General features: G+C 60.0%; 55 protein-coding genes and 1 pseudogene (1 of these 56 running past the window's edge). 32 read left to right on the forward strand and 24 right to left on the reverse strand.

The window, feature by feature from the left end; translation table 11 throughout:
• The 5 genes from V8P77_RS05745 to V8P77_RS05765 form a co-directional block, all read left to right on the forward strand.
• Positions 1–490 (forward strand): TOBE domain-containing protein (locus V8P77_RS05745; RefSeq protein WP_507237385.1); only part of this gene is annotated, 490 nt, incomplete at its 5' end.
• A gap of 15 nt (positions 491–505) precedes the next feature.
• Positions 506–2053 carry a GMC oxidoreductase gene (locus tag V8P77_RS05750; RefSeq protein ID WP_335911203.1) on the forward strand — a complete coding sequence of 516 codons (1548 nt, stop codon included), beginning with the start codon at positions 506–508 and terminating at the stop codon, positions 2051–2053.
• 1 nt (position 2054) lies between these two features.
• Entirely contained in the window at positions 2055–3710 is a 1656-nt protein-coding gene (locus V8P77_RS05755; protein ID WP_335911204.1) for a GMC family oxidoreductase, read from the forward strand.
• Between the two features lie 23 nt (positions 3711–3733).
• Entirely contained in the window at positions 3734–4903 is a 1170-nt protein-coding gene (locus V8P77_RS05760) for a Gfo/Idh/MocA family protein (protein WP_335911205.1), read from the forward strand.
• A gap of 6 nt (positions 4904–4909) precedes the next feature.
• Positions 4910–6994 (forward strand): FAD-binding protein, encoded by a 2085-nt coding sequence (locus tag V8P77_RS05765; RefSeq protein ID WP_335911206.1) that lies wholly within the window; start codon positions 4910–4912, stop codon positions 6992–6994.
• 29 nt (positions 6995–7023) lie between these two features.
• On the opposite strand, the gene V8P77_RS05770 is transcribed toward V8P77_RS05765, so the two are convergent.
• From V8P77_RS05770 to V8P77_RS05790, 5 genes are all read right to left on the reverse strand, one after another.
• Positions 7024–7206, reverse strand: a complete 183-nt coding sequence (locus V8P77_RS05770; RefSeq protein WP_335911207.1) for a hypothetical protein — start codon at positions 7204–7206, stop codon at positions 7024–7026.
• 5 nt (positions 7207–7211) lie between these two features.
• A complete protein-coding gene (locus V8P77_RS05775; RefSeq protein ID WP_335911208.1) occupies positions 7212–7442 on the reverse strand; it encodes a hypothetical protein in 231 nt (76 codons plus the stop codon).
• A gap of 75 nt (positions 7443–7517) precedes the next feature.
• The gene (xth, locus tag V8P77_RS05780) at positions 7518–8312 is read right to left on the reverse strand and encodes an exodeoxyribonuclease III (protein WP_335911209.1); all 795 of its coding nucleotides are present in this window, start codon (positions 8310–8312) and stop codon (positions 7518–7520) included.
• A 35-nt stretch (positions 8313–8347) separates the two neighbouring features.
• Positions 8348–8749: a GFA family protein gene (locus V8P77_RS05785; protein WP_335911210.1), complete on the reverse strand. Its 402-nt coding sequence runs from the start codon at positions 8747–8749 to the stop codon at positions 8348–8350.
• 10 nt (positions 8750–8759) lie between these two features.
• Entirely contained in the window at positions 8760–9257 is a 498-nt protein-coding gene (locus tag V8P77_RS05790) for a hypothetical protein (RefSeq protein ID WP_335911211.1), read from the reverse strand.
• A gap of 290 nt (positions 9258–9547) precedes the next feature.
• Between V8P77_RS05790 and V8P77_RS05795 the strand changes: the two genes are divergently transcribed.
• Positions 9548–10057 carry a hypothetical protein gene (locus V8P77_RS05795; RefSeq protein ID WP_335911212.1) on the forward strand — a complete coding sequence of 170 codons (510 nt, stop codon included), beginning with the start codon at positions 9548–9550 and terminating at the stop codon, positions 10055–10057.
• Between the two features lie 27 nt (positions 10058–10084).
• On the opposite strand, the gene V8P77_RS05800 is transcribed toward V8P77_RS05795, so the two are convergent.
• The 3 genes from V8P77_RS05800 to V8P77_RS05810 all read right to left on the reverse strand — a co-directional run bounded on the left by V8P77_RS05800 (position 10085) and on the right by V8P77_RS05810 (position 12339).
• A complete protein-coding gene (locus tag V8P77_RS05800) occupies positions 10085–10708 on the reverse strand; it encodes a response regulator (RefSeq protein ID WP_335911213.1) in 624 nt (207 codons plus the stop codon).
• A gap of 3 nt (positions 10709–10711) precedes the next feature.
• Positions 10712–12100 (reverse strand): sensor histidine kinase, encoded by a 1389-nt coding sequence (locus V8P77_RS05805; protein ID WP_335911214.1) that lies wholly within the window; start codon positions 12098–12100, stop codon positions 10712–10714.
• 62 nt (positions 12101–12162) lie between these two features.
• Entirely contained in the window at positions 12163–12339 is a 177-nt protein-coding gene (locus tag V8P77_RS05810; protein ID WP_335911215.1) for a hypothetical protein, read from the reverse strand.
• Between the two features lie 163 nt (positions 12340–12502).
• On the opposite strand from V8P77_RS05810, the gene V8P77_RS05815 reads away from it, so the two are divergent.
• The 3 genes from V8P77_RS05815 to V8P77_RS05825 all read left to right on the forward strand — a co-directional run bounded on the left by V8P77_RS05815 (position 12503) and on the right by V8P77_RS05825 (position 17198).
• On the forward strand, positions 12503–13351 hold the full coding sequence (locus V8P77_RS05815) for a class I SAM-dependent methyltransferase (RefSeq protein WP_168281616.1): 849 nt from the start codon (positions 12503–12505) through the stop codon (positions 13349–13351).
• Positions 13352–13467: 116 nt separating this feature from the next.
• Positions 13468–14421 (forward strand): FecR family protein, encoded by a 954-nt coding sequence (locus V8P77_RS05820; RefSeq protein ID WP_335911216.1) that lies wholly within the window; start codon positions 13468–13470, stop codon positions 14419–14421.
• Entirely contained in the window at positions 14418–17198 is a 2781-nt protein-coding gene (locus tag V8P77_RS05825; RefSeq protein WP_335911217.1) for an EAL domain-containing protein, read from the forward strand. The genes V8P77_RS05820 and V8P77_RS05825 overlap by 4 nt, the downstream gene beginning before the upstream one ends.
• A gap of 46 nt (positions 17199–17244) precedes the next feature.
• Here the strand turns inward: V8P77_RS05825 and V8P77_RS05830 are convergent.
• Positions 17245–17475 (reverse strand): annotated as a pseudogene (locus V8P77_RS05830) (hypothetical protein); the annotation flags it as partial.
• 218 nt (positions 17476–17693) lie between these two features.
• Between V8P77_RS05830 and V8P77_RS05835 the strand changes: the two are divergent.
• The 5 genes from V8P77_RS05835 (at position 17694) to V8P77_RS05855 (ending at position 20311) form a co-directional block, all read left to right on the forward strand.
• Positions 17694–18092 carry a DUF1236 domain-containing protein gene (locus tag V8P77_RS05835; RefSeq protein ID WP_335911218.1) on the forward strand — a complete coding sequence of 133 codons (399 nt, stop codon included), beginning with the start codon at positions 17694–17696 and terminating at the stop codon, positions 18090–18092.
• Between the two features lie 116 nt (positions 18093–18208).
• Positions 18209–19078, forward strand: coding sequence for a DUF1236 domain-containing protein (locus V8P77_RS05840; protein ID WP_335911219.1), 870 nt, complete (start codon positions 18209–18211; stop codon positions 19076–19078).
• A 47-nt stretch (positions 19079–19125) separates the two neighbouring features.
• The gene (locus tag V8P77_RS05845; RefSeq protein WP_335911220.1) at positions 19126–19293 is read left to right on the forward strand and encodes a hypothetical protein; all 168 of its coding nucleotides are present in this window, start codon (positions 19126–19128) and stop codon (positions 19291–19293) included.
• Positions 19290–19874, forward strand: a complete 585-nt coding sequence (locus V8P77_RS05850; protein ID WP_335911221.1) for a BA14K family protein — start codon at positions 19290–19292, stop codon at positions 19872–19874. Before V8P77_RS05845 ends, V8P77_RS05850 begins: the two co-directional genes overlap by 4 nt.
• A gap of 122 nt (positions 19875–19996) precedes the next feature.
• Positions 19997–20311: a hypothetical protein gene (locus tag V8P77_RS05855; protein ID WP_335911222.1), complete on the forward strand. Its 315-nt coding sequence runs from the start codon at positions 19997–19999 to the stop codon at positions 20309–20311.
• Positions 20312–20412: 101 nt separating this feature from the next.
• Here the strand turns inward: V8P77_RS05855 and V8P77_RS05860 are convergent, their stop codons facing one another.
• Entirely contained in the window at positions 20413–21306 is an 894-nt protein-coding gene (locus V8P77_RS05860; RefSeq protein ID WP_335911223.1) for a LysR family transcriptional regulator, read from the reverse strand.
• Between the two features lie 119 nt (positions 21307–21425).
• On the opposite strand from V8P77_RS05860, the gene V8P77_RS05865 reads away from it, so the two are divergent.
• The gene (locus tag V8P77_RS05865) at positions 21426–22439 is read left to right on the forward strand and encodes a L,D-transpeptidase family protein (RefSeq protein ID WP_335911224.1); all 1014 of its coding nucleotides are present in this window, start codon (positions 21426–21428) and stop codon (positions 22437–22439) included.
• A 91-nt stretch (positions 22440–22530) separates the two neighbouring features.
• Here V8P77_RS05865 and V8P77_RS05870 read toward each other — a convergent pair whose 3' ends face one another.
• Positions 22531–22761, reverse strand: coding sequence for a hypothetical protein (locus tag V8P77_RS05870; protein WP_335911225.1), 231 nt, complete (start codon positions 22759–22761; stop codon positions 22531–22533).
• A complete protein-coding gene (locus V8P77_RS05875; RefSeq protein ID WP_335911226.1) occupies positions 22758–24113 on the reverse strand; it encodes a S8 family peptidase in 1356 nt (451 codons plus the stop codon). Before V8P77_RS05875 ends, V8P77_RS05870 begins: the two co-directional genes overlap by 4 nt.
• 686 nt (positions 24114–24799) lie before the next feature.
• Between V8P77_RS05875 and V8P77_RS05880 the strand changes: the two genes are divergently transcribed.
• Complete coding sequence (locus tag V8P77_RS05880; protein ID WP_335911227.1) at positions 24800–26581, forward strand: peroxidase family protein; 1782 nt, start codon at positions 24800–24802, stop codon at positions 26579–26581.
• Between the two features lie 61 nt (positions 26582–26642).
• On the opposite strand, the gene V8P77_RS05885 is transcribed toward V8P77_RS05880, so the two are convergent.
• On the reverse strand, positions 26643–27434 hold the full coding sequence (locus V8P77_RS05885) for a phenylalanine 4-monooxygenase (protein WP_335911228.1): 792 nt from the start codon (positions 27432–27434) through the stop codon (positions 26643–26645).
• A 123-nt stretch (positions 27435–27557) separates the two neighbouring features.
• Between V8P77_RS05885 and V8P77_RS05890 the strand changes: the two genes are divergently transcribed.
• The gene (locus V8P77_RS05890) at positions 27558–28019 is read left to right on the forward strand and encodes an Lrp/AsnC family transcriptional regulator (RefSeq protein WP_335911229.1); all 462 of its coding nucleotides are present in this window, start codon (positions 27558–27560) and stop codon (positions 28017–28019) included.
• 30 nt (positions 28020–28049) lie between these two features.
• Here the strand turns inward: V8P77_RS05890 and V8P77_RS05895 are convergent, their stop codons facing one another.
• Positions 28050–28529 carry an Lrp/AsnC family transcriptional regulator gene (locus tag V8P77_RS05895; protein WP_335911230.1) on the reverse strand — a complete coding sequence of 160 codons (480 nt, stop codon included), beginning with the start codon at positions 28527–28529 and terminating at the stop codon, positions 28050–28052.
• Between the two features lie 130 nt (positions 28530–28659).
• Between V8P77_RS05895 and hppD the strand changes: the two genes are divergently transcribed.
• The 5 genes from hppD to V8P77_RS05920 all read left to right on the forward strand — a co-directional run bounded on the left by hppD (position 28660) and on the right by V8P77_RS05920 (position 34589).
• Positions 28660–29769: a 4-hydroxyphenylpyruvate dioxygenase gene (gene hppD / locus V8P77_RS05900; RefSeq protein WP_335911231.1), complete on the forward strand. Its 1110-nt coding sequence runs from the start codon at positions 28660–28662 to the stop codon at positions 29767–29769.
• A 61-nt stretch (positions 29770–29830) separates the two neighbouring features.
• Complete coding sequence (gene hmgA, locus V8P77_RS05905) at positions 29831–31192, forward strand: homogentisate 1,2-dioxygenase (RefSeq protein WP_335911232.1); 1362 nt, start codon at positions 29831–29833, stop codon at positions 31190–31192.
• Positions 31193–31246: 54 nt separating this feature from the next.
• Complete coding sequence (locus V8P77_RS05910; RefSeq protein WP_335911233.1) at positions 31247–32272, forward strand: fumarylacetoacetate hydrolase family protein; 1026 nt, start codon at positions 31247–31249, stop codon at positions 32270–32272.
• Positions 32269–32901, forward strand: coding sequence for a maleylacetoacetate isomerase (gene maiA, locus V8P77_RS05915; RefSeq protein WP_335911234.1), 633 nt, complete (start codon positions 32269–32271; stop codon positions 32899–32901). Before V8P77_RS05910 ends, maiA begins: the two co-directional genes overlap by 4 nt.
• Before the next feature lie 377 nt (positions 32902–33278).
• On the forward strand, positions 33279–34589 hold the full coding sequence (locus V8P77_RS05920; protein WP_373694574.1) for a hypothetical protein: 1311 nt from the start codon (positions 33279–33281) through the stop codon (positions 34587–34589).
• Between the two features lie 36 nt (positions 34590–34625).
• On the opposite strand, the gene V8P77_RS05925 is transcribed toward V8P77_RS05920, so the two are convergent.
• Together V8P77_RS05925 and V8P77_RS05930 are read right to left on the reverse strand one after the other, a co-directional pair.
• A complete protein-coding gene (locus V8P77_RS05925) occupies positions 34626–35534 on the reverse strand; it encodes a COG3904 family protein (RefSeq protein ID WP_335911236.1) in 909 nt (302 codons plus the stop codon).
• A 242-nt stretch (positions 35535–35776) separates the two neighbouring features.
• Complete coding sequence (locus V8P77_RS05930; RefSeq protein WP_335911237.1) at positions 35777–39595, reverse strand: vitamin B12-dependent ribonucleotide reductase; 3819 nt, start codon at positions 39593–39595, stop codon at positions 35777–35779.
• Between the two features lie 122 nt (positions 39596–39717).
• Here V8P77_RS05930 and V8P77_RS05935 point away from each other — a divergent pair, with 122 nt between their 5' ends.
• Complete coding sequence (locus V8P77_RS05935; protein WP_335911238.1) at positions 39718–39999, forward strand: hypothetical protein; 282 nt, start codon at positions 39718–39720, stop codon at positions 39997–39999.
• A 187-nt stretch (positions 40000–40186) separates the two neighbouring features.
• Here V8P77_RS05935 and V8P77_RS05940 read toward each other — a convergent pair whose 3' ends face one another.
• From V8P77_RS05940 to V8P77_RS05955, 4 genes are all read right to left on the reverse strand, one after another.
• Positions 40187–40777, reverse strand: coding sequence for a hypothetical protein (locus V8P77_RS05940; RefSeq protein ID WP_335911239.1), 591 nt, complete (start codon positions 40775–40777; stop codon positions 40187–40189).
• 194 nt (positions 40778–40971) lie between these two features.
• Complete coding sequence (gene gpt / locus V8P77_RS05945; RefSeq protein WP_335911240.1) at positions 40972–41466, reverse strand: xanthine phosphoribosyltransferase; 495 nt, start codon at positions 41464–41466, stop codon at positions 40972–40974.
• 181 nt (positions 41467–41647) lie between these two features.
• Positions 41648–42490, reverse strand: coding sequence for a putative universal stress family protein (locus tag V8P77_RS05950; RefSeq protein ID WP_335911241.1), 843 nt, complete (start codon positions 42488–42490; stop codon positions 41648–41650).
• Between the two features lie 109 nt (positions 42491–42599).
• Positions 42600–43376 (reverse strand): competence/damage-inducible protein A, encoded by a 777-nt coding sequence (locus V8P77_RS05955; protein WP_168286570.1) that lies wholly within the window; start codon positions 43374–43376, stop codon positions 42600–42602.
• A gap of 286 nt (positions 43377–43662) precedes the next feature.
• Here V8P77_RS05955 and wrbA point away from each other — a divergent pair, with 286 nt between their 5' ends.
• The 3 genes from wrbA (at position 43663) to V8P77_RS05970 (ending at position 45709) form a co-directional block, all read left to right on the forward strand.
• Positions 43663–44259, forward strand: coding sequence for an NAD(P)H:quinone oxidoreductase type IV (gene wrbA, locus V8P77_RS05960; RefSeq protein ID WP_003538774.1), 597 nt, complete (start codon positions 43663–43665; stop codon positions 44257–44259).
• A gap of 846 nt (positions 44260–45105) precedes the next feature.
• Positions 45106–45396 carry a ribbon-helix-helix domain-containing protein gene (locus tag V8P77_RS05965; protein ID WP_026265193.1) on the forward strand — a complete coding sequence of 97 codons (291 nt, stop codon included), beginning with the start codon at positions 45106–45108 and terminating at the stop codon, positions 45394–45396.
• Complete coding sequence (locus V8P77_RS05970) at positions 45383–45709, forward strand: type II toxin-antitoxin system RelE/ParE family toxin (RefSeq protein WP_335911242.1); 327 nt, start codon at positions 45383–45385, stop codon at positions 45707–45709. Before V8P77_RS05965 ends, V8P77_RS05970 begins: the two co-directional genes overlap by 14 nt.
• Before the next feature lie 542 nt (positions 45710–46251).
• Here V8P77_RS05970 and V8P77_RS05975 read toward each other — a convergent pair.
• Entirely contained in the window at positions 46252–46626 is a 375-nt protein-coding gene (locus V8P77_RS05975; protein WP_335911243.1) for a VanZ family protein, read from the reverse strand.
• Positions 46627–46807: 181 nt separating this feature from the next.
• Here V8P77_RS05975 and ilvA point away from each other — a divergent pair, with 181 nt between their 5' ends.
• The 3 genes from ilvA to V8P77_RS05990 all read left to right on the forward strand — a co-directional run bounded on the left by ilvA (position 46808) and on the right by V8P77_RS05990 (position 49929).
• On the forward strand, positions 46808–48058 hold the full coding sequence (ilvA, locus tag V8P77_RS05980) for a threonine ammonia-lyase (protein WP_222259740.1): 1251 nt from the start codon (positions 46808–46810) through the stop codon (positions 48056–48058).
• Positions 48059–48095: 37 nt separating this feature from the next.
• Positions 48096–48422, forward strand: coding sequence for an HlyU family transcriptional regulator (locus V8P77_RS05985; protein WP_163876342.1), 327 nt, complete (start codon positions 48096–48098; stop codon positions 48420–48422).
• A 235-nt stretch (positions 48423–48657) separates the two neighbouring features.
• A complete protein-coding gene (locus tag V8P77_RS05990) occupies positions 48658–49929 on the forward strand; it encodes a GGDEF domain-containing protein (protein WP_335911244.1) in 1272 nt (423 codons plus the stop codon).
• A gap of 7 nt (positions 49930–49936) precedes the next feature.
• Here V8P77_RS05990 and V8P77_RS05995 read toward each other — a convergent pair whose 3' ends face one another.
• On the reverse strand, positions 49937–50713 hold the full coding sequence (locus V8P77_RS05995; protein WP_335911245.1) for an SDR family oxidoreductase: 777 nt from the start codon (positions 50711–50713) through the stop codon (positions 49937–49939).
• A gap of 162 nt (positions 50714–50875) precedes the next feature.
• On the opposite strand from V8P77_RS05995, the gene V8P77_RS06000 reads away from it, so the two are divergent.
• A complete protein-coding gene (locus V8P77_RS06000; protein ID WP_335911246.1) occupies positions 50876–51451 on the forward strand; it encodes a TetR/AcrR family transcriptional regulator in 576 nt (191 codons plus the stop codon).
• Between the two features lie 48 nt (positions 51452–51499).
• Here the strand turns inward: V8P77_RS06000 and V8P77_RS06005 are convergent, their stop codons facing one another.
• Positions 51500–52114, reverse strand: a complete 615-nt coding sequence (locus tag V8P77_RS06005; protein WP_335911247.1) for an FMN-dependent NADH-azoreductase — start codon at positions 52112–52114, stop codon at positions 51500–51502.
• A 139-nt stretch (positions 52115–52253) separates the two neighbouring features.
• On the opposite strand from V8P77_RS06005, the gene V8P77_RS06010 reads away from it, so the two are divergent.
• The gene (locus V8P77_RS06010) at positions 52254–53222 is read left to right on the forward strand and encodes a LysR family transcriptional regulator (protein WP_335911248.1); all 969 of its coding nucleotides are present in this window, start codon (positions 52254–52256) and stop codon (positions 53220–53222) included.
• 42 nt (positions 53223–53264) lie between these two features.
• Here V8P77_RS06010 and V8P77_RS06015 read toward each other — a convergent pair whose 3' ends face one another.
• Positions 53265–55253, reverse strand: a complete 1989-nt coding sequence (locus tag V8P77_RS06015; RefSeq protein ID WP_335911249.1) for a bifunctional 2',3'-cyclic-nucleotide 2'-phosphodiesterase/3'-nucleotidase — start codon at positions 55251–55253, stop codon at positions 53265–53267.
• Between the two features lie 177 nt (positions 55254–55430).
• Between V8P77_RS06015 and V8P77_RS06020 the strand changes: the two genes are divergently transcribed.
• Positions 55431–56060, forward strand: partial view of a hypothetical protein gene (locus V8P77_RS06020; protein WP_335911250.1) — the 5' portion only. It continues 93 nt past the right edge of the window; the window shows 630 of its 723 coding nt (coding positions 1–630); its start codon is at positions 55431–55433; its stop codon lies off the right edge, out of view.

The following is a 56060-nucleotide window of genomic DNA, read 5'->3' on the forward strand; positions in this document are numbered from 1 at the left end:
TGGCGTACTGCAGCAGTTCGGCACGCCGGCCGAGATCTATAACAGCCCTTCCAACATCTTCGTCGCCGACTTCATGGGATCGCCGGCGATGAACCTGCTCAACGCCACCGTCGAGAACGGCGCCGGCGGCCTGGAAGTCTCGCTGGAGCGGCCGAATGCCGCCCCGCTCCGATTGCCTGTCATCTCGGGCAATGACGGCCTGACCGCCTATACCGGCAGGCAGGTGATCTTCGGCATCCGCCCCGAGGCGCTGACCGATCCCGATGGCGCCGACCGCAAGGCGCGCTCGCTGACCGAGGGCGATTGCCTGATCGAGGTGGTCGAACCGGCCGGCTCCGACACCTTCGCCGTCACCAAGCTCGGCGGCAAATCCGTCGTCGCCCGCCTGCGCGCCGATACCGGCATCGCCCCAGGACAAAACACCCGCCTCGCCTTCAATCTCGATAAGGCCGTGTTCTTCGATCCCGAAACACAGGCGCGGATCGCGTGAGGGCCAGGTGCTAACATGAGCGGTTCACCTGACATCGTCATCATCGGTTCAGGCATCGGCGGCGCCACGGTCGCGGCCGGCCTGGCGGTGACCGGCGCGGAGATATTTATCCTCGAAGCCGGCGATCACATTGCCGATCTTCCGGTCAATCGCGACCAGCGCGCCATCTTCCAGCGAGGACATTTCCGACCTAAGGAAATCTGGTACGAGGCGAATGGCAAGGGATTCAATCCCGGCAACTATTACAATGTCGGCGGCAATTCGAAATTCTACGGCGCCGTGCTGTCGCGCTATCGGAAAGAAGATTTCGAAGTCATTGAACATCGGGAAGGCGTGTCGCCGGCCTGGCCGTTTCCGTATGAAGAGCTGGAGCCCTGGTATTCGAAGGCGGAGCTGATGTATCAGGTCCGCGGCAGTCTTGGCAAGGATCCCACCGAACCGCATCACTCGGTTGCCTACGAATTCCCGCCCGTGCCCGACGAGGCGCCGATCGCCGAAGTCAGGGCACGCCTCAAGGCGAAAGGCCTGCATCCTTTTTCGCTGCCGCTCGGCCTGGATCTCGACGCCTGGCTGTCGAAGGCACGCACGCCCTGGGATGCGCATCCAAATTCACGAGACGGCAAGATGGATGCCGAGACGGCAGCGCTCGCGATGGCGCTGAAGCATGAGAATGTGCGGCTCGAGACCAATGCACGCGTGACGAGGCTCGACACGGAAGCGGGGAGCCGGATCGGCCGGGTCACCTATGTCAAGGACGGGCAGACGCTGACCGTCTCGCCGAAGATCGTCATCCTCTCCGCGGGGGCGGTCCAGTCATCCGTGCTTTTGCTGCGTTCGAAAAACGACCGCTTCCCGAGGGGGCTCGCCAACTCTTCCGATCAGGTGGGCCGCAACTTCATGAACCACAACGCCTCCGCCGTCATAGCGGTCTCGCCACGGTTCAGGAATACCGCCGTCTACCAAAAGACCTTCGCCTTCAACGACTTCTATCTCTCCGACGGGGAGGGAGGACCACCCCTCGGCAACGTGCAGCTCCTGGGGCGCATCTCTGAGAAAGTTCTCAAGGGCTCTCTGCCCCAGGCTCCGGAATGGCTGCTACGCTTCATCACAGCCCATGCCATCGATTTCTATGCGATGAGCGAGGACGTTCCCCATCCCGAAAGCCGCGTGATAGTCGATGGCGATCGGATTATTCTCCAATGGCAGCGAACCAACTGGGATGCTCACCTTGCACTTGTCGCCAGGCTGAAGGCTATACTGAAGTCGATCGGGTTTCCGATCGTGCTGGCGAGGCCCTTCGACAAGCGCACACCCTCTCATCAGTGCGGAACGATCCGCATCGGAAGCGACCCCGCGACTGCGCCGCTCGACGCCTATTGCCGGTCTTATGATCACCAAAATCTCTTCGTCGTCGACGCCAGTTTCCTCCCGACATCGGCCGCCGTGAATCCTGCGCTCACTATCGCCGCCCAGGCGCTGAGAGTGGCAGATCACATCGCATCGAAGGATATTGCAGGTATCAGGCGCGCGCTGGCAGACCGAACGGACAAGATAGGACAGTAAGATGAGTTTCGACTATATCATCACCGGCGCCGGGCCTGCGGGATGCGTGCTGGCAAATCGGCTGAGCGAAGATCCCGATGTCAGCGTACTCCTGCTCGAAGCAGGTGGAGGCGACCGGAATCCTCTCTTTCATATGCCCGCTGGCTTCGCCAAGATGACCAAAGGCGTCGCCAGCTGGGGTTGGGAAACCGTTCCCCAGAAGCACATGAATGGCCGCGTGCTTCGTTATACGCAAGCGAAAGTCATTGGTGGCGGCTCGTCGATCAACGCACAGCTCTACACGCGTGGAAACGCTGTGGATTATGACCTCTGGGCTCGTGAAGACGGCTGCGAGGGCTGGGACTATCGTTCGATCCTTCCTTATTTCAAACGTGCGGAAGACAATCAGCGCTTCGCCGACGACTATCACTCCTATGGCGGTCCGCTCGGCGTCTCGATGCCTGCTGCGCCGCTGCCGATCTGCGACGCCTATATTCGCGCAGGGCAGGAGCTCGGCATTCCCTACAATCACGACTTCAACGGACGCCAGCAGGCGGGCGTGGGATTTTACCAGCTCACGCAGCGCAACCGCCGCCGGTCATCGGCATCGCTCGCCTATCTCTCGCCGATCAAGGACCGGAAGAACCTGACGGTCCGGACGGGCGCGCGCGTCGCGCGTATTATCGTGGAGGGAGCCCGTGCGACAGGCGTCGAGATCGTGACCTCGCGCGGCTTGGAGATCGTGCGCGCCGACCGCGAAGTATTGGTTTCCTCCGGCGCCATCGGATCGCCGAAGCTGCTTTTGCAGTCAGGCATAGGACCGGCCGACCATCTCAAGTCGGTGGGCGTCAAGGTGCTTCACGATCTGCCGGGTGTCGGCGGCAACCTCCAGGATCACCTGGATCTTTTCGTCATTGCCGAATGCACGGGCGATCACACCTATGACGGCGTCGCAAAACTCCACCGGACACTTTGGGCCGGGATTCAATATGTCCTGTTCCGCACGGGACCGGTTGCCTCGTCGCTCTTCGAGACGGGCGGCTTCTGGTATGCCGATCCTGAAGCCCGTTCTCCGGATATCCAGTTCCACCTTGGCCTCGGATCGGGCATCGAAGCAGGCGTCGAGCGGCTCAAGAATGCCGGCGTGACCCTTAACTCCGCCTATCTGCATCCGCGCTCGCGGGGGACTGTGCGTCTGTCATCCTCCGAACCGAACGCAGCCCCGTTGATCGACCCCAACTACTGGTCCGATCCCCACGACAGGACGATGTCCCTGGAAGGGCTGAAGCTCGCGCGCGAGATCATGCAGCAGGCGGCGCTGAAGCCCTATGTCATGGCCGAAAGGCTTCCCGGACCGAAGGTCGCGACCGACGATCAGCTTTTCGACTACGGCTGCGCCAACGCAAAGACCGACCATCATCCAGTGGGCACCTGCAAGATGGGGAGAGGGCCTGACGCGGTTGTCGGGCTTGATCTCAAGGTCTATGGCCTGGAAGGCCTCAGGGTCTGCGATTCATCCGTCATGCCGCGCGTGCCGTCATGCAATACCAACGCTCCGACGATCATGGTCGGCGAAAAAGGCTCGGACCTCATTCGGGGCTTGCCGGCACTTGCCCCCACCATCTTCGCCTACGAACGCAACGATGCGAGGCCTCGGGCCCGCGCCGAAATCCGGTAAACCATTCGAGAGGAGAGACGACAATGTCTGAAGTCAGAGTTGCAGTGCTTGGCGCCTCGGGCTGGATGGGAAAGGTCCACACGATGGCCTATCAGACCTTTCCGCATTTCTTCGGCGTGTCGGACGGAACGGCGCGGATCGTGGCGCTTGTCGACGGCAACCCTGACGCAGCGCAGGATATTGGCAACAGGGCGCCGGGAGCCAGGATTTATCAGGATTGGAAGCTGGCGGTCGCCGATCCCGAAGTCGACCTGATCGATATCTGTCTGCCCGACCATCTGCATCATCCGGTGGCCAAGGCGGCCCTCCTGGCGGGCAAACATGTCTATTGCGAGAAGCCATTGGCAAACACCGCCGATGAAGCGCGGGAACTGGCCGAGATCGCGAGAGAGAAGGGTGTCATTACGCGTGTCGGACACGCCTTTCCCCGAAACCCCGTTCATGATCTGGCGAAGGAGATCATAGAAGCCGGTGAAATCGGCGAGATCAAATTGTTCCGCGGCTGCCAGCATGTCGATATGTACGGTGATCCCACAGCCCCTTTCATGTGGCGCGCCGATGGCAAGCTTGCGCCGACCGGGATCGTCGGCGACACCGGTTCGCACATCTTCAGCTTCATGGATTTCCTGGTCGGCCGCGTCAGCTCCTTGATCGCCGACAATCTCATCGTCACGCCGCGCCGGCCCGTCGTCGAGGGCCTTGCCTATGGCGAGCAGGTGAAACTGACGGGCAACGAGGCCTGGGCTGACATTACCAACCCCGATGCGACGAACCTGTTGTGCCGGTTTGCGAACGGCGCCGGCGGGATCGTCGATTTCAGTCGTGTCGCGACCGGCCGCAAGTTCATGCAGACCTACGAGGTTTATGGAACGAAAGGGAGCATCGCCTATACCTATGACGAGATAAACCGGCTGCGTTTTTACTCCAACGACGACCGGACGGGGCGGCGAGGCTTCCGTGAGATCGACGTCGGTCCTGAGAACCCCACCTTCAGGGCCTTCCTTCCCCTGCCGAATTTCGGCATAGGCTACAATGAAAGCAAGATCATCGAGGCGGCCGAGGTGATCCGCTCGATCGTTGCAAACCGACCGATGTGGCCGACATTCGATACCGGCCACCATATCTGCCAGATCGTCGACGCGTGCATGGAGTCCTCCCGGCAAAAGCGCTGGGTCGACATCCCGCTGGGTTGAACGCCGATGACCATAGACGTTCCGCAGGACATTCTTGACGCACTGACCGATGTCGACATGCCGCGGCTCCCAACCGAGCCCGCCCCTTCGGACGTGGTCCGGCTCGCCGGCGTCGAGGCGCCGATCTATCGGGCCGGTTGTGTCGTCGTCGGATCCGGCGCGGCGGGTCTGCGCGCGGCGGTGGAAATGAAGCGGCGCGGCGATGACGTCGTCATCGTCAGCCAAAGCGCATGGGGTGGAACCTCGGCCTGTTCGGGATCGGACAAGCAGACCCTGCACACGGCAAATACGGCGGATCAGGGCGACAATTACAAGGCAATGGCGCGCGCCATCCGCAGCGGCGGCGCCATGGACGAGGACACGGCCTATGTCGAGGCGGTGGGCTCGTCACGGATGATGGCATCGCTCCAGTTCCTGGGCCTGCCGCTGCCTCAGGATCCGCTTGGCGGGACGCTCAGATATCAGACCGACCATGACGAGGTCGGCCGTGCCACCAGCTGCGGACCGCGCACCTCGCGCCTGATGGTCAAGGTGCTGGCCGAGGAGGCGATCCGGCTTGGAGTGCCGTTTTACAACCAGACCACGGCGGTAAAGATCCTCACCGAGGGCGATGGCGCTGAACGCCACGTGGTCGGGATAGTCACCATGCGTGCTACCGACCGTACGGAGGAGAACCCGCTGGGCATCGCGCTGTTCTCAAGTGGCGTGATCGTGCTCGCCGCCGGCGGGCCGGGGGAACTCTATCGCGATAGCGTTTATCCCAACGGCTGCTTCGGCTCTCTCGGATTGGCGCTGGAGGCAGGCGTCGAGCTCGTCAACCTGACCGAAAGCCAGTTTGGTATCGGAACACGCAGGGAAGGGTTCCCGTGGAATCTGTCGGGCACCTATGTCCAGGCGATCCCGCATATCTACTCGCTCGATTCAGACGGCGCCGAACACCATTTCCTGGCAGAATACTATCGCAGCACGCAGGAGTTGGCGTCGAACGTCTTCCGCAAGGGCTATCAATGGCCATTTCACGCCACGCGCATGCTCGACTTCGGCTCAAGCCTGGTCGATCTGGCCATCTCCAGCGAAACCGCCGCAGGGCGGCGCGTCTTCATGGATTTCAACCGCAATCCCCTATCCGTGCCGGGCGACCTGCCGTTCAGTCTGGAAAGACTGGACGAAGACGTCCGCGAATATCTCGGCGAGGCCGGCGCTGACCAGGACATGCCGATTGATCGTTTGAAGCATATGAACCCGCTCGCGATCGAGCTCTACCGCCGCTACAAGATCGATATCGCCGAGGAGCCGCTGGAATTTGCCGTCAACAACCAGCACATGAACGGCGGCATCATGGTCGACACCTGGGGCCGCAGCAGTCTCGGCGGCTGTTACGCTGTCGGAGAAGCAGCGGGCACACATGGCGTGACGAGGCCGGGTGGGGCGGCGCTCAATGCCGGGCAAGTCTTCGGTACACGGGCGGCAGAGCACATCAGCGCCAGCGGCAGGGCAAAGCGATCGGCCGCAGAGGACATAGCCGATATCGCAGAGGCGGGCATCGCCGACCTCCTTGCCGTCCTTCGGACCGAGAGCCCGCTCACCGTCAAATCGATCCGTTCGCAAGTACAGGCGCGAATGAGCGAAAAGGCTGGCATCATCTGCGATCAAGAAAGCGTAGGCAGGGCCTTGATCGAAGCGCGCGAACTGAACGCTGAAATCCATGCGAACGGCATTGCCTTCGGTCGCGCAGCGGAGGCGGTTCGCGGCGTGCAATGGCGGCATATGGCGCTGGCGTCGGAAGCCGTGCTCAGCGCGCTTGATTTCTTCATTCGCAACGGAGGCGGCAGCCGTGGCGCGCGGGCGATATGCGATGGGGAAGGCGAATCCCTCCCGCTGGCGCGCTCAGGACCGTTGCAGGATTATCGCTTCCGGAAAGAACACGAAGCGCATCGCAAAGAGCAGATCGTCGTTCGTCTTGATGGGGATGAAATCAGGCTTTCAACGCGTGCGAACCGCACATTCGATGAAAGCGCCAGATCCTTCTTCGAGCGAGACTGGCCAGCCTGGCTGACAGGTCGCATCTATGATTTTGGCAGGGATGAATAAAGCTCCGCATCACGTACGAGATATTCCGATCAATCAGGATTCGAAACCGGCGGCGGAACCCGTACGCGCTCCGTGTCGTCAGAGCCTTCGGCGATGGCTTCCTCGCTTTTGCGCACGTGCCTCGGCGGGTCCTTTCCTTCGACAGGCTTCGGCGACAGCTGGTCGTCGGCCTGGATCTCGTCGGTGTTCAGGTAATTCTTGCTTTCGTTCATGGGAGTCACTTCCGATTGGAAAATTGCGGGGCAGGGATGCGATCCTTCTGATCGGCGCGGCCTGTTTCAGGGTCGGCGTCGGTGACGCCGTCGCCTGCCTGGCGGCTGCTGCCCATGTTGACGGGTGGCTTGCGCTGGTCGTCGATGTTGGTCTCAGGCAGTTCGTCGTCCTGGGTGTCCTCATTCAGTGACTTCGGTGGAAGTTTTGCGGAATTGGGGATGGTATTCGTAGGCATTGGACAATCTCCTTTACAGGCTAACTCCGGCCGGCATTGCAGGTTCCCTGGTTCCCCTGCGATCGACATCGCGGCTCATAGGTCGGCTCCAGCTTCGGAAAAGTCGAGCTCGATCATGACGGGTGCGTGATCGCTCGTGTGCTCCCAGCTGCGCGGCTTTCTCCGGACTGTCGCTGATCGAAGCAACGGGGCGACTGCCGGACTGAGCAGGAAGTGGTCGATCCGAAGCCCTGCATCACGTTCGAAGCTGTTCCGCCAGTACTTCCAGAAGGTGTAGATGCGCTCTCCCGGATGCAGATGTCTGACGGCGTCGGTCCAGCCCTGGGCAACGAGATGGGCATAGGCCTTGCGCACTTCCGGCCTGAAGAGGGCGTCGTCCAGCCAGCGTTCCGGCTTGTAGACGTCGATCTCCGTCGGCATGACGTTGAAGTCGCCGGCCAGGATCGAAGGCACCTCGAGCTCGAGAAGTTCGGCGGCATACTCCTGCAGACGGCGGAACCAGCGCAGCTTGTAATCGAACTTTGCTCCTGGAAACGGATTGCCGTTGGGAAGATACAGGCATCCGATCAGGATGCCGTCGACGGCAGATTCGATATACCGGCTGTGGGTATCGTCAGGATCGCCGGGAAGACCGCGCCGCGTCAGTATCGGTGTCTTGCCCTTCGCCAGGATGGCCACCCCGTTCCAGGATTTCTGTCCGTGCCAGATGGCGCCATAGCCGGCGCCTTCGATCTCCTTTCGCGGAAACCTGGCATCGTCTGTCTTCAGTTCCTGGAGGCAGACCACATCAGGGACATCCTCCTTGAGCCAGCGCAGCAGGATCTCTAGCCGTCCATTGATGCCGTTGACATTGTAGGTTGCGATTTTCATGAGCCCCCGGAAGCCCGGGCGATGCCGGGCAACATCTAAAAGCGCTCCTGAGTTTCCTCCTCAGGAAGCCCGCGTCCGCAATCGGCCCAATCAACTCGGCTCTCCACACCATAGTGTCCCGCCGGGCTGATCTTCTCCGGGCGGTCGAGCGAGCCGACGGTCACCCGGATCAGTTCGTCGCCGTCGTACTGAAGATAGAGTGGTGTTCCACACTTGCCGCAGAAGCCGCGCGTGGCGATCGGCGAGGATCGGTACGAGGTGGGCGTACCGGCCGTCCAGGCAAGATCGTCGATCCTCGCCTGGACCAGGACCGCGAAAGGGCCCCCGGTCGCCTTCTTGCACATGTCGCAGTGGCAGTACCCCGAATGCGGCGGATCACCGGCGAATTCGTACCGGCAGGATCCGCAAAGACAGCCGCCAGTCCATCGCGCTGCCATGGCTGGCTTCTCAACGCGTCGCGCCGAAGACGAAGGCGATGCCGGCGACGATCGCTGCGGCCGTTAGCGGCTGCCGGCGTATGCGATCCTCGAGCTCATGAACGAATGTGCGTGCTTCCGCCTTTGCCAGGCGAGCCGATCCGGACGCCAGTTCCGATGCGGACTCGGCCACGCGGCTTGCTTCTCTCTGAAGAGATCGCATTCCTTGGCGATCGACACCGGAGGCGGCCGAGGAGCGGGCAGTGTCGCCCGTCGAGTTCAGAGCTTGATCGACAAATGGATATTGCTCGTCCAGCCTGGCGGGATCTGGCTCCCGTTTCACACGCTCAGCCGCCTCGACGTCGCTGCGGCCGGCGGGAATTGCGGTGTGGGTGGCTGACACCGGGTCGGATGCCGGAAAGGTATCTTCGATTGCTTTGTCGAGTTCGCCTTTTCGCGACTGTTTCCGCTGCTCCGCCTGCTCTTTTCGCATGGACTGGACTGCGGGGGATTCATTCGGGTTTGCCATCGAGGTTTCCTCCGTTGCACCTGGACAATCAAAGCGATGACAAGGGCAGAAGTTCCATGACAATGCTTTTATCCTCAAACGGCAACCTGTAGCGGAGATGAGCGAGTACGCGTCGTCCACAATGGCAGCACTTGGCCTTTTCCGGCGATGAGCGTCAAGCTAGGCTCGACCAAAGTCTTGCGCCCCCTACTACCTAGGTCGGTTGCATTCTTTGCGCAGAACAGCGAGAAATCTCATACGTTCATACATTGCATGGGAAACGGCGAAGAACGGACGAATGAGGCTATGGCATGACTATCCGGAAACGCGATTTTCTGAGATTGGGCGGCAGCGCGGCCGTCGCCCTTGTCGCTGCCATGTCACCTGTCACTTTCAATTTGAACGGTTCCCTTCCTGGTCTGGCGGTGGACTTTGCGCAGGCAAAGGACGGCAACAACGGGAATGGCAACGGTAATGGTGGAGGGAATGGCAACGGTGGCGGCAATGGCAACGGGGGAGGGAATGGCAACGGTGGCGGCAACGGCAACGGCGGTTCCGGGAACAGCAACGGTGGGAATTCATCCGGTGGGAATTCCTCTAGTGGTGGAGGATCCTCTTCCTCTACCACAGGGTCGTCGGTAGGATCGGGAACGAAAGCGACAGCAGCGTCCGATGGCTCGATCGACGTCCGTCATTCAAATGGTATCACTGAAGTCCTGCAGCGCGGTCGCTATATTATGAAGGACTCGAAGGGCCGGACGATCATCAGTCGACAAGCAACCGCAAACGATGCCCGCCGGCTGAGCCGCTTTCTTCGCTGACGCATGATAGGCAGGTGATAATTCGTCTCAGCGCCGTTCGCGCCACTGTAGAGCCGCTTCGGTCCGGTTTGAGGCGCCGAGCTTGCTCAGGATTTGGGTCATGTGGTGCTTCACAGTCTTTTCCTGCAGGTTGAGACGCAAGCCGATATGCTTGTTTGACAGGCCCTGTGCGACAAGATCCATCACTTCGCGTTCCCGTGGCGTCAGGCTGCTTTTGTCGGAGGTTCCGCCATTCAAGGAATTTTCCATGACCTTCGCCGACATGGTCGCCGAGATATATCGTGAGCCACGCAAAACGGTTTGGATTGCTTCGGCGAGACCACGCGAACCAACACCTTTCAGAACATAACCCATCGCGCCCCGTTGCAGAGCTCCGAGCAATGTGTCCACTTCCTCCGATACCGTCAACATCAGCACTTTCGTCGTGGGGCTCCGCGCCAGGACATCACTGATCGCCGATAGTCCGCCGCCGGGCATCGAGACATCGAGGAGCATGATGTCGGGGTGGTTGTCCGAAGCGATCATCGCCGCGTCATCGCTGCTGGCCCCTTCGCCAACGACGACAAAGCCGCTGATCTCGGAAAGGCTACGCGTTACACCCTCGCGAAAAAGCGGATGATCGTCCACGACGCCGATGGTGATTGCTGTCATCCCTTACTCTCCCACTTCCATCGGCTCGAAGATCATGGTCACGGTCGTTCCTCCTTCGCCTGTCTTGATATCGAAAGATCCTCCCAGGCTGTCGATGCGCTCCCGCAACCCCACGAGGCCGAGGCTCGTTGGCCTCACCTCGGTCGGATCGAAGCCGTCGCCATGATCGCTGACCTCGATACGAACATGGCCGTCGCGCGAGACAGCCTTTACGGCCTGCTGAACGCCGCCGCCGTGGCGATAGGCGTTATTCAACGCTTCCTGAATGAAGCGATAGATACAGATCTTCACGGCGGGGGGAAGTTCCGGTCCATCCTCGTTGACAACAGTTTCGACATGGCTTTCGGTCTTGTGTTGATGCGCTTCGACGACCCGCGTGACGATCTCGGTGATTGAGGATTTTTCGATCTGCGGAAGCACCAGTCCGCTGCAGATATTGCGGATCTCCGTCATCGCTTCGGCAAGGCTCGAGCGTATCCAGGTAAGTTCCTTCTCACGCGCTTCGGGCTGAGTGGACGCATTGATCAACAGGTCGCTGTCCAGGCGCAATGAGGCATAGGCGATGTGCTGGGCCGGACCATCATGCAGATCGGCACCGATGCTGCGCAAATAAGTTTCGTTCAGCGCTGCCGCACGCTGGGAGGCGCGCTGCAGGCGCCGCTGAAGTCCGCGGTTTTCCGCCAGCAGCGCAGACAGTTCGGTGACCCGTTCTTTGAGATCCTTGCGCTGCGCTTCGATCGTGCGGCTACCCCGGAACACCAGAACGGACAGAACGAGGAAAAAGGTCGCCGTGAGGGCGGCGACGGCGGCCCAGCTCCGAAGCCTGGCATGCGCCAGACTATCGCCAAGTCCTTCTGCTGTCTCGTAGAACTCAAGGACGGCGACCGCCTGTCCGGACCACGGCTGAAGCACCGGGTTATAGATCTCCATCAGCGGCTTGCCGAGCGCGCGCTCCTTGTCGCTTTCCGGATCGCTGGCGATTTCGTAGCGCGCGACGAGGGACCCTGCGAATGCCCTCTGCAGCTTGTCGCTGACCGCAAACCTCCTGCCCACCAGCTCCTTCTCGTTCGAATAGAGGATGGTGCCGTCGCTTCGCCACAGCTTGAACGAAACGAGGCGCCTGCCGAGTGCACCCTGACCGAGTGTTTCGTCCAGAGCCTGGGCACTCGCTTCATCAAGCAGCGACTCTGTTTGCATATCGGGAAGGAGCGGTGCGATCACGCTGTCCACATAAAGCGCCGTTGCCGCTCCCGAATTGTGGATGACGGTTTCCTCGATGAGGTGGCTCACGAAAAGGCCCACCACCAGCATTGCGGCGATCGATATGAGTCCACCCGCAATGAAGAACTGGGAGGCGAGTGAGCGGGCATTCCAGCGGCGAAGCCAATTCATGTTGATACCGATAATAGACTTGCCGATGAACCTACCGCGTCTTCAGAGTTTTCCAAACAGCGTCAGGGCAAATTCCTGGTATCGAAGACCTCGGCGCCTCTTATGCTCTGGGTCAACCCCACGGTATCGCCGGACATGGCTGCGCCGAAGACGTAGAGAAGGGCGGCCAGAGCGATAACAAGTGCGAAGACGGACGCGTTACAGGCGTCATTCACTCGGGATCTATGACTCTGATTCATGTTCGGATCTCCTTCGCTATCGTTCGAAACGGCGCGAGTCCGACGCGCGTTCCACTCCAGGGACTTCGGTCCGACAGGGCTGGGACCAAGGTCTGACGCCAATAGACATCAACGGATTCAGTCATATTTCACGATCGACAGACCAAGGTTTGGAGGCTTGTACGTGACGATTTCCATAGATATCGAAAGCAACGCCTATGAAGCATCTGCCTCTTCTCTCGCGCCGTTCGAGGAAGGCGTTGCCAACCTTTACGACACCCTTCTCGTCCCGATCCTCTTCGAACCCTATGCGTCGGAGCTGGCGATCGTCGCCGAACGGCTGAAACCGGGCAGCGTTCTCGAGGTTGCTGCGGGGACCGGCGCTTTGACACGCGCTTTGCGGGCGACACTCGATCATGCAACGGAACTCGTTGCCACCGACCTCAGCCAGCCGATGATCGACGTCGGCGCACCATCGTTGACGATGTCGCGGACACACTGGATGCACGCCGACGCGCAAAATCTCCCCTTCGCGCCCTCGATGTTCGATCTCGTCGTCTGCCAGTTCGGGGTGATGTTCTTTCCGGATAAGCTGAAGGCCTATGGCGAAGCTGCAAGAGTGTTGCGGAGCGGCGGTCGTTTCCTGTTTGCGACCTGGGATTCGCTTTCTGCTAACGACTTCGCGAGATATGTGGACGAATGCTTGGCAGGCCTCTTTCGGTCCGACCCGCCGGACTTTCTAAGTCGCCTGCCATATTCCTATTTCGACCCTCATACGATCAAGACACAGATGTCTTCGGCTGGATTTGATTCGGTTTCCTGCGAGCGGATCGAGTTGACCTCCGTCGCGGCCGCGCACGACGTCGCTGCAGCCTTCTGTCAAGGCTCTCCGCTCAGGGGAGAGATCGAAAAGCGGGCACCGGGGCGCATTTTAGAAATCGTCGATGAAGTGGCCGAGCAACTGGAATCGCGCCACGGAGTGCGTCCGTGCGGCGGCATGAGTGCGTTGGTCGTTGTCGGCCGTGTTTCATAACGCCTGTCGCCGTATACCTGCATTCCAATCAAGCGATTCCTACAATCATCGTCTCGATTTATAATCATTCTTAATTGGAAGGTGCTTCACTCGGCTAAAGGTCGGGGATAGCATCTATGGTGACAATATTTCGAATTCTGGTCGCAGCATTGTTGTTGCTGTTGACCGCCGCGTTCGCGGCAGCAGACGACTGGAGGGTCGTCAAGGCGACGGAGCAGGTGAAATATACCGTCGACAGAACGAACTGGCTGGACCTGCGCGCCGGCGACGTGGTCCCTAACCGGGCATGGGTTTCGACTGGTCCGCGCGGGCGGGTTCAGCTTGCCAGGGGTGTCGAATGCATCACTTTCCAGCCGAACACGCTTGCCTCTATCACCAGCTATGGAGGGTTCCTTTCGCCGCAGACGCAGATCGTCCAGCAGGTCGGCTCGCTGGACCTTGAGATCGAGAAACGAAGCCAGCCGCATACGACGGTGCAGACGCCCTATCTCGCGGCCGTCGTGAAAGGAACGATCTTCCACGTGACGGTCGATAGGACGAAGGCATCCGTCTCCGTGGATCGCGGCCTGGTCCAGGTCACGTCCTTCGCAAGCGGCCAGCAATCCAATGTTGGGCCGCGCCAGAGCGCAGCTGTCGACAGCAAGACCGGCATGACGGTAAGGGGCCAGCTATCCAAGCCCGAAATCATCTCTGTTGCACCGTCGGTCTCCAAGGTTCCTGCCATCGGCACCACGAAACTTGCGGGCGCAATCGAAGCGTCGGAGACCAAGAACAAGTCTTCGACCGCGAACGAGGATACCAGTGCCAGCGCCATCAGCGATGGTAGCAGCGGGAACGGCAAGAGCAATGGAAGCAGCAGCGGAAACGGCAACAGCGGGAGCAATGGTAACGGCAATTCCGGCGGAAACGGCAATGGTAACAGTGGGAAGAGCGATAACAACAGCGGGGGCAACGGTAACGGCAATTCCGGAGGAAATGGCGGCAACGGTAACAGCGGCAAGGGCGACAACAATAGCGGCGGCAATGGTAACGGCAATTCCGGCGGAAACGGCAAAGGCAAGGACAAGTGAGAGGAAGAACCAAGGCGGCTGGAGACTATTTCTCCGGTAGCGTCAGCACCATCACGGTTCGTATTCTGCTGATCGCCGCGATGCTGGCGCTGCCGCTCTCCGCTGCCAATGTCGGCATCTTTCAAGGATTCAACAACAGCCTTTTTGCCAAGCGCTTCGAATGGGCTCCTCGCCAAGCCACCGGCAACGTCGTCTTCGTTGCAATCGACAAGCATTCTCTCGACGCCGTTGGGACTTGGCCCTGGTCCCGGAGCATTTATGCGGCCCTGCTCGACAAGCTGATCGCGTCAGGCGCCAGGGACATCTTCCTCGACGTCGATTTCAGTGCGTCCTCGAACAAGCACGAGGACGACCGTCTGGCGGCCGCGCTTGAGAGAGCCGGAGGAGGCGTGCTTTTGCCGGTGTTCCGGCAGCAGGAGACCGCGTCATCGTCTGAGACCGCGGTGACGAGGCCGATCCCGGAGTTTCTTCAGAATGCCTGGCCCGCATTCGCCAATGTCGCGATGGATGCGGATGGGATCGTCCGCCGTTTCGATTTGGGAAACCAGCTTGACGGGAATCCCACTCAGTCCGCTGCATCGGCCCTTGGCAGGATCGGCAGCAGTTCCGGTTCCTTGCTGGTCGACTTCTCGATAAGGCTCGACACCGTCCCGACATTCTCCTTGTTCGAGGTGTTGAATGGCAGCATACCGGCCGCGGCGGTAAGAGACCGCTCGATTGTCGTGGGAGCATCTGCGACCGAGCTGAAAGACATTTTCGCCGTTCCCGTATACGGAGCCATTGCCGGCCCGCTCATTCACGTGCTTGCCGCGGAAACGCTGCTCCAGAACCGCTTCCTGAGAATGCTCGATCAGGCACCGCTGGAGCTCCTGTTTGCGGTCTTGCTTATTGTCGGTGTGATCAGCGGGCGCTCGACCGGAATTATCACGATGGCGGCAGCAGGGCTGACCATGGTCATCGTCGGCGAAATCGGCGCATTCCTGCTACAGTCGCGGTACGGCTTTCTCGTCGGGACAGCAGTGCCGTGGTCGATGCTCCTGCTCGCGTGGATGTTGGCGCTGAACGAACGCGTCGACCTCGGCCGAATGCTTGTTGCCATTGCCAACACGGAAGCTCGAAACACCAGACGCCTCATGAGACGGATTATTGCCGACAGTTCGGACGGCGTCGTTGCATTCGACGGCGATCTGAGGATCGTCGAGGTGAGCGAATCCGCAAAAGCCCTGTTGCGAGCCGATATCGGCGCCTCACTTCTCGATGGCGCCGACACCGCCATCATCGGCATGTTGCAGAGGCTGGTTTCAGAGCACGATGCTGAACCAGGCAAAATACACACCGCGCTCGCCGACTTCACCGGCAACAGTGGTTTGCAGGCCGTCCATTACGAGGCGTCCATCACGATTTCGCCAACCGAACAGACGGATGCACGCGCCACGGCGGCGCGGTCGCGGTTCGCCGGCTGCCTGATCATACGAGACGTCACCGCGCGACGTGAATATGAACAACGATTGAAGACGCTGTCCGAGTTGGACGAACTCACCGGACTGCTCAATCGTCGGGAATTCGCGTCTCGATTGGCCGCCCTTGAAGGCGATGTCCTCGTCGCAGTGGTGGATATCGAGCGTTTCTCGTCGCTTTGCGCCACTCTTGGTCGCGACGCTGGGGACGAGCTTTTGAAAGCCGTGGCGACAAGGCTGGGGAATGCGTTCGCCGACGATTTGCTGGCAAGATTGGACGGCGACCATTTCGGCATCGCCACCTTCGCGACCGGTGAACGTCAGATCGACGATTTGGCCGATGGTCTTTTGCGGCTGTTCGAGGAGCCCATATTGCTCCGCGGCGCGGTTGTTCCGGTCTCGGTCCGCCTCGGAATAGCTCGCTCGGGCGACGCGGCCCCCGGCGCTCTTCCGACTGCCGCTGAATCTGCGCTGGATGCCTCGAAGGCCGCCCCGGGGCGACGATGGTCCCCTTTCGACCCGTCTACCGCTGTTCGCCAGGCGCGGTCGCGCCGGTTGGAGCGGGACATGCGCGATGCTCTCCAGAACCGGCAGTTCTTCCTGCTGTTCCAGCCGCAGATCGAATTCAGGAGCGGGCGCCTTGTCGGCGCCGAGGCCTTGATCCGATGGAGCCATCCGGAGTTCGGATTGATATCTCCGGCCGAGTTCATCCCGATTGCTGAATCCTCTGGCCTGATCTGCGATATCGGCCGCTGGACGCTGTTTGAAGCCTGCACCGAGGCGGCCGCTTGGCCTAGCGAGCTCAGCATCGCAGTCAACGTATCGGCACTTCAGTTCGAGCGGTCCGACATCGAGGCCGACGTGAGGGACGCGTTGTCTCGCAGTGGGCTTCCTTCTTCCCGCTTATGTCTCGAATTGACGGAATCCACTTTCCTCGATCAAGGTGGACCCTCGATCGCGAAGATGCGTGCGCTTCGCGAAACAGGAGTCGTCATTGCCCTGGACGACTTCGGAACCGGCTATTCGTCGATGAGCTATCTTGCCGATCTTCCTCTCGACAAGCTCAAGATCGATCAGTCCTTCGTCAGGCGAATGAACGGCAATCCAAGCATATTCGAAATAGTGCGGGCGATCATCTCTTTGGCGCACGGCTTGAAACTGCAGGTAGTCGCCGAAGGCGTCGAAGAGGAGCCGGAAGCCGAAGCACTGCAACGGCTCGGATGCGAGATGGGGCAGGGTTATTTCTTCGGCAGGCCCGACGCCTCCGTTCGCATGCTTTCCAAATGGAGCGTCCAGAAGTTTCTGTCCGCAGAGGTCTGACGGCTCGCCGAACCTCAGCTAATTGGCGTAGGAAGCTTCGTCTATTTGCGCGGATGACGTGCCGTTCTATCTCCGAGCAGGTCTCGTCATATTCCCGCACAAGGTTCGGATTGAACCGTTGCCGTCTAACCGCGTCGCGTGCTTCGACGGCCATCTGGTAGGCTTCGAAGAGCTGGAGCTGCCACGGGTCGCGGGTTTCCATGATCAGCTTGCGCATCTGCGGCAGGCGCATCGCCAGGCGCCTGCGTCCCGCCTCCCGACGGTTGGATCGTGCCATCTCCTTCAGTCTCCTCCCATCTCCTTCAGTCTCCTCAATGCCCGCGACCACAGGGCCTTCCGATCCGCAATTAGCGCCGGTGACCGATATTGAAATGGGTCTTGGGACCAAAGGCCGGGACCCATCGGACTGAGGTCCGGGGCGTGGAACGACCCTGCCTCCAGCTAGTTGGTTTGCCAGCGGTCACGAAGGCCGCCTCGAAACAGAAGGAGGAGAAAATGCTCTCCAAGCTTATCGTCGGTGCGGCAACTGCCGCGACCCTCATGTCGGGCGTCGCATTCGCCCAGTCGTCGACCGTCAATGGTGCTGCCGGTGGTGCTGTCACCGGTGCAATCGTCGGTGGCCCCGTCGGCGCAGCTGTTGGCGGCGTTGCCGGCGCCGTTGTTGGCACTGCAATCGATCCACCGCCAGAAAAGGTCGTCACCTATGTCCGCGAGGCTCCGGCACCATCGGCGCGCGTGGTCGTCAAGGAGAAGATTGTCGTCGGCCAGCCCCTGCCGGAGACGGTCGTCGTGACGCCTATTCCGGATGATCCGACCTATGCTTATGCGGTGGTCAATGATGAACGTGTCATCGTCGAACCGTCGTCCCGCAAGGCGATCCAGGTCATCAAGTGACCTGATGCGACGCAGCCATTGCCGCGTCATTGTTCCGGAAATCATCTTAAAACCTGAGAACCGCCGCACGACAGACGGAAGCGCCGTCGTGCGGCCAAAAAAGCAGAGAGATTGTTATGAAGACCAAGACACTCGCCGTGCTGATGACGGCACTCTCGATCGGCGTTTCGCCGGTCGGTATCATTTCCGCCTCCGCGCAGGATGCACCGATCCTTCCCAAGAAGGGTGCTGCCCAAAACAACCAGTCCAGCGGTGGTGCGACCCAGCAACCGGATGCGGGGGGCGCCACCTCCTCGGGTGGCGCAGGAGCATCGAGTAGCCAGGATGCGCAGCAGCAACCTTCCGGCTCCGACGGAAACTCGTCGGGGGCGTCGACCGGAACCTCCACGGATGGCTCCTCAGGTCAGACGACAACTCAGCCCGGTGCCAAGACGCAGTCCGGAAGCTCGACCGAAACCGGCTCCGGCGTCGCAGGCACGGACACCTCCGGCGGAAGCCCGGATGCTTCGAAGTCTTCCAAGTCGGGGCAGTCCTCGACGGAAAGCCAGAAGCCTGCCGGCAGCCAGGACACCGGCACATCGACCGGCTCCGGCGAGACCCAGAAGTCCGGCGACGCGAAGTCTTCCAGCGGCTCGACTGAGACCCAGTCGAACAGCAAGACCAACAACACATCCGTCGACAGCAACACTCAGAACACCACGAAGACCGAGACGAACAACACGACCAATGTGAACATCTCCGTCGAGCAGCAGACGGAAATCCGCCAGGTGGTGAAGGAAGTTCAGGTCGAGCCGGTGCGGGAGGTGGACTTCACGGTTTCGGTCGGCACGACCATTCCGAAGAAGATCAGGCTCGAGCCGCTGCCGCCGCGGATCGTGGAGATCGTACCGCAGTACAAGGCCTACCGTTTCTTCCTCCTCGCGGACGGCCGGATCGTCATCGTCGATCCTTCTGCATTCACGATCGTCTACATCATCTCGGCATAACGGCCGGTGCCCGGCGGCGACTGCCGCCGGGTTCGAGGAGAGGGAACATGATCTATTCCGAAGAGAAATCCGCAGGTCTGGCCGTGCCGCTGATCGTCATCCTGTTGGCAATCGCCGGCATTGTCGCCGTGCTTGTCGCCATCGGCGACCGACATGATAGCACCGCCGGCCGCGTCTGGGTCCCGCAGGCTCAGCAGCAGGGGGCAGGACAATGAAAGCCGTCGCATCCGTCGTCTTTGGAATCTTGAGCTCGGTCGGGGCCTGCATGGCTGCCGCATCTGTCGCGTCCTATGTCGTCGCGGACTCAGAACCTCAAGCCTTCAAAGACCTGACGTCACACGATCTGTGGACGACGACACCGGTGAAAGTCGATATCCGGCAGCAGCACTACGAGCGAATTCCGCCTCTCTACTCGAGCTACGTCACCGAGGCGCCTGCTATCACGACCTCAAGGGCGAAGCCGGTTTCCGCTCGCCCGTCAACAGCCAAACTCCAGACACCGCAGCCAAAGCTTTCCGCCGAGCACCTTGCTTGGTGCACGCAACGCTACCGTTCCTTCGACCCTGCGACCAATAGCTATCGATCCTATAGCGGCGGGACCCGCGAGTGCTCTTCGCCGTTCCAGAAGATCGTCGCCGAAGCCGATGAAGGCGTCGCCACGAAGGTGAATGCACAGGCGGCGGCTCGGTGCGCTGCTCGCTACAGGTCGTATCGCCCGGAGGACAATACTTATCAACCATGGGAAGGACCAAGGCGCAGCTGCGACACTTCAGATCTCGTCGCAACGAGGGATTGATCGATTGGCTGCGGCGGCGAAGAACGTACAGAACCGCACCGATATGGTCACTCAGACCAAAGTCCATGTTGCAAACGCTGTGGTTGTGATACCGGGTTGCATTCGAACGTCGGAGATCGGGGATGGCGACGACGCTGATAACGGAAATCCAGCAGGCGCAGATAAGGCTTCCGTTCTTGAGCAGGGCGGACCGTGGCGCTCTTATCGTTCGCATTCTGCGCGAGCTGAAGACGCATAGGCAGCAGGTCCTCGGCCATGTCCCGGCCGAGCGCTGCGTTTGGATCGACACGCTGATTGAGTCCGTGTCCTCGACGATATCGGAAATCGCCGCCATGCAGGACGCCGAGTTCAATCGAGTCTTGAGCGAATTCGAAAAGCTTATGGCGACGCTCGATGGAATTTCGCATGCGGAGAAGCAGTCAAAGATAATTCATTGAGAGGGTCACCGATGGGCGTTCAATTTAGCGCCCCACCGAAAGCGATCCCTGCGCGTCAGCGTTCCCTACTCAAAGGGCGCCCAAGAAAAGGAAGATGTCTATCAAGCTCGATGGCGCAAGGCGTCCACGAGCGCCACGAAAGCCGGAGAGGACTGCCTTCTGCTGGGATAGTAGAGATGGTAGCCATCCCAGTGTGGCGAAAAGGCTTCCAGCACGCGTCTCAGACGGCCTTCCGCGATATGAGGAAGAGCGACGTCTTCCGGAACGTATGCCAGGCCAAGCCCATCCAGCGCCGCTTCCACACTCTGATAGGCGTTGTTGAAGGCAAGCTGTCCCTCGACCCTGATCCTGATCTCTTTCCCGTTGTCTTCGAACTCCCATGCCCAGAAGCCGCCATATGTGGGCAGGCGTTCGTTGATACAGTTATGGCGGACGAGGTCCTGTGGATGCTCCGGAACTCCCTTGCCGTCGAAATAAGAGGGCGTCCCGACGACGGCAAAAGGGAAATCAGGGCCGATGCGTGTGGAGATCATGTCCTTCGCCACCTGCTCCCCCATTCGGACGCCGCCGTCGAAGCGCTCGGTCACGATGTCAGACAGCCCGTTTTCGCGTATCAGCTCCACCTTGATGTCAGGGTTGTTCGGTAGGAAGCGCTGGAGTTTCGGCCAGATGATCCATTTGATCGCGTGATCGGATGCCGTGATGCGAATGTTCCCCGCGGGCCTGTCCCGGAGCTCGGTGAGAGCGTCGAGTTGAGCATCGATCTCGTCGAAGTGCGGTCCCACGCCTTGGAACAACCGCTCCCCGGCGTCGGTGAGCGAAACTGCCCGCGTGGTACGGGTCAGAAGCCGGATTCCGAGCCGCGTCTCGAGCTGGCGGACAATGTGGCTGAGCGCCGATTGAGACACGCCCAGCTTCGCAGCCGCTCGCGTAAAATTCTTCTCCCGGGCGACCGCCAGAAAGGCCATCAGGTCATTGACGCTCTCGCGTGGCATTCACGAGCTCCTTCGGATCGAATGGCCGTTGTACTGAATTTGCAGAGACTGGACATTGAAATCATCGTGAACACCTGCCTGGCTCGGTTCGCACTGGAACAAGTTGCTGCGCCGGCCATTTGTCGTCCATGAAAATAGCCCTGCCGATGTCGCTGCTCGCTCTGGCCTTCTCCGTTGGCGGCGCCACCGCGCGGGAGCTCCGACCCGAAGACATCAATACTGCGTCGATTATGTCCATTGGGACTGAGAAGCCGGCGCCGGGAGATCCAGACCCGGCGATCGTCCGCCTTCAGGTTCTGCTCGACCGTGCAGGCTCGTCTCCCGGCGTGATCGATGGCCTCTCCGGCGAAAATGTCGACAAGGCCGTGGCCGGCTTCGAGGCGATGAACAATCTGTCTGTCGATGGGATGCTGGGTCCAGAGGTCGCCGCCCGTCTGGAAGGCAATACCCCTATCGTTGCCCCGATCGTTGAAAGCCATGTCGTCTCGCCAGAGGATGCCGCGGGTCTCGTTGACAAGATCCCTGAAGACTATGGCGAGAAGGCAAAGATGCAGAGCTTGGGATATACGAGCGTTGCTGAGAAATTATCCGAGCGGTTCCACATGGGTATCGACCTCGTGCATGCACTCAACCCGGCTTCGCAGTTTGCTCCTGGCGACACGGTGTGGGTGGTGAACGCGGGTCCTCCAAAGGAAGGAAAGGTCAAGAGGATCGAGGCGGACAGGAAGACCGGGCAGGTACTCGCCTATGCGGCGGATGGATCGCTGCTTGCAGTCTATCCAGCAACGATCGGAAGCGAAGACAATCCGGCGCCGTCAGGCAAGCACAAGGTCAAGGGTGTCGCGAGGATGCCGGTCTACAGATATGACCCGAAGCGCAACTTCAAGCAGGGAAAGAACGACAAGGTCCTGACGATCCCGAAAGGGCCGAACGGTCCTGTTGGTACGGTCTGGATCGACCTGACCGAACCGACCTATGGAATACATGGGACACCTGAGCCGAAGCTCATCGACAAGGTGGGCTCGCATGGCTGCGTGCGGCTGACGAATTGGGATGTCGAAGAGCTGGCTGGCATGGTCAAGCCAGGGGTCGTGGTTGACTTCGTCAATCGAAGTTCGGCCACGCCGAAGTGAGGGGGAATATGTTGAAAACCCCCACCCTTCTCTGCTTGTCACTGACGACCTGCGGCTCAGCGCCTGCGCACAGGCCGTGCCGCCTGCATGATCAGTTCGCTTGAGTCTTGTATGCGGCATCTTGCCGAACTGAAGCGACTCCCTTTACCGCGCGAAGCGCATCGAGCGCGTCAGGATTGACACTACCGTTGACAATCATGAAGCGCTCGTGGCTTTGCACCTGTTCGAGGCCTTGCGACTTCAAGTCGCCAACGACCTCTCCCAAACTGCGGGCACCGTTTTTGTCGATCCGAATGGTAACTTCAATCTTATCGGTCGTCATACCTCGCCGCTTCCTCTTGCCTGGAGCAGGCCCTTGCCAACATCCCTAGCAGGGGAAGATAGAGGCTTTGTAAGCTGAATCAAGCGCGCCCATAGCGCCCATCCGCGAAACTTCGGATCAGACTGAGCAATAAGAGCCGCGACGCCGGCGACATGTGGGGTCGCCATGCTGGTGCCATCCCATCGGTCATACTTATCATCGGGCAAGCTCGAAAATATATCGACGCCAGGAGCGGCAATGTCCACTTCCTGACCAGGATTCAAACCGCCGCACGAGAACGACGCCGGCGCGAAGGAGCGATCCACGGCGCTAACTCCCAGGATCGTGGACGCGTTCGCCGGAGAACCAACTGGGTTAATCTGTTGAGGACGGGAACTTTCGTTGCCAGCGGCGGCAACAACTAAGGTTCCGGCGTCTAAACATACCTGCCCAATTTGCTCGTAGTCGTCACTCGGCGCATCTCCAATTTGCGTTGCAGCGCCTAACGACATCGAAATAACATGGCAGCCCTCGTCCAGCGCCCATTCCATGCCGGCAATGATCGACCGGTCAGTACCGAAGCCGTCGTCGCCCAGCACCTTTCCAGCGTAGATTTCCGCCTCATAGGCGATGCCGTAACGTGGGCCGCTGGTCGGTCGCAATGGACCGCATGCCGTCCCAATGCAATGCGTTCCGTGACCGTGAACATCGCCTTCGGAACTACGTGTTGCAAAGAGCTTCTTGGTGACTGAACGGCCGACGAAATCCTGATGAGTTTCGTCAAATCCGGTATCCAGCACCGCCACCTTGATGCCGACCCCGCTCAGCTCACCTTCGATAGCCCTGATAGCCTGCAGTCCCCAAGTGTTGCTGGTCTCGTCAAAGGCAGCTCGGGCCACAAGCCCCTCTGGCCCCTTTTTGCCCAATAAGCGATCGACCAGTTCGTTCACTGCGTCACGATAGCCGAGCAGGTAGTCACGGTCCAAAGAGGTTGCAACGCCGCCCACCGTTCCCTGTGCGAGGTCTAGCCGCTTCGTCAGCGGGCCGCCGAGGGCACGATAGGATCGCTCCGGCCGAGCCGCGCTGATCACCTTCCGCTGCATGGCATTTTGCAACATGGGCTTCAGTCTCTCGCCGTCCCGGCGCACAATTGCGATTCCGAAACGTTCGAAGTACTGAACATCAGCGCCATCGAAATCATTTGGCACCGCCACGGCGCTGCGAAAATCTTTGGACGACGCGACACGGAAGCCGCCTTTTTCGAGTTGCTGTACCCCCTCGCTCCTTGCTTTGGGTGTAAATCGCATCACCATGCCAAGACCCGATGTGCCATCGCCCGGTGCGTTGGCCCTGCCTCGTGTTGATTTCGCCATGATACCAACTCTCCCCCCATCTTTCAGGTTTCAAAGCAATACAAAAGCCGCAAGCTTGGCGCGGCATAACCGTTAATCGAGCCGAAACTCGCGTTCGGGACAGCGGCGGCCCTAAAGGTAGATCGATGCGGATTGACCAGATGTTTTTTCCGCTGACTTGCCTCGAGAACACAAAGCTTTGCCAACCGAAAATTGGAGCGTTCGGCAAGCAAGCATAATAAATTGTACCTTGTAGCTCGATTTCGGGATGTACTTCCCCTGGCCGAAATCTCGGCGGCAAATATACATCTTATTGTTGAGTTAGCAAACCAAAATTCTAGCGGTCGTTCGCCGGCGTTTCATTGCTTTTCAGGCAGCCTATACTTCTGCATCTCCTTCCCTTTGGATTTCCTCGTCATTTCTGTGCGTGAGGAGGCCTGTCCGATTATCGATACTGCCGTGCAATAAAGGACTTGCCGCGAAAAGCGCCGGCGATGCCGGCTGTGGCACCGCTTACACCGAGGCGCCAACCGCGGGGCAGGGGGTACGATGCCCACAAAACGAGTGCGCTGAATCCGCACAGATATCGACTGGGTTTACGGGTAATTTACCAACTTTAAGATGAATAATAGCCCAATATGATTAGTTGACTTCGCGTTCTAGGTGTATGAATTATCCCGCGGGCTGGAAAACGGAGGGTGTTGCCAATGGCAATCGTTTTTCAATCGCACGGGGGTGCGGAGAAAGAGCGCGCAGTTCCAGGGCCGAGCGTTCGGGCCGGGCGGCCAGCGACGGGTGACGTCGCGGTCGATGAAGAAGCTGACTTCGGTTATTTCGTTCCGCCATTAGATGCGCCGGAGAATTACCTTCCCAACACGGCGGAAACGCTTGGGGAGCTCGATGAACTCGGCGAAATGATGATCGATGTTGTCGCGACGCCGACGAGCGAGGATCCGACGGAAGATTCCACGCTCCCGCCTGTGTTCACATATTGGGGACAATTCCTGGATCACGAGCTGACGGCCCGAACTGATCGCGAAGGGGCGATCTCGAGCATGGTCAACGCTCACCCGCCTGTCGCCTCGTCGACAGTGGAGAGCCAGTTCAGGAATGCTCGCTCGCCCCGCTTCGATCTGGATAGTGTCTACGGCGGATCTGCAGTCGGCGAGGGGATCGATGCAGATGTTGTCAAAGTGATCTCCGGCCTTCGCCACCCCACGTTGACAAACAAAATGCGTGTCGGGACAGCCGTCGATCCGGGGCCACTTCCAGACAACCTCGACGAACATCGCGACCTTCCTCGCTATGGCCAGGTCCAGTCGTCTGTCCGGGAGGCGGCTTTACGTCTGGCGGAAGCCGCGATGACTCCCGAGGCGTTTCAGAAATTCTCTGATACCTTGGCCCAGCGCGCGATAATCGGGGATAATCGCAACGATGAAAATCTCGTCGTCGCGCAGTTCCATCTGAGCTTCCTCCGGTTTCATAACAAGGCAGTCGACTATCTTGCATCCCATGACACGGGCTGGATCGCCGATTTCAGCTCGGCGCAGGCTCTGACAAGACTTCATTACCAATGGTTGATTGTCGAAGGATATCTCAAAGGCGTTTGCGATCCGGTTGTGGTGGACCGCGTCGTCAATGATCGGGCATCTCACTTCTTCAAGTTCAGAGCCGAGTTCGATGCGCGGAGGCAGAATACCCGGCTCGGCAATGCTCTGCCGTTGGAGTTCTCCACCGCAGCCTATCGGTTCGGTCATTCCATGGTCAGAACCTTCTATGACTACAACAAGAACTTTGGGCGGCCGGGCACAGGTATTCTACCGCGCGCCACCTTGAGGTTGCTTTTCGAATTCACGGGCGGCGGCGGCAGGCTGGATGACAACAAGAAGCTGCCCAAGAACTGGATTATCGACTGGACGCGCTTTACGGGAGCCGATCCCCATGATGCGGGCGATGGGGAGCCCGCCCGTCTTGCCAGGAGGATTGATACGGAACTTGCTCCGCCATTGCATACGCTGTTCAAGGAGGGTGAAGACCAGACCGACCAACAGCTTAAGGATTTATTCAAGAACCTGGCAAGGAGGAACCTTCGTCGGGGCTACAATCTCAGGCTTCCGACGGGTCAGGCTTTACACAAGCATCTCAACCAGATTGGCGCAGTGCAGTCCTCGCCGATCCAGGATGTCTCGGCATTGTTCGCCGCGAAACCCGATCTGCAGAACTTCCTCGCCGGTACTGCATCGCGTTTCCACGAGCGTACACCGCTCTGGTTCTACATTCTGGCCGAAGCCGAGGCTGCAGGCGGAAATCGATTGGGCGAAGTCGGGAGCTGTCTCGTGGCGTCGACCTTCGTGGGCGTGCTGCTTGCGGATCCGGACTCGGCTCTTTCGCGTGGGTTCACGCCCACCCAGAGCCCTCTCAAGATGCCGGACAACTCACCGATCGACTCGATCGCCAAGTGGATGCGGTTCGCGGCGGTCATGCAGTAGTGCTCGCAAGACTGTTGCCTCGCCGCATCGCGGCGAGGCAAACCGCCCTATCATCCGCGATTCACGAAGCCTTGGCTTCGAAAGCGGGGGCGAAATCACCCAGCGATTTTGCCTTGAGGATCGTGGCCTCGATATCCTGCTCCACGATCGCCTCGAGGTCGGCGAAGCTGTCGATGACATAGTAGATCGGCTGGAGGATATCGATCCGGTAGGGCGTCCGGAGCACGCTCAGCAGATCGAACGGCCGGAATTCGCACGCCTTGCCTTCCATTGCCGCCTTCGCCTCGCTTGGCGACGAGACGATGCCCGCGCCGAAGCAGCGGCGTCCCTGCGGCGTATTGATCAGCCCGAATTCGACGGTGAACCAGAAGATCCGGAACAGATGCCAGGAATAGCCCTTGCCGAGCCGGACGGCCGTTTCGCCGAAATGCCGGACGAAATTGGCATAGCTCTGGTTGGTGAGCATGGGGCAATGGCCGAAAACCTCGTGAAACAGGTCCGGTTCCTCGATATAGTCGATATGCTCGCGACGGCGCAGGAAGGTTGCAAGCGGGAATTTGCCTTGCGACAGAAGTTCATAAAAGCGCGAGGGCGGAATGAGCGCCGGCACGCCTTCGACACCGAAGCCGGTGGTCTCGTTCAGGCGTCTGTTGACGTCGAGAAGCTGCGGCACCTTGTCGGGCTTGAGCCCCAGCATCTTGACGCCGTCCAGATACTCGCGGCAGGCCATGTCGGAAAGCAGCGTCATCTGACGCCGGTAGAGTTCGCCCCAGATCGAATCTTCATCCGGGGTGTAGTCATAGAGACCATCCGGGCCGGGCAATTTGGCGGTGTAGCTGCTTTCCTTGGTCATAGGCTGATCCTCCCGAGAACGGCGCTTTTGCTGCCATTATGATCCGAGTTTGGAGGATTTTCTTTTCTTTCATGCTGGCAATCGCCATAATGGTGGCAAATCTTCCCGAATGTGATGCGGAAAATGAAAGAACCTGGGAATTTTCGCCGTAAGCTTCTGCAGCTCGTCCAGGCCGACGGCAGCCTGTCGCTGGCCGACCTGGCGGAAATGGCCGGCATGTCGCAGAGCTCGGCCTGGCGGAAGATCCAGGAACTGGAAGCCGACGGCGTCATCCGCAAGCGTGTGACATTGCTCGATCCTGGCAAACTCGATCTCAAGCTCTGCGTCATCGCGCATGTCACGCTGGAGGATCACCACGAAGAGGCGGTGGCGTCTTTCGCTGCGGTGGTGCTGGAGCGGCCTGAGATCATGGAGTGCTACGCCCTGTCAGGCGCCTTCGATTACATGCTGAAGATCCGGGCAAGCGACGTGGAAAGCTATGAAGCCTTCATGACCCGCTATCTCATGCGCAACCCGCATGTGCGCACGGTTGTCTCGAGCTTCGTGCTGCGCGAGCTGAAATTCTCGACCGAACTGCCGATCTAGATATGACTGCGCAGGGCGATGCCGTCGACATCAGTGGCCCGGCATCAGCACCGGAAAACCTTCGAATGTCTTCAGCGTGTCGAGCACGATCGACGTTTTCACCTGCTGCACCGACTCGTGGGGCAACAGAACGTCGTTGACGAATTTCGAGAGGTCGGCGAGCCCGCGGGTCGCGACCGTCAGGTGATAGTCCATTTCACCGGTCAAAGCATAGGCTTCGAGCACTTCCGGCAGTCCGTTGATCAGCTGGGAAAATCGGCGGGCATTGTCTCTGTTGTGGGTCGCAAGCGTCACGGAAATGACCACCAGCATATCGAGACCCAGCTTCTGCCGATCGAGGTAAGCGCGGTAGCTGCGGATATATCCTTCAGCCTCAAGTCTCGTGCGCCGGCGCGAGCATTGCGAAGGTGAAAGCGCAATCCGCTCACCCAACTCGTTGTTCGTCAACCTGCCGTCTTTTTGAAGTTCCTGGAGCAGGCGCAAATCCAATTTGTCGAGCGGCTCATCCATTGCACGAAATCTCCAAAACACTCACGGATCGTGCATAATCTCTTCCAGGAGCGTAAAGAATGCAAGAACTTTGCACGCGTTTTGGGCCACACTTTGCATATCAAATGCAATCTCCTCTGGAGGAAAGAAAATGGGTCCTTTCCCGCATGACGCGCCGCCCTCGGAAATCACCGCCGACAATCCGGCCGGCACCGACGGCTTCGAATTCGTCGAATTCGCCCATCCCGAGCCCGAGACGCTGCGCGAGCTCTTCACGCGCATGGGCTACGTCGTGGTCGCCAGGCACAAGACGAAAGATATCACCGTTTGGCGACAGGGTGACATCAACTATGTGCTGAACGCCGAACCCGGCAGCCATGCCGCGCGTTTCGTCGCAAATCACGGTCCCTGCGCCCCGTCGATGGCCTGGCGCGTCGTCGACGCTAAGCATGCGTTTAACCACGCAGTGTCAAAAGGTGCTGTTCCCTATGAAGGGGACGACAAGGCGCTCGACGTGCCGGCGATTGTCGGCATCGGCGGCTCGCTGCTCTATTTCGTCGAGACCTATCGTGCCAAGGGATCGGCTTACGAGGCCGAGTTCGATTGGCTCGGCGAGCGCGACCCGCATCCTGAAGGCATCGGCTTCTATTATCTCGACCATCTGACGCACAATGTCTTTCGCGGCAACATGGACAAGTGGTGGGATTTTTACCGCAATCTGTTCAATTTCAAGCAGATCCACTTCTTCGACATCGATGGACGCATCACCGGTCTGGTCAGCCGCGCCATCACCTCGCCCTGTGGCAAAATCCGCATTCCGCTGAATGAATCGAAGGACGACACCAGCCAGATCGAGGAATATCTGAGGAAGTACAAGGGCGAGGGCATTCAGCACATCGCCGTTGGAACGGAGGATATTTACGACGCCACCGACAGGCTTGCCGATAATGGCCTTCGCTTCATGCCGGGTCCGCCGGAGACCTATTACGATATGTCCTATGAACGCGTGAACGGCCATAGCGAACCTGTCGAACGCATGAAGAAGCACGGCATCCTCATCGATGGCGAAGGTGTGGTGAATGGCGGCATGACGAAAATCCTGCTGCAGATCTTCTCCAAGACCGTCATCGGCCCGATCTTCTTCGAGTTCATCCAGCGCAAGGGCGACGAAGGCTTCGGCGAAGGCAATTTCCGGGCTCTTTTCGAGTCGATCGAGGCCGATCAGATCAAGCGTGGTGTCATCGGGACTGCAGCGGAGTAAACTCACTAGCGCCGCGCATCTTTCAGACGCGCGGCGCTGGAGTTTTCGGGGAGGAGTGAGCATGGACCAGACATCGATCCAGACGTCGGATGGTGAAGCCGCGACGGCAAACACGCTGAAATACATGCCGGGGTTCGGCAATGACTTCGAAACCGAGTCGCTCCCCGGCGCCTTGCCGCAAGGCCAGAACAGCCCGCAGAAATGCAACTACGGTCTTTATGCGGAGCAGCTTTCCGGCTCGCCGTTCACCGCGCCGCGCGGGACCAACGAAAGGTCCTGGCTTTATCGCATCCGCCCGAGCGTGCGTCATACCCGCCGCTTCTCCAACGCGTCCTATCCGCTCTGGAAAACGGCGCCGTGCCTCGACGAACATTCGCTTCCTCTCGGCCAGCTTCGCTGGGACCCCATCCCCGCGCCCGCAGAGAGGCTGACATTCCTTGAAGGGGTGCGGACCATCACCACGGCAGGCGATGCCACCACCCAGGTGGGCATGTCCGCCCATGCCTATGTCTTCAATGAGGACATGGTCGACGATTACTTCTTCAATGCCGATGGTGAACTGTTGATCGTGCCGCAGCTCGGCGCCATCAGAGTGTTCACCGAAATGGGGATCATGGACGTCGAGCCCCTGGAAATATGCCTCATCCCGCGCGGCATGATGTTCAAGATTCTGAAGGGCGGCGAGCAGACGGTCTGGCGTGGCTATATATGCGAGAACTACGGCGCGAAATTCACGCTGCCGGACCGCGGGCCGATCGGCGCCAACTGCCTGGCAAACCCGCGCGACTTCAAGACACCTGTCGCCGCATTCGAGGACAAGGAAACGCCGTGCCGCGTCCATGTGAAGTGGTGCGGAAAATTCTACGTCACGGATATCGGCCACTCGCCGCTCGATGTGGTGGCTTGGCATGGCAATTACGCCCCTTACAAATACGACCTGCGGACATTTTCGCCGATCGGCGCCATCCGCTTCGATCATCCCGATCCGTCGATCTTTTCGGTTCTGACCGCGCCCACCGAAGATGCCGGCACGGCGAATGTCGATTTCGTGATCTTTCCGCCGCGCTGGCTGGTCGCCGAGCACACGTTCCGGCCGCCCTGGTACCACCGCAACATCATGAGCGAATTCATGGGCCTGATCCATGGCCAGTATGACGCCAAGGAGGAGGGCTTCGTGCCTGGTGGCATGAGCCTGCACAACATGATGCTTCCCCACGGGCCGGACGCGCTCGCCTTCGAAAAGGCATCCAATACCGAGCTCAAACCGGTGAAGCTCGATCACACCATGGCCTTCATGTTCGAGACCAGGTACCCGCAGCAACTGACGAAATACGCAGCCGAGCTCGAGACGCTGCAGGATGATTACCTGGAATGCTGGGACGGCCTGGAACGCAAGTTCGACGGAACCCCTGGTATCAAGTGAGGGGCATCAAGTGATGCATCAGGTGAAGTCATCCTCCGGCACGGAATTTCGGACATGAAACTTGCAACGTTAAAAGACTCCACGCGGGACGGCCGGCTCGTCGTCGTTTCCTGCGACCTGACCCGCTGTTCCGAGGTCGGTCATATCGCCCGGACATTGCAGGCAGCACTCGACGACTGGGAGCATGTGGCTCCGAGGCTCGCGCTGATTGCCGAAGGCGTCGAGACCGGCGCCCAGCCGACGATCCGGTTTCACGAACATGACGCTACGTCACCTCTGCCGCGCGCCTACCAATGGGCCGACGGCTCCGCTTACGTCAACCATGTCGAACTGGTGCGCAAGGCACGCGGCGCCGAGATGCCGGCGAGCTTCTGGACCGATCCGCTGATCTATCAGGGCGGTTCGGATGCTTTCCTCGCGCCGCGTGACCCGATCGTGATGGCCGACGAGGCTTATGGGATCGACATGGAGGGCGAGGTCGCCGTCATCACCGGCGACGTCGCGATGGGGGCCAGCCCCGAGGCCGCACGCGACGCCATCCGCCTGGTAATGCTCGTCAATGACGTGTCGCTGCGCGGTCTGATCCCGGGTGAATTGGCCAAGGGATTTGGTTTCTTCCAGTCGAAGCCGGCATCGGCATTTTCTCCGGTCGCCGTGACGCCGGATGAGCTTGGAGATGCCTGGGATGGCGGCAAGCTGCATCTTCCGCTGCTGGTCAGCTTGAACGGCAAGCCGTTCGGCAAGGCGAACGCCGGTATCGACATGACGTTTGATTTCGGCCAGTTGATCGCCCATGCCGCCAAAACCCGCAATCTCCTGGCCGGAACGATTATCGGCTCGGGAACGGTGTCCAATAAGCTGGACGGCGGCCCGGGCAAACCGGTGGAAGAGGGGGGAGACGGCTACTCCTGCATTGCCGAAATCAGGATGATCGAGGCGATCGACACCGGATCGCCGAAGACCCCCTTCATGAAGTTCGGGGATCAGGTCCGCATCGAGATGAAGGATCATGCCGGCCATTCGATCTTCGGCGCGATCGAGCAGACGGTCGAAAAATACTACGGGGCAGACCCGCGATGAACGAGGTCGTCCTTTACGACTACTGGCGATCATCGGCGAGCTATCGCGTCCGCATCGCGCTCAATCTCCTGGGCATCGATTACAAGACCGTGTCCATCAACCTGTTGGACGGCGCGCACAGGACGCCGGAATATCTGGCCCTCAACCCGCAGGGGCTGGTGCCGACATTGGTGATCGACGGGAAAACACTGACGCAGTCGCTGGCCATCGTCGAATATCTGGCTGAGACCCGGCCGGAATACGGATTGCTGCCACCTGACATTGCCGATCGCCAGAAAGTCCGCGCCCTCGCATATGCGGTCGCCATGGACATCCATCCGATCTGCAACATGCATGTCGTGTCGCATCTGATGAGCATGACGGATAAGCCCGATGCCCGCGAGGAATGGATGAAGTATTTCATCGCAGACGGGCTGCGCAAACTGGAAGCCATGATCGGCAAAGCCGATGGCGCGTTCAGCTTTGGGGACGCGCCGACGATGGCGGACCTCTGCCTCGTTCCCCAGGTCTACAACGCCCGCCGCTGGGGAGTGGAGTTGACCGCTTTCAAGCGCATCGTCGACATCGATAGCAAATGCGCCGAACTGCCGGCCTTCCAGGCGGCGCATCCTGACCGCGTCAGACCGTAGCGGCAGACCAGCCGGGACAACATCCGAAGACTCACTGCCTTTCCTGCAACTCTCGCATCAATTGTCGGCACGTATCGGATCGCGTGGACGGGGGCTCACGATCGCGGCGAGGAGCCGCCGTTTACCTTGTATCATCACTTCTGATTGTGCCGCTTGCCAGAAGATTGGTCCTTTTGCATTGATTATATGCTGTTGGGGTAGGTCTGAAATGTTCTCGTCAAAGCTGTCGATCTTCAAACTCGTGATGGACACGGGTTTGGTCGCATTGAAAGCTGACGGTCTCATCGCAAGGATTCGATGATCGCCCGGCAATAGGTGGGCAAGATATGCTGCGAGTGACGACAGGAGAGATATACGTGCTCGAAGGCTGGAGAAGCATGCGGAAATCCGTCTCGTTCATATCGGTGCTGCTGGCGTTCGTCGCCCTTGCCGCGGAGGCACATGCGGCCATTTCCTACCAACGTCTGGACGGCGCGCCGGGAGAGCGCGCCCTGGCGATAAAAGGCGTGTTCGAGAGTTCCGACGATCCGATGACGCTTGTCGACGAATATACGCAGTACCAGCCGAACTATGTCACCTTTGACTCGCCCGGCGGAAACGTGGTCGCCGCGATCAGGTTCGGCCGGGCCCTCCGCCTGCTGAATGCAAGAACGGTCCAGATCAGAGCCGCCGAGTGCGCATCGGCTTGCGCCTTCGCCTTCGTCGGTGGCGTTGAAAGGTTTGCAGAGCCGGGCTCCATCGGCGTGCATCGGGTTTCGCTATCCGACGATGCCGGCATGGACAACAAATTGGTAGTCTCGTCGGTTCAATCGCTGACCGGCGAGATCATCGGATATCTCACCGATATGGGGGTAAGCCCCAATTTGCTGCAGCTCAGCCTGTCGATCGACAGTGACGACATACGATATCTTACCTCTGCCGAAATGCGGGACTGGAACATCATCACGCCCGAGAACATGCCCTCGCCACCGGCAAGCACGTCGCCACAGCCGGACGCCGCGCCAGAGCTGAGCGCAACACCCGCCGTCATGCCATCGGACCCAAGCGCTTCCGAGGAGGCCACCGCATCCGCACCCGGCGACCTGACCACGGAGGCGGTTGATTTCGTCAACCGATACAATGACGAATGGTCGAAAGACAGTGCCTCTGCGTTGGCCTTTATGAAGGGTGTCTATGCCGACGAGGTCTCCTTCTTCGGAAACTCGGTCGACAAAGACGCCGTCCTGAAGGAAAAGGCAGCCTTCGCCCAACGCTGGCCGGAGCGCATCTACAGCGTCAAGCCGGGCTCCGTGACTGCCAGCTGCGCCGGAAAATGCGAAATGTCAGGAATTGTCGAGTGGTTTGCCCGAAACCGGGATACGGGTAGGACTTCCTCCGGGATGGCGGAATTCTCTTTCGTGTGGAACACGGCGTCGCTGCAGATCGAGTCCGAGACCGGAAAGGTTCTCGCCACGGACAAGGGAGCCAAAGCGCCGGATCGGTTGATCCATCAGTGGATAGGACTGGACGACATCTGCCGCGGCAGCACCGATCGCTACGGCATCGAGACGGAGCGGGCCTGCAAACGACGCGACCAGATCGGTCCACTGCTCGATCGCGTTGACTGGTGTTATGGCCACAACGATGAACCCGAGAGCGATAAGATGTGGCACAAATGCGATGCCAATTCCTATAGGTATGGAGAGTAAGCATCGCCGGTCCGCGGGCGAGGCGCGGTAGTTTGTCTAGCAGCCGTCAAGCACCTTGATCCTCGAGACCAGAGTCTTGCCAAACACATAGGTGGTCTGGACATCGGCGCGCCCCCGGCAGCGACGGCCGTCATTGGTGACGTATTCGTAGGAAACCCGGACATCATCATTGCCGCGCAGCGCCGTGCCTGTGAGTTTGAGCGGCTGCGACATTGCGCCGAAGAAGGTGTGGATCGACGCTTCGTTGAAGGGGCCTTGGCCGCGCTTCTCCGGAACGACCAGCGCCGAGGCGGTTTCACCATCGGCTGTGGCGAGCGCGGAGTAGAAGGCCGTCACCGTGCCCATGGGATCGTGCGGAAACGTCTTGCTCGCCTCGGACGCCGGATCAGGTCCGTCCTCGTCAATCGCGTCGTAAGTGATGCCCACGGACTGCGCCTTGGCGGCCGTCAGCCACGCGATGCCTTCAGGTGGTGCCGACGTCACGTAGGCGATGGCAGTCTCGGGCAACCCAAGCTGGTTGAGATAAGCTCCGACCAGTGCGTTGGCGACACCACTCTCGCTGGCCTTGCCGTCGACCACGCGATAGGCGGCATGGAAACCGATATTGGATTCGGGCTGAAGAAACCGCTGCGAACCGGCAAGCCAGGTCAGGGCGCAAGCCGACGCGCACAAGGTCCCCGGCGGTGTGGCCGTCGCAAAGCCTCGAAGGCGGATGGCGCGCCCGATCTCAATCCCGGCTTTGAGATCCCCGCCCTCGCTGTTTAGAAAAACAAGGGCCTTGCTGGAGGCAGCGGCCAGGTTTCTGAAGACGATTTCGTCGCCTTCGTTCAAGACGCCTGTGACGGAGATCAGGTCCGTGTCGCCCTCCAACGGCTCTCGCGTGATCTCCGCCGCAGACAGAGGAAATGCGCATAGAAACAACATCCCAGCAACGATGTAACGCATTGATTCCCCCGCGTTCGTGATCGCTATTCAACATTGCGGCGATTGTTCTTGCAAGCCTGCTTGCACCTCACCAGGTAGGCTATGGGAAGTGAGAAGACCGCGGCGTCTATCTCGAGCTTCGAACGAGTGGCGATCGTCTCGGCCAAATAAAAGACCGCCGGCAGCTGACTGTCGGCGGCTTTCACTATCGATCAGTTTGTGTCGGACGTCTTTCAACGAGACGCGTTAGACAACAAGCCCGCTCAGCTGCACCCACTCGTCGCACCACACGTGTCGCACTTCTCGCAAGTCCCATTCCTCACCATCGTGAAGTTCTGGCACTCCGAGCACATGTTGCCGGTATAGCCCTGCATGATCGAGCGCTGGCGGCGTTCGGCTTCGCGCTTCTTCGCTTCGGATTTCGCCGTTGCCGCGTCGGCTGCCGCCTTGTCGGAGAAGAGGGCTGTCGCGTCGCTGGTGAGTTCCTCGGTCACCTCTTCGGCGATCTCTTCCGCCAGTTCCTTGGCGCGCTCTTCGTAATCGCGTTTGAAGGCGACGATTTCGGAGGTGGCGATGGCGACCGTTGGCTCCAGCTTGCGGGCAGCGCTGCCTGCAAAAGCGGTCACGGTGCCGGTGGAAGCGGCGCGGGCAGGGGCGGCGGTGGCCGCACCCTTGGGCTCGGCCGCCGCCTGGCGTTCGCCGCCGGTGCCGGGCACCAGCGTCGGCTTGTAGCCGCGGGTCCAGCCGGTGGAGAGCAGGTTGGTCTTGCCTTCCTGGATGCCCTTGCCGAGCGCCGTGTTCGAGAAGTCGGATGTATCGACATGCGCGAGGTCGTGGCGGCCGAGATAGGAGACGGCCAGCTCGCGGAAGACATAGTCGAGGATCGAGGTGGCGTTCTTGATCGCGTCATTGCCGATGACCATGCCGGCCGGCTCGAACTTGGTGAAGGTGAAGGCCTCGACATATTCCTCGAGCGGCACGCCATATTGCAGGCCGAGCGAGATGGCGATGGCGAAATTGTTCATCATCGCACGGAAGGCAGCGCCTTCCTTGTGCATGTCGATGAAGATCTCGCCGATGCGGCCGTCGCCGAATTCGCCGGTGCGCAGATAGACCTTATGTCCGCCGACGGCGGCCTTCTGGGTATAGCCCTGGCGGCGGTTCGGCAGCTTCTCGCGTTCGCGCGAAACGCGCTCGACCACCCGTTCGATGATCTTTTCGGTGATGGTGACGGCCTGGGCGGCGAGGGGTGCCTGCAGCAGTTCCTCCAGCGCATCCTCGTCGTCCTCGTCCTCGATCAGCGAGGAATTGAGCGGCTGCGACAGCTTCGAGCCGTCGCGATAGAGCGCATTGGCCTTGAGGCCAAGCTTCCAGGAGAGCATGTAGGCGTTCTTGCAATCCTCGACGGTCGCCTCGTTCGGCATGTTGATCGTCTTGGAAATCGCGCCCGAGATGAACGGCTGGGCAGCCGCCATCATGCGGATATGGCTTTCGACCGAGAGGTAGCGCTTGCCGATCTTGCCGCAGGGATTGGCGCAATCGAAGACCGGCAGGTGTTCCGCCTTCAGGAAGGGAGCGCCTTCCAGCGTCATCGCGCCGCAGACATGGATATTGGCGGCTTCGATATCCTTCTTCGAGAAGCCGATATGGTCGAGCAGGCTGAAGCTCATGTCGGCGAGCTGTTCGTCGGAAACCTTCAGCGTCTCCTTCAGGAAGTCGGCGCCGAGCGTCCACTGGTTGAAGACGAACTTGATGTCGAAGGCGCTCTTCAGCGCGGCGTTGACGGCTTCCACCTTCTCGTCGGTGAAGCCCTTGGTCTTCAGCGTCGACGGATTGACAGCCGGCGCCTGGTTCAGGTTGCCGTGGCCGACGGCATAGGCCTCGATCTCGGCGATCTGGCTTTCCGAATAGCCGAGCGTGCGCAGTGCGTCGGGCACGGCGCGGTTGATGATCTTGAAATAGCCGCCTCCGGCGAGCTTCTTGAACTTGACGAGGGCGAAGTCGGGCTCGATGCCTGTCGTGTCGCAGTCCATGACGAGACCGATCGTGCCTGTCGGCGCGATGACCGAGACCTGCGCATTGCGGTAGCCATGCTGTTCGCCAAGCTCGAGCGCCTTGTCCCAGGCCGCTTTGGCGTGGGCGACGAGATCCTGGTCCGGGTTTTCCGAATGGATCAGCGCGACCGGGTTGATCGACAGCGCCTCATAGCCGGAGCTCTCGCCATGCGCCGCACGGCGATGGTTGCGAATGACCTTGAGCATGCTCTCGCGGTTCGGCGCGAAGTTCGGGAACGGGCCGAGCTCCGCAGCCATTTCGGCCGAGGTGGCATAGCAGATGCCGGTCATGATCGCGGTCAGCGAGCCTGCGATGGCGCGGGCTTCGGCGGAGTCATAGGGAATGCCTGACGACATCAGCAGGCCGCCGATATTGGCGTAGCCGAGGCCGAGCGTGCGGTATTCGTAGGAGAGTTCGGCAATACGCTTCGACGGGAACTGCGCCATCATGACCGAGACTTCGAGCACGACGGTCCAGAGGCGAACCGCATGTTCGTAATCGGCGATGTTGATGCGCTTGGTAGCCTTGTCCTTGAACTGCAGCAGGTTCAGCGAGGCAAGGTTGCAGGCGGTGTCGTCGAGGAACATGTATTCCGAGCACGGGTTCGAGCCGCGGATCGGGCCGCCGGCCGGCGAAGTGTGCCAGTCGTTCATCGTCGTGTTGAAATGGATGCCGGGATCGGCCGAGGCCCAGGCAGCATAGGAAATGGTTTCCCAGAGATCGCGCGCCTTCAGCGTCTTCATCACCCGGCCGTCCTTGCGGGCGGTCAGGTTCCATTCGCCATCATTCTCGACGGCGCGCAGGAAGTCGTCCTTGATCGAGACGGAGTTGTTGGAGTTCTGGCCGGATACCGTGAGGTAGGCTTCTGAATCCCAATCCGTGTCGTAGGTCTTGAATTGGAGATCCTTGTAGCCCTGGCGAGCAAACTGGATGACACGCTGGACGTAGTTCTCGGGAACCTGGTCCTTCTTGGCGGCGCGGATTTCGCGCTTCAGGGCAGGGTTCTTGTTGGGGTCGTAGCAATCGCCGTTATCGCCGCCTTCGCAATTGAAGCAGGCCTTCATGATCGCCTTCAGATGCTTGGCGACGACCTTGGAGCCGGTCACGAGAGCCGCGACCTTCTGCTCTTCCTTGACCTTCCAGTTGATATATTCCTCGATATCCGGGTGGTCGATGTCGACGACCACCATCTTGGCGGCGCGGCGCGTCGTGCCACCCGATTTGATGGCGCCGGCGGCACGGTCGCCGATCTTAAGGAAGCTCATCAGGCCGGATGAGCGGCCGCCGCCGGAAAGTTTTTCGCCTTCGCCGCGCAGCATCGAGAAGTTGGAGCCGGTGCCGGAGCCGTATTTGAACAGGCGCGCTTCACGCACCCACAGGTCCATGATGCCGCCTTCATTGACGAGATCGTCCTCGACGGACTGGATGAAGCAGGCGTGCGGCTGCGGGTGTTCGTAGGCCGACTTGGACTTGGTCAGCTTGCCGGTGAAGGGATCGACATAGAAATGGCCCTGGCCGGGGCCGTCGATGCCGTAGGCCCAGTGCAGGCCGGTGTTGAACCACTGCGGCGAGTTCGGGGCGACGCGCTGGGTGGCGAGCATATAGGCAAGCTCGTCCTTGAAGGCAGAGGCATCTTCCTCGGAGGAGAAATAGCCGCCCTTCCAGCCCCAATAGGTCCAGGTGCCGGCAAGACGGTCGAAGACCTGGCGCGCATCGATTTCGGAGCCGGTCTGCTCATCCTTCGGCAGGTTCTTCAGCGCAGCATCGTCGGGAACGGAGCGCCACAGGAAGGAAGGAACATCGTTTTCCTCGACCTTCTTCAGCCGTGTGGGAACGCCGGCCTTGCGGAAATACTTCTGCGCCAGCACGTCGGTCGCGACCTGGGAGAACTGCGCCGGAACATCGATATTCTCGAGGCGGAACACGACCGAACCGTCAGGGTTCTTGATCTCGCTCGTCGCCTTGCGGAATTCTATATCCGCATAGGCGCCTTGGCCGGCCTTCGTGAAACGACGTTCGATGCGCATAGTCTTGACCTCGCGTTGGCGCCCGGTCCCCACGACCTCAGGCGCAAAATTCCTATCCGGCGGCACTTTGTCATCGTGCAGCCAGTCTCGTTTCCGTATCGTGACAGGGGTGTCATCCGGAGATGTCCTTCCTGTATCTTGTGGTGATGGTGGCTGCAAACGCTAAATATAGTATTAACAGCTTATTATCGCCAGCCCCGATGTCACTTTTTTTGGAGGCTGAAAACCGCGCAGAAGTCCTGTCTGGCCTGAACCGTTCCCGGTCCATCGCCCTGATTCCGCGTCCTAATTTTCAAAAGGGAACCGGGCTCGTTACCTCCGGTCCTGTCGCCGCCGCAACATCAGGAGCAGTAAAGTTTGAAACAGCTGATTCCGTCAAGGGCTGGCTTTTAATTGATTGCTAACCACAACATGTTGTGGATGCGCCTGTGGAGATTGGGGAAAGCCGGGGAGCGCTGATATTACAATGGCTTGCAGGCGTTGCCGGCTAAGGAAAACCTCGGAATGGCAAAAAAGCATCCTGCGGCAAATCTTGTGATGGCATTTCCGGCGAAAATGGGCATGCCGATTCGCCGGTGAAATCAGCTCTTTTTAAAGCGCATCGATGGCGATGGTGACGATGGCGACGCCAATCGGCCTATTCTCTTCGTCCATGACGACAAAGCTCGCTTGCGTCTCGAGATTCTGGGTGGATTCATTGCGTTCGGCCCGATCGATGAAGATCTCCCGGGAGCCGTTGGCGAAGGTTCTGAGATATTTCTCCTCGTCGCCCTGCCAATAGTCGGCGGTGATGGTGCTCTGCCCGACATTCAGTCCGTGCGAATCCGTGACGAAAAATTCGAGAACCGCGCCCTGCGAGGCGTTCTGTTTTTCCCTCAGGTAATGCGACACGGTTTTGTCGAGCAGCAGCTTGACCATCTGCAGCTGGTGCTGATTAACCTCCGATCGGTAGGTCTCATCGAGCACCAGCATATCCATTTCGCTGACATTGCCGAATTTCGCGTTCTGCTCGGCAATGGCTTTCAGCACCAACGGCGTTTCCACTATTGGCCGGATCCGGTTTTCGACATAGTCCCGCACGAGGGGGATGTAGGCAAGCTCAGCGAGAACGGGCGCCAGCGGCAACAGAAAGGCCGCCAGCCCGACGGTCACAACCGCTCCTATATGCCCCCACCGCGCCATCTTGCTTCCTTATATCACATCGTTCGTTGCACGCTTTAAGCGCAACCTGAGATGATTCGCACGTCGCCAAGTCTATTAGGACAAGATAAAATAGATGTGCAGATCCCGATAGCGGATTCAGGAAACCTCGCCGACAAAATCTGGAACAATTTCAAGTAGTAAATACGAAGGTCGCGCGCTGTGATCGATGGCGATCAGCCGGCGCCCTTGGCGATCGGCTCCTGATAGGTGAAGCCCATGTCCCAGGGGAAGTAGATCCAGGTGTCCTGGCTCACCTCGGTGATGAAGGTGTCGACGGTGGGCACACCCTTCGGCTTGGCGTAGACACAGGCGAAATGTGCCTTCGGCAGCATGGTGCGCACCTGGGCGGCGGTCTTGCCGGTATCTGTCAGATCGTCGATTACCAGCACGGTTTCGCCGCCATTCTCCATAAGTTCGGGCGCTATTCCCTTGAGCAGCACCATGTCGCCCTGGTTCACATAGTCATGATAGGAAGCGACGCAGACGGTCTCGATCAGCCGGATGTTCAGTTCGCGCGAGATGATCGCGGCCGGAACGAGGCCGCCGCGGGTGATGCAGACGATCGCCTTGAACGTCTGATTCAAGCCGGCAAGCCGCCAGGCAAGGGCGCGCGCATCGCGGTGGAACTGATCCCAGGAAACGGGAAAGGCTTTATCGGGAAGGGACATCGGGCTGCTCCGCGGCATGAAAAAACAACACGCCGTTTGCCGGCGACCGGATGGGCTTGAAGCGGCGATTGGCAAAACGCAAATCGCGCAGCCGGAACTGCGCGAGATGGGGCCGAGGCTCAAAGCTGTCATCGGTCGCCGCAATTAGCGGGATTTGCCGGCAAAAGGCAAGAGCAGCCAATCAACGCGACAAAAGCGTCAGCGCCGTCATCGATTGCAGCAGGGTCTTGGTCGTGCCGCCGAAGATCATCTGCCAGAGCCAGGAATGCGTATAGGCGCCCATGACGAGAAGATCGATGCTGCTGTCCGAAAGCCGGTTCTCGATGACATGCGATGCGCTCTTATCCACACTCTGGGCCGTCGAGAGCGTCGCCTTCACGCCATGACGTGCAAGCGTCGCGGCGATGTCGGCGCCAGCGGTCAGCGGCGATTGCAGCGCCGTGTCGGCCGGATCGACCGAAAAGATCTCCACTTCGTCAGCGGCTTTGAGGATCGGCAGTGCGTCGAAGGTTGCGCGCGCCACCTCTTTCGATCCGTTCCAGGCGATCAGCACGCGCTTGATCGGCTTCGGCTGGCGAATGGTATAGGGGATCATCAGCACCGGCCGGCCGGTTTCGAAAAGGAAACTGTCGACGTCGACGTGGCTGTCGGAAGGTCTGGCCGGGTCGGCCTGCGAGGCGATCAGGAGATCGGCGCTGCGCGCACTTTCGATCAGCGGCGCGGAACCATAACCGGTTGACGTGGCAAAGCTGCGCCATCCGAAGGAGGCGCCAGCCGCCTCCGCTTTCGCCCTGAAGATGCGCTCGACGGCAATCGTTTCGCTATGCGCCATATCCTGCAGCGCCTGCACGGCAACGGGATCGGGGATTTCCATCGGCGCGACCAGCGGCACGGCGGAAATGATTTCGGCATGCAGGCCGATCACATGGGCGCCGCTTTCAGCAGCGATGGCAAAGGCGAAATCGGCAACCGCGCCGCTATTGTCCGATGTATCGAGAATGGCGAGAATGGTTTTGTAAGACATATCAATTCTCCTTGCGCTGAAATGGCTTGCGCGAGGGAAGGAATGCGCCGGACCGTTCTCCTGTTCCTTGATCGGGATCAAGGATGGCCTTTGAGTTCCGGCGTTGCCCTTAAGCCTCGGCGGAATGGTTTTCGGCGATATCCTTCCTTTGGCGGATGGCGTCGATCATCGCCTGCACCTCGGCACCGGCCGCATCGATTGCTGCCTGGGAGCGGCCGCGCACGACGATCTCGGTCGAAAATTTCTGGCCGATATAGCGTGGGTAGGAACCGATGCTGGTTTCCGGATGTGCTTTCTGGATCGCGGTCAGCGGCGTGCCGATCTCGCCTTCGCCGTAAGGGCAGGCGATAGCGAGCGAGAGCACCGGCGTGCCGGTTCGAAGCGTCGGCAGTACATTGTCGACCATCGCCTGGAAGACCTGCGGCACGCCGGCCATGACATGGACATTGCCGATGATGAAGCCAGGCGCCGTCGAGACCGGGTTGGCGATATGCGCAGCGCCCCGCGGCATGCGCGCCATGCGCTGGCGCGCCTCGGTGAATTCCATCTCGCGGCGGCGGTACATCTCGGCAAGCAGCGTCATTGCCGCTTCATCATATTCGCAGGGCACGCCGAAAGCCTTGGAGATGGCATCGGCGGTGATGTCGTCATGCGTCGGCCCGATGCCGCCCGAGGTGAAGACGTAATCATATTTGCCGCGAAGCGCGTTCAGCGCCTCGACGATCGCCTCCTCGTCGTCGGCGACGATGCGCACCTCCTTGAGATCGATGCCGGAAAGCGTCAGCAAATCGGCGAGATGGCCGATATTTTTATCCTTGGTGCGGCCGGAGAGAAGTTCGTCGCCGATGGCGAGCATGGCGGCGGTGACGACGATGTCTTGGCTCATGGGATGTTCCGTGATGTGAGGCTGGGGAATAGGTAGCGCCGTTCGCTCGCTTTGCAAACACCAGAGCATGATGCCGAAAAGTGCAGGCGGTTTTCGGACGACATCATGCGCCAACTCTTTAATTCGGGCGATGCGTCATTTTTGCCGAAATGAAAACCGCAAGCGAATTTTCGTCTCCGGGTGGTGAACACTGAGTTCTTGAGGGCAGGGCTGTGTTCGCCCAGGCGCGCTGATAGAAATCGCATCGGGCACGAAATTCAACCCACTGTTTCAAGGAAGATAGAAAATGGCGAAGGTTCTCGTTCTTTATTATTCGGCTTACGGCCATATCGAAACCATGGCCTATGCGGTCGCCGAAGGCGCGAAGTCGGCCGGCGCCGAGGTCACCGTCAAGCGCGTTCCGGAACTGGTTCCGGAAGACGTCGCCAAGGCTTCCTATTACAAGGTCGACCAGGCGGCTCCGATTGCCACCGTCGACGAACTGGCGGACTATGACGCGATCATCGTCGGCGCCGGCACCCGCTTCGGCACGGTCGCCTCGCAGATGCGCAATTTCTGGGATCAGACGGGCGGCCTCTGGTTCGCCGGCAAACTCGTCGGCAAGCTCGGTTCGGTCTTCACCTCTTCGGCCACCCAGCACGGCGGCCAGGAATCGACCATCCTCGGCTTCATCCCGACCTTCCTGCACCAGGGCATGGTCGTTGCCGGCCTGCCTTATGCCTTCCAGGGCCAGATGGGCACCGAGGAAGTCAAGGGCGGCTCGCCTTACGGCGCTTCCACCATCACCAACGGCGACGGCTCGCGCCAGCCTTCAGAGATCGAGCTGGAAGGCGCCAAATACCAGGGCGCCCACGTCGCCAAGCTTGCTGCCAAGCTCGCCTGATCTTTGACGCTGAAATAATGAAGGCGCGGCGGGCATGGGGCTCGCCGCGCCTTTTTGTTTACAGCCTCTCGACGGGTCGAGCGGCCTTATATTTGACTGTGGATTTGAGGAAGCGCCGATGGGGCAGATCATGCGCCCGCGTGGCCGCCTGCCTACTCTAGGAAACTCAATCCCTTCGATGGCGGCGATCTCTATGCAATCCAATACTGGTGCAGCTAGCCGGAGCATTATCGAACCAGTCCGCCTTCGTTCCCGACGGAACTACGGCGCGACAGCCTTCGCTTGGCTGTTCTCTTCGGCTCGCCGAGCCGAAGAGAACAGAGCGAAGGCTGGTGCGGACGGCGGGGGTCGAACCCGCATAGCCTAGGCCGAGGGATTTTCTTACCGCTACGGCTTTCGCCGCCGCCTTTCGGCGTTTGTGGTCTGGACTATACCTTCACCCTAGCGTTTGCCTTAGGTGCTGCCCGTCTAGTCTCTACACCTTCCCCTGGCGGGGCTTGGCTCGGGATTGCCATCTGACAGGTTTCCCCGACTTTGAGCAGTTCTACAGCCGGCGTTTCCGCCGGTGCACTCAATTTTGTTTTAAGTCCCTTGTGTCTACCGATTCCACCACGTCCGCGTGGTTCCCTCTGCTAACAAAGAGAGACGGTATTCTCAACTGCTATCCATCGGTTGTCGGAGGTATTTACAGCATGGTCAGGGAAGTAGGCCACAGCCCATCACGCAAATTGCCGTAGATCCCGAGTATTCGTCACCATCGCTTTTGATGCGGATGGCATCGCAATTTTTCTGGTGTAAAATATGATTTTATCATACTTTATAAGAAACCAAGGAACGTGGATGACGATGCGAAACGCGGAAAAGGTGACTATTACCCTCACGGCCGATATGCTGCGGAGCGTTCGCGATACGGTCGAGGCCGGTGAATTTGCGACCACGAGTGAGGCGATGCGTGATGCGGTACGGGTGTGGCAACGCCAGCGGCTCGAGGATGCCGAACGCCTCAACGCGATGCGAGCCCGCATCCGCCGTTCTCTGGACGACCCGCGCCCGAGTTTGACGGCAGAAGAGGCGGAAGTGGAAATGGACCGCTTCATGAAAGGCCAGGAAAAAGCGTCCCGTAATGCGGCGCGCTAAGGTCATCTATCGGCCTGAGGCACTGAGCGACCTTCGCCAAATTTATCTCGACATTGCCGACATGAGTCGAAGCCACGTCATTGCCGATGGCTTCGTGAAGCGCATCATGGCGAGGTGCCACAAGATCGGCGATGCACCGAACGGCGGTCGTCCTCGGGATGATCTGGCGCCCGGCTTGCGAACGGTGCCGTTTGAGCATTCCGCCGTGATCGCCTATCACGTCACCGACGCGGTTGAGCTCGTCAACGTGTTCTACGGTGGTAGAGACTATGAGGCCCTGTTTCGGGCGGGCGATGACGAGGATGAATCCTAACAGGCTTTGGAACGGTCTCGGCTCGAGCCATTCTTCCAGCACCTTGGCGTCGGTATCCGAGAAGTCGAAGGGTTGCCCCTGCACGATGCAGTAGTGGCGGTGGCTTTAAAATTTCGGCCTTGGCTGTACCGGTTCGAACCCCTTCGCCCGCACCACCTTCATAATCCTGTTTGAATATGCCTGTATTGAATCTGCTTGTATATTGTGCATAAAAGCAAGTTATCGCTTGACAAAGGAATTTCTGGCGTAACGATTGCGCCGCGACAGTTGAGTAAGTGTTGTCTTGTGGGAGTAAGACGATGGTTTACGATTGGAATGGGACTAAGGTTCGGCGCATCCGCATCTTCAAGACCAGTGTCGCACTTGTTCTGGGGACTACGATAGCCGCGATACCGCTGTTCTTCTGGGCAATGCATTTGCGCGGTTTCTAGAGCGTCCTTAGCGCATCTAGGAAGACGCGCTAAGGACGCTCTATCACTTTCGGTCTGGACAGATCCCGAATTCGACTTTCGGGATTATGTGCGGTCTGTTCCCGATTGTGATCATCGCTCTGTGAGCGGAAGCGCGTTTGGCGCTTTGGTCTCGCGCCACCTGTTGATCAGCCAGCCAGCCAGGAGCCCGAGGGCTGCGCCCGCGGCCTTGATGCCGGCATCGTGCAGGCGCGGATGGCGTGTTGGTGCGAGATATTGCAGATATTCGATGGCGACTGCACCGGCGATCAGCAGCACCGCCACCATCTTCCACTGTTTCGGATAGGCGAGCGCGAAGGCGAGGCCGACGAGAACATAGGCGCCGCCGCGGTCGGTATCGACCGTCGTGACCGTTTCCGGCCTCAGCCCGATTGGCGAAACCGTGACGAAGAGGATGAGGGCGAGCAGCAGCCAGGCGAACGGTCTTGCAAATTTGAAGATCATCATGGCTTGATATTAGGGGATTGCATTTTTCTTGACAGTAAAAATCAGTTCATCTGCCGTCAATTTACGGTTGGCTTAAGAAAGGCTTTCCCGGTCGGGAACCGGAAATGGCCGAAACGGGCTTTCTTTTGCCAGTCGGCCTATGCCATAGCGGCAGTGGCTAATCATGAAATGGACCACGCCCGTGACGAGACTTGATGTCGAAAGCGCCGAAGAGGCAATGCGCAGCCTGTTTCCGGCTACACCGCTGCAGCTCAACGATCATCTGTCGGCCCGCTACGGAGCCGATATCTGGCTGAAGCGCGAGGATCTGTCGCCGGTGCGCTCCTACAAGATCCGCGGCGCCTTCAATTTCTTCCGCAAGGCGATCGGGCAGGGTGCCGCCGGCAAGACCTTCGTCTGCGCTTCGGCCGGCAATCACGCCCAGGGCTTCGCCTTCGTCTGCCGCCATTTCGGCGTGCCGGGCGTCGTCTTCATGCCGGTGACGACACCGCAGCAGAAGATCGACAAGACCCGTATGTTCGGCGCCGAATTCATCACCATCCGGCTGTTCGGCGACTTCTTCGACCAGTGCTACCAGGCCGCCCGCGAACATGTTGAAGCGGTCGGCGGCGTCATGGTGCCGCCCTTCGACCATGCCGACATCATCGAAGGCCAGGCAACCGTCGCCGCCGAAATCATGCAGCAGCTGCCGGAAGGAACCGTGCCCGACATGGTCGTCCTGCCGGTTGGCGGCGGTGGACTGGCCGCGGGCATCACCGGCTATCTCGACGGCACCGTGCCGAAATCGGCTTTCGTCTTCACCGAGCCCGCCGGCGCGCCGAGTCTCAAGCGCAGCATCGAGGCGGGCAAGGTGACGACGCTTGCCAAGGTCGACAATTTCGTCGATGGCGCTGCGGTCGCCCGCATCGGCGACCTGAATTTCGCCGCCCTTCGCGATTTCCCGGCAAGCCAAGTGCAACTGATGCCGGAGAACGCCATCTGCGTCACCATTCAGGAAATGCTGAATGTCGAGGGCGTCGTGCTGGAGCCGGCCGGTGCCTTGTCGCTGACGGCGATCGCCGCGATGGACGGCCAGGCGCTCCGCGGCAAGACAATCGTCGCCGTCGTCTCCGGCGGCAATTTCGATTTCGAGCGTCTGCCTGACGTAAAGGAAAGAGCCATGCGTTACGCAGGGCTGAAGAAATACTTTATCCTGCGGCTCGCCCAGCGCCCGGGCGCGCTTCGGGATTTCCTCAATCTGCTCGGCCCCGACGACGACATCGCCCGCTTCGAATATCTGAAGAAATCGGCGCGTAACTTCGGCTCGATCCTGATTGGCATCGAAACCAAGGCGCCTGAGAATTTCGCCCGGCTGATCGGAAATTTCGAAGCAGCCGGCATGGGTTACGAGGATATTACCGAAAACGAGATCCTCGCCAACCTGATCATTTGACTTGGCGACAGCGATACGGTCGTGCTAAAGGCGGAGCATGGCTTCGTTCATTTCAAATATCTTTTCGATGTTCTCCGGCGGCGGCAAACCGGCTTCGGAGGCGGCCGGCCCTTCCGGCGAGCCGCAGCTTTACGGCGATTGCACGATCTATGCCGAGCCGCGCAAGGAAGGCGGCCAGTATCGCCTTGCCGGCCGCATCGAAAAGAAGGTCGGCGACGAGGTACTGGTGCGCAATTTCATCCGCGCCGATCTGTTTTCCTCCTCCGATGACGCCCTCGAATGCACGGTGCGCAAGGCGCAGCAGATCATCGATCAGCATGGCCCGTCGCTCTTTGGCGACGGCGAGAAGCTCCGTCAGGTCTGAATCGGGATCCGGGCGTAGGTCCTTGATACCGGCTGCAACTATTCCTGTGTGTGACCCGGGTGCCCTCCGGCGGGCGCAATCTCACTCACGCAATCTTAAAGGATTGCGGTGAAAGGTATCGCCTGCAGGATTTGCAGGACACCCTCGTGTTTGACTGTTTCGGACGATTGACCAAAGGATTCTCTGTCGCGATCGCCGCGCCAGCAGGAGGCCGAACGTCCGGAGCCGAGGTCTCATGATGGAGACACTCAACCTCGCTCTCTTCATCGTCGAAGCCATCGCCTATTTTATGCTGATGGTAACGCTCCTGCATTTCCGTCACCGGCTTGGTCTCGGGGTTTTCCTGACGGCGCTCGGCGTCATGCATTTTATGGAGACCTATCTGGCGGCGGTCTTCTACGTCTCACTGCCGTTCGGGGATGTGTCGCCGGGCTCATCCGTCTTCTTCTCCGGCAAGCTGATGATGATCCTGATGCTTTACCTGCAGGAGGATGCCGCGACGGTGCGCCAGCCGATCTATGGTCTTTTCCTCGGCAACCTGCTCACCGTCGGCATTGCCTGGGTGCTGCAGCTGCACCATCCGCTGCAGATGTCGCCCAACCACACGCCCGACGTCGATTTCCTCAAGGAGATGGGCTGGCTGATGATCTGGGGCACGGCGCTGCTCTATGTCGATTCGCTGGGCATCATCCTGCTTTACGAAAAACTCGGCGATTTCTTCCGCCGCCGCGTCGTCCTGCGTTTCTTGATTTCTGGCTTCGTGCTGCTGACCTTCGACCAGATCGGCTTCTTCGCCGCGCTGCATTATTTTCTGGATGTGCCGATCGCCGCATTCTGGAGCGGATGGAAGGCGAAAATGCTTGCCGTCTGCCTCTACGCGGCGATGTTCGCATTCTATGAATATCGTATTCGCCGGATCGGCGCAGCCGGGGCCGCACGCTCCATCAGCGACGTGTTCGGCGATCTGACGTTTCGCGAGCGCTATAACGATCTTCTGGAGCGCACCGGCCGCGATATGCTGACCGGAGTCTATGATCGCACCCGTATGGAGCTGGAAGCGCCACTGATGCTGCACGAGGCATTGCGGCAGGGGCTGTTCGCCACCGTCCTCATTATCGACGCCGATCACTTCAAGGATGTCAATGACGGCTACGGTCATCTCCAGGGCGACGAGGTGCTGAAGGCGATCGCCGCCCGATTGAGCACGACGTTGCGTTCGAGCGACCGCGTCTTCCGCTTCGGCGGCGAGGAATTCGTTGCCGTCTGCCCGGGCACCGACCACGAGGAAGGTCTGCTGCTTGCCGAGCGCCTGCGCTGGACGATCGCGACCAGCGTCAAGACGCCGGATGACAGGCCGGTCACGGTCAGTATCGGCGTTGCGACTGCCGATGAGGACGGCGTCGATTTCACCGCCGTGCTGACGGCTGCCGACGGCAGGCTCTACGCAGCCAAGAAGAGCGGCCGCAACTGCGTCGTCGGCCGCTCCGGTGTTGTCAAGCTCAGCTGAAACTCATTCAGGCGGCGCGGAAGATCTTGGCGCCGGATGGCGCGCTCGTCATACCGCCGTCGATGGTGATCTCGATGCCGGTGACATTGGCCGAATCATCCGAGGCCAGATAGAGCGCCGCCTTGGCGATTTCGTCGGCTTCGCTCATGCGGCCGAGCGGGCTCATGCCGCCGATGCGGGCCTCGAGCGCCGACATCGCATCTTCCGTCTGGGCCATCGGCGACCAGATCGGCGTCTTGGTGCCGCCGGGCGTTACCTGATTGACGCGGATGCCGCGCGGCGCGAGCTCGGATGCCATATTGCGCGTCATTGCCCGGACTGCCGCCTTGGTCGCCGCATAGGCGGACCAGCCGGGAGCGCCGAGCACGGCATGCACCGAACCGTTGAGGATCACCGAAGCGCCGTCATTGAGATGCGGCAGGGCCGATTGCACGGTGAAGAAAACTGCCGTGAGATTGGTGCTGATGATCTGGTTGAACTGCTGCGGCGATGTCTCGCCGAGCGGCGTCGCGCCGCCGATGCCGGCATTGGCGAAGACGATGTCGAACTTGCCGACCTTTCCGGCGGCTTCCGCAAAGGCCTTCTCGGTTGCGGCGGCATCGGTGACATCGACCTTCAGCGCCAGCACGCCGGCGCCGAGCGCCTTTTCGGCGGCAGCGAGCGTTTCCGGGTTGCGGCCGGTGATCACCACCCTGGCACCCTCGTCGATGAAGACCCTGGCGGTCGCAAGACCGATGCCGCTGTTTCCGCCGGTGATCAGGGCGACCTTGTTTCTTAGACGCATGATTCATGCTCCTCTTGGAATTGGCAACGATCTGGATTATGATCGTTATCTATAAAGATTATGATTATAATCTACACGAGTCAAGAGAAGCATGATGCCGAAAAGTGTAAGCGGTTTTCGGCCGACATCATGCTCATTCGATTGGTGCCGGGGAGATGTCCGATGGGTCGTTCGCAATTGGAAAAACAGAAGACGCACGAGAGGATTGTCGAGATCGCGTCGAAGCGGCTGCGCGAGGAGGGGCTCGAAGGTATTGGCGTCGCCGATTTGATGAAGGAGGCTGGACTGACCGTCGGCGGCTTCTACAAGCATTTCGCCTCGCGCGACGATCTGGTCGCCGAGGCGATCCAGTCCGCTTTTGATTCATGGGGACGCAAGCTGGAGGCTGAGGGGGTGAACCCGGCGGAGATGACGGCTGCCGATGTCGCCGATCGTTATGTCAGCGCCTATCATCGCGACAATCCCGGCGAGGGCTGCCCTTTTGCCGCGCTGACCTCCGATATATCCCGCAGCGGCGAGAAGGCGCGAGGGATCGCGACGGACGGGCTTAGGCGCAATTTCGCGTCATTGGCGAGCAAGGCTGCGGGAGCGGACGATAGCGAACGGCGGCGCAAGGCGATCATGACCTTCGCGATGATGGCCGGCGGCGTCGGCCTTGCCAGGATTTCCTCCGACGAGGAACTCTCGGCCGAAATCCTGGCGACGGTCCGGGATTTTGTCGCCGATATCGACAAATGAAAAACGGCCGGCAAAGGCCGGCCGTTCCGTGAAGTGTTTAGGAGCCGATCAGGCCGCCAGCGCGATTTCCTGGACGCGCGACTTGGCGGCGTCGATGGCCTTTTCGGCAGCTTCCGGACCAAAGGCCAGGCCTTCGACATAGATGGTCTCGATATCGCTGATGCCGAGGAAGCCGAGAACCGACTTCAGATACGGCACGGCATGGTTCAAGGCAGCGGCCGGCCCCTGCGAGTAGACGCCACCCGAGGCGAGCACCACATAGACCTTCTTGCCGGTTGCGAGGCCGACCGGGCCGCTTTCCGTGTACTTGAAGGTCAGGCCGGCGCGGGCGACGTTGTCGATCCATGTCTTCAGCGACGAATAGATGTTGAAATTGATGAGGCCGGTGCTGATGACGATCGTGTCGGCGGCGAGCAGCTCGTTGACAAGCTCGTCGGAGGTTTTGACGGCTGCCGTTTCCTCAGCGGTGCGGGCTTCGGCCGGCTTGCGGATAGCGCCGGTGAAGAGGTCATCGATGTGCGGCAGCGGGTTGGCGGCAAGGTCGCGGCGAACGACGACGCTGCTTGGATTCTGGCTCTTCAGCTTTTCGGCGAGATCGACGGCGATCGGCGTCGAGAGCGATTCGGCACGCGGGCTGGACGTCAGAAGCAGGATGGACGACATGGTGCATTTCCTTTCGAATGGGATTTGACGGCCCGTTGCTGGGAGGTGAGCCGCAGTCTCGATGAGGAAAATAGGTCTGGCCTGCTATCGAAAAAACGGTGATAATGTCGATCGAAACTATCGATGGAATGGATAGAAGATGCTGCCCAACCCAACTCTGGACCAATTGCAGGTGTTTCTGACCGTTGCCGAGACCGGCAGCTTCTCGGCCGCTTCGCGGGTGCTGAACCGTGCGCAGTCGGTCGTGAGCTATACGATCGCCAATCTGGAGGCCCAGCTCGAAGTCCCGCTTTTTGAGCGCTCCGGCGCGCGCCAGCCGAAGCTGACGGAGGCGGGCAAGGCGATGCTGGAGGATGCGCGGCGCATTCTGGGCGATCTGCAAGTCATGCGGGCGCGGGTCAAGAGCCTGAGGGAAGGGCTCGAAGCGGAGGTTTCCGTCGCCATCAGTGTCATGGTGCCTTCGCGAGCCCTGGTGGACGTTCTCCGCGAATTCCGCGAGATGTTTCCATCCGTTTCGTTAAGCCTCAATGTCGGTGAGCTCGGAATGGTCATGGATCTCGTCCTCAGCGGCAAGGCGACGATCGGGATTGGCGGCGCGGTCGTCAAGCAGGACGATTCGATTGTCACGGAGCGGATCGGCCATTCCTTCATGTTGCCGGTTGCCGCGCATAACCACCCGCTTGCCGGAATCGGCCGGCCGCTGACGCTCGGCGACGTCCGCGAGGAAGTGCAACTCGTCGTCACCGATGCGTCGGGACGGACGAAGGGGCGCGATTTCAACGTTCTGTCCTACAAGACATGGCGCGTCAGCGATATTGCGACGAAGCACCAGCTCATCACGGCCGGCCTTGGCTGGGGCGGCCTTCCGGCTTCCGTGATTCATGACGATCTGACGAGCGGCAGGCTCGTTCATCTCGATTTGGATGCCTACGAACAGGGGGAGTATCCGATATATTCGGTGCGCCAACTCGCCAACCCGCCCGGACCTGCCGCCACCTGGATGATCGACGCGTTCCGCACGCGGCTTTCCGCCTGCCCGAGCCAAGCCGATTTCCATGCTCAGATAGCGGAACTGCAGGAAGCTGGTACGCCGCTCGCGGCCGAATGACGAAGACGCGGGTGCCGCGCCTTCGCTGATATTATCCTCCGCCTAAAGAACCAGCCTGAATTTCGAGAAACCGTCGGCCCCTTCGCCGGCATCCTCGATCTTGACGCTCTTGACCTCGGCGAGGAACTGTTTCGCCTTCGGGCCGCTTTCGAAGGTAACGGTCGTGCCGGGGAGCGGCTTGAAGGTCCAGTTTGCGTCGGCAGACGGATTGATCGTGCCTTGATCATGGACATAGCGGACGATGACGTCGCGGTTGGTATCCGGCGCCTGGAAGATCACCTTGTCCGCGGTTATCTCAGGGAAATTGCCGCCGCCGCCGGCGCGGTAGTTGTTCGAGACGACGACGAACTTCTGGGCCGGATCGATCGGCTTGCCGTTGAAGGCGAGGTTCTGGATGCGGTTGGCGTCCGGATTGATCGGCTTGCCGGACGAATCATACTTCGGCGGCTGCGACAGGTCGATCTGGTAGGTGACACCGTCGATGACGTCGAAATTGTAGGACGGGAAGTCGTTGTTGAGCAGCGCCGCATCCTTTGAGCCGGCCTCGATGTGATTGAACATGCCGGCCGACATTTCGAGCCAGTTCTTCACCTGGGCGCCGGTGATGGCGACAGCTTGCACCGTGTTCGGGTAGAGATAGAGGTCGGCGACGTTCTTAATGGCGATATCGCCGGCCGGAACATCGGTATAGTAGTCGGCACCGCCGCGACCGCCGGCCTTGAAGGGAGCCGCCGCCGAAAGCACCGGCAGATCCTTGAACTCGGTGTCGGCGAGCATCTGCTTGATGTACCAGGTCTGGGCTTGGCTGACGACCTGTACCGAGGGATCGTCGGCAACCAGCGCGAAGTAGGAATAGAGCGGCGCAGATGTCTTGCCGACCGGGGTGCGGACATAGGCAAGTGTGGCCTCGTGCTCGGCCTTGGCGGCCTCGACCACTTCCTTCTTGTCGGCGTAGTCGGCGACCACCTTTTTCTTGTCGTCGCGATGATAGATCGGCCGTGCTTCCGAGGTGAAATCGACGATCTTCCAGCTATTGCCGTCCTTTTCGAGCAGCAGGTCGATAAGGCCGAGATGCGAGCCCCAGAAGCCGGCCATCACGGCGGGCTTGCCGTGCAGCGTGCCCTTGACGGGGTCGGCATTGGCGACACCGTCCCAGCTCTTCGGGCCGGGGAAGACGAGGTGCTGGTGGCCGGTGAAAATCGCATCGATCCCATCGACCGCGGCGAGATGCAGCGAGGCGTTTTCCATCTTCTCGGATGGCGCGGCTCCGTCGATGCCGGAATGGGAGAGTGCGATGACGATATCGGCGCCGGCTTCCTTCATGACGGGAACCCAGGCCTTGGCGGCTTCGACGATATCGCGCGTCTGTGCCTTGCCTTCGAGGTTCTTGATGTCCCACAGCATGATCTGCGGCGGCACGAAGCCGATGAAGCCGATCTTGACGGGGCTCTCGTTGCCGGCGCCGTCCTTGATCGGTTTTTCGACGATGATGTAGGGCTTGAAGAAGAGATCGTCCTGCTTCGGATCCGAGGCGAGCTGGCCCTTGGTCAGGTTGGCGCAGACGAAGGGGAAGTTTGCGCCTGACAGTACCTTGAACATGAAGTCGAGGCCGTAGTTGAACTCATGATTGCCGAGCGTGCCAACCGTATAGCCGAGCGTGTTCATCGCCTTGATCACCGGGTGGACGTCGCCGTCCTTCATGCCGTGCTGATAGGCCATGTAATCGCCCATCGGATTGCCCTGCAGCACGTCGCCATTGTCGATCAGCAGCGAGTTGACGGCCTCTGCGCGGATCGCATCGATGATCGTTCCGGTGCGCGACAGGCCCATCGTGTCGTTCGGCTTATCGGCATAATAGTCATAGGGGAAGACGTTGACGTGAATGTCGGTCGTTTCCATCAGCCTGAGATGCGCCTGGTTGGCGCTGGCGCGCGCGCTGAAAGGGTGCAGCAGCACCAGGGCGGAAGTGGCGGCGAGGCCGCCGAGCAGGGAACGGCGGCTCATTACACCAACATCGAAAGTGGAAGACATGGAAACTCTCCTTCAAAGGTCATGCATCGTCCGGCCCGTCAGAATTAGGACGATTTGACGAGGAATACACTGCGAAAATGACAGGACGTCAAAACAATCCAGTGGGAAAGCGGCATCGTCGTGAAATACAATTTATGGTACAGTGGTAGCAGCTGGAACCATTGGGGAGATGGGATTATGAACAAGGTCGTTATCGCTTTGGTCGGAGGTTTCGGAGGCATCGCACCCAGTCTGGTCGACAAGGCGCAGGCGCTCTACAGCGGCGATGTGGAGAAATGGCTGACGACGACGGCAAACCCTTGGATCTCAGTTGCCTGCGCGCTTGCCGCCATAGTCGTCTTCTTCATTATCGGCGGCGCTATCGCGCTGATCTATCGCGAACAGCAGTTGCAGAAGGCGCTTCTTCTTGGCATCGGCGCACCGGCTCTCATCATGGCCGCTGCACAGGGGAGTGCAGCCAACCCGCGGCCGATCGAGGTCAGCTCGGCCGGCAGCCTGTTCGGCATCATCGGCGTCGCCCATGCTGAGGACGGCACTCGCTCGCTGCCGCCGCGGGTCGAGTTGAAGGTCAATCCCGGCTGGACGCAGGGCGAATGCCAGACCTGCGATATCAAGTTCCTCGGCGGCGACGGCCAGATCATATCAAGCGAGCCGCTTTCCAGCAGCCAGGCGCCTGGCGCGGTCAACGTGCCGCTCGGCACGGAAACGATCCTGCTGTCCGGCGCCAACGCCAATACCGCCAGGATCGACGTCAGGAACCTCGGCGCCAGGCTGCCGCAGGCGCAAGGCCCGGTCACTCTCGACGTC

It is taken from the genome of Rhizobium aouanii, from assembly GCF_037002925.1.
Taxonomy (GTDB): domain Bacteria; phylum Pseudomonadota; class Alphaproteobacteria; order Rhizobiales; family Rhizobiaceae; genus Rhizobium; species Rhizobium aouanii.

Coding starts and splice junctions, on each gene's coding strand:
- V8P77_RS05750 (WP_335911203.1), top strand. CDS start 506: ATGAGCGGTTCACCTGACATCGTCATCATCGGTTCAGGCATCGGCGGC.
- V8P77_RS05755 (WP_335911204.1), top strand. CDS start 2,055: ATGAGTTTCGACTATATCATCACCGGCGCCGGGCCTGCGGGATGCGTG.
- V8P77_RS05760 (WP_335911205.1), top strand. CDS start 3,734: ATGTCTGAAGTCAGAGTTGCAGTGCTTGGCGCCTCGGGCTGGATGGGA.
- V8P77_RS05765 (WP_335911206.1), top strand. CDS start 4,910: ATGACCATAGACGTTCCGCAGGACATTCTTGACGCACTGACCGATGTC.
- V8P77_RS05770 (WP_335911207.1), bottom strand. CDS start 7,206: ATGAACGAAAGCAAGAATTACCTGAACACCGACGAGATCCAGGCCGAC.
- V8P77_RS05775 (WP_335911208.1), bottom strand. CDS start 7,442: ATGCCTACGAATACCATCCCCAATTCCGCAAAACTTCCACCGAAGTCA.
- xth (WP_335911209.1), bottom strand. CDS start 8,312: ATGAAAATCGCAACCTACAATGTCAACGGCATCAATGGACGGCTAGAG.
- V8P77_RS05785 (WP_335911210.1), bottom strand. CDS start 8,749: ATGGCAGCGCGATGGACTGGCGGCTGTCTTTGCGGATCCTGCCGGTAC.
- V8P77_RS05790 (WP_335911211.1), bottom strand. CDS start 9,257: ATGGCAAACCCGAATGAATCCCCCGCAGTCCAGTCCATGCGAAAAGAG.
- V8P77_RS05795 (WP_335911212.1), top strand. CDS start 9,548: ATGACTATCCGGAAACGCGATTTTCTGAGATTGGGCGGCAGCGCGGCC.
- V8P77_RS05800 (WP_335911213.1), bottom strand. CDS start 10,708: ATGACAGCAATCACCATCGGCGTCGTGGACGATCATCCGCTTTTTCGC.
- V8P77_RS05805 (WP_335911214.1), bottom strand. CDS start 12,100: ATGAATTGGCTTCGCCGCTGGAATGCCCGCTCACTCGCCTCCCAGTTC.
- V8P77_RS05810 (WP_335911215.1), bottom strand. CDS start 12,339: ATGAATCAGAGTCATAGATCCCGAGTGAATGACGCCTGTAACGCGTCC.
- V8P77_RS05820 (WP_335911216.1), top strand. CDS start 13,468: ATGGTGACAATATTTCGAATTCTGGTCGCAGCATTGTTGTTGCTGTTG.
- V8P77_RS05835 (WP_335911218.1), top strand. CDS start 17,694: ATGCTCTCCAAGCTTATCGTCGGTGCGGCAACTGCCGCGACCCTCATG.
- V8P77_RS05840 (WP_335911219.1), top strand. CDS start 18,209: ATGAAGACCAAGACACTCGCCGTGCTGATGACGGCACTCTCGATCGGC.
- V8P77_RS05845 (WP_335911220.1), top strand. CDS start 19,126: ATGATCTATTCCGAAGAGAAATCCGCAGGTCTGGCCGTGCCGCTGATC.
- V8P77_RS05850 (WP_335911221.1), top strand. CDS start 19,290: ATGAAAGCCGTCGCATCCGTCGTCTTTGGAATCTTGAGCTCGGTCGGG.
- V8P77_RS05855 (WP_335911222.1), top strand. CDS start 19,997: ATGGCGACGACGCTGATAACGGAAATCCAGCAGGCGCAGATAAGGCTT.
- V8P77_RS05860 (WP_335911223.1), bottom strand. CDS start 21,306: ATGCCACGCGAGAGCGTCAATGACCTGATGGCCTTTCTGGCGGTCGCC.
- V8P77_RS05870 (WP_335911225.1), bottom strand. CDS start 22,761: ATGACGACCGATAAGATTGAAGTTACCATTCGGATCGACAAAAACGGT.
- V8P77_RS05875 (WP_335911226.1), bottom strand. CDS start 24,113: ATGGCGAAATCAACACGAGGCAGGGCCAACGCACCGGGCGATGGCACA.
- V8P77_RS05880 (WP_335911227.1), top strand. CDS start 24,800: ATGGCAATCGTTTTTCAATCGCACGGGGGTGCGGAGAAAGAGCGCGCA.
- V8P77_RS05885 (WP_335911228.1), bottom strand. CDS start 27,434: ATGACCAAGGAAAGCAGCTACACCGCCAAATTGCCCGGCCCGGATGGT.
- V8P77_RS05890 (WP_335911229.1), top strand. CDS start 27,558: ATGAAAGAACCTGGGAATTTTCGCCGTAAGCTTCTGCAGCTCGTCCAG.
- V8P77_RS05895 (WP_335911230.1), bottom strand. CDS start 28,529: ATGGATGAGCCGCTCGACAAATTGGATTTGCGCCTGCTCCAGGAACTT.
- hppD (WP_335911231.1), top strand. CDS start 28,660: ATGGGTCCTTTCCCGCATGACGCGCCGCCCTCGGAAATCACCGCCGAC.
- hmgA (WP_335911232.1), top strand. CDS start 29,831: ATGGACCAGACATCGATCCAGACGTCGGATGGTGAAGCCGCGACGGCA.
- V8P77_RS05910 (WP_335911233.1), top strand. CDS start 31,247: ATGAAACTTGCAACGTTAAAAGACTCCACGCGGGACGGCCGGCTCGTC.
- maiA (WP_335911234.1), top strand. CDS start 32,269: ATGAACGAGGTCGTCCTTTACGACTACTGGCGATCATCGGCGAGCTAT.
- V8P77_RS05920 (WP_373694574.1), top strand. CDS start 33,279: ATGCGGAAATCCGTCTCGTTCATATCGGTGCTGCTGGCGTTCGTCGCC.
- V8P77_RS05925 (WP_335911236.1), bottom strand. CDS start 35,534: ATGCGTTACATCGTTGCTGGGATGTTGTTTCTATGCGCATTTCCTCTG.
- V8P77_RS05930 (WP_335911237.1), bottom strand. CDS start 39,595: ATGCGCATCGAACGTCGTTTCACGAAGGCCGGCCAAGGCGCCTATGCG.
- V8P77_RS05935 (WP_335911238.1), top strand. CDS start 39,718: ATGTCCTTCCTGTATCTTGTGGTGATGGTGGCTGCAAACGCTAAATAT.
- V8P77_RS05940 (WP_335911239.1), bottom strand. CDS start 40,777: ATGGCGCGGTGGGGGCATATAGGAGCGGTTGTGACCGTCGGGCTGGCG.
- gpt (WP_335911240.1), bottom strand. CDS start 41,466: ATGTCCCTTCCCGATAAAGCCTTTCCCGTTTCCTGGGATCAGTTCCAC.
- V8P77_RS05950 (WP_335911241.1), bottom strand. CDS start 42,490: ATGTCTTACAAAACCATTCTCGCCATTCTCGATACATCGGACAATAGC.
- V8P77_RS05955 (WP_168286570.1), bottom strand. CDS start 43,376: ATGAGCCAAGACATCGTCGTCACCGCCGCCATGCTCGCCATCGGCGAC.
- wrbA (WP_003538774.1), top strand. CDS start 43,663: ATGGCGAAGGTTCTCGTTCTTTATTATTCGGCTTACGGCCATATCGAA.
- V8P77_RS05965 (WP_026265193.1), top strand. CDS start 45,106: ATGCGAAACGCGGAAAAGGTGACTATTACCCTCACGGCCGATATGCTG.
- V8P77_RS05970 (WP_335911242.1), top strand. CDS start 45,383: ATGCGGCGCGCTAAGGTCATCTATCGGCCTGAGGCACTGAGCGACCTT.
- V8P77_RS05975 (WP_335911243.1), bottom strand. CDS start 46,626: ATGATGATCTTCAAATTTGCAAGACCGTTCGCCTGGCTGCTGCTCGCC.
- V8P77_RS05985 (WP_163876342.1), top strand. CDS start 48,096: ATGGCTTCGTTCATTTCAAATATCTTTTCGATGTTCTCCGGCGGCGGC.
- V8P77_RS05990 (WP_335911244.1), top strand. CDS start 48,658: ATGATGGAGACACTCAACCTCGCTCTCTTCATCGTCGAAGCCATCGCC.
- V8P77_RS05995 (WP_335911245.1), bottom strand. CDS start 50,713: ATGCGTCTAAGAAACAAGGTCGCCCTGATCACCGGCGGAAACAGCGGC.
- V8P77_RS06000 (WP_335911246.1), top strand. CDS start 50,876: ATGGGTCGTTCGCAATTGGAAAAACAGAAGACGCACGAGAGGATTGTC.
- V8P77_RS06005 (WP_335911247.1), bottom strand. CDS start 52,114: ATGTCGTCCATCCTGCTTCTGACGTCCAGCCCGCGTGCCGAATCGCTC.
- V8P77_RS06010 (WP_335911248.1), top strand. CDS start 52,254: ATGCTGCCCAACCCAACTCTGGACCAATTGCAGGTGTTTCTGACCGTT.
- V8P77_RS06015 (WP_335911249.1), bottom strand. CDS start 55,253: ATGTCTTCCACTTTCGATGTTGGTGTAATGAGCCGCCGTTCCCTGCTC.